55 protein-coding genes and 1 riboswitch (2 of these 56 cut by a window edge) are annotated in these 54452 nt (G+C 73.4%); of the genes, 26 read left to right on the top strand and 29 right to left on the bottom strand.

Annotated elements, in window-relative coordinates:
* Positions 1 to 212: the 5' portion of a 30S ribosomal protein S18 gene (gene rpsR / locus E8M80_RS10560; protein WP_137125641.1), read on the bottom strand. Its footprint begins 67 nt before the window's first position; 212 of the gene's 279 nt are visible here — the first part of the coding sequence; the start codon lies at positions 210 to 212; its stop codon lies off the left edge, out of view.
* A 6-nt stretch (positions 213 to 218) separates the two neighbouring features.
* Complete coding sequence (gene rpsF / locus E8M80_RS10555; RefSeq protein WP_137125640.1) at positions 219 to 689, bottom strand: 30S ribosomal protein S6; 471 nt, start codon at positions 687 to 689, stop codon at positions 219 to 221.
* A gap of 498 nt (positions 690 to 1187) precedes the next feature.
* Here rpsF and E8M80_RS10550 point away from each other — a divergent pair, with 498 nt between their 5' ends.
* The 5 genes from E8M80_RS10550 to E8M80_RS10530 all read left to right on the top strand — a co-directional run bounded on the left by E8M80_RS10550 (position 1188) and on the right by E8M80_RS10530 (position 6328).
* A complete protein-coding gene (locus E8M80_RS10550) occupies positions 1188 to 2162 on the top strand; it encodes a tripartite tricarboxylate transporter substrate binding protein (protein ID WP_170979323.1) in 975 nt (324 codons plus the stop codon).
* Between the two features lie 361 nt (positions 2163 to 2523).
* The gene (gene fabD / locus E8M80_RS10545; RefSeq protein WP_170979322.1) at positions 2524 to 3483 is read left to right on the top strand and encodes an ACP S-malonyltransferase; all 960 of its coding nucleotides are present in this window, start codon (positions 2524 to 2526) and stop codon (positions 3481 to 3483) included.
* Positions 3484 to 3652: 169 nt separating this feature from the next.
* The gene (gene fabG, locus E8M80_RS10540) at positions 3653 to 4393 is read left to right on the top strand and encodes a 3-oxoacyl-[acyl-carrier-protein] reductase (RefSeq protein WP_137125637.1); all 741 of its coding nucleotides are present in this window, start codon (positions 3653 to 3655) and stop codon (positions 4391 to 4393) included.
* A gap of 102 nt (positions 4394 to 4495) precedes the next feature.
* On the top strand, positions 4496 to 5314 hold the full coding sequence (locus E8M80_RS10535; protein ID WP_137125636.1) for a PHB depolymerase family esterase: 819 nt from the start codon (positions 4496 to 4498) through the stop codon (positions 5312 to 5314).
* Positions 5315 to 5353: 39 nt separating this feature from the next.
* Entirely contained in the window at positions 5354 to 6328 is a 975-nt protein-coding gene (locus E8M80_RS10530; RefSeq protein ID WP_137125635.1) for an alpha/beta fold hydrolase, read from the top strand.
* Positions 6329 to 6355: 27 nt separating this feature from the next.
* On the opposite strand, the gene E8M80_RS10525 is transcribed toward E8M80_RS10530, so the two are convergent.
* Together E8M80_RS10525 and cysQ are read right to left on the bottom strand one after the other, a co-directional pair.
* Positions 6356 to 7327 carry an L-threonylcarbamoyladenylate synthase gene (locus E8M80_RS10525; protein WP_137125634.1) on the bottom strand — a complete coding sequence of 324 codons (972 nt, stop codon included), beginning with the start codon at positions 7325 to 7327 and terminating at the stop codon, positions 6356 to 6358.
* Complete coding sequence (gene cysQ / locus E8M80_RS10520; RefSeq protein WP_137125633.1) at positions 7324 to 8094, bottom strand: 3'(2'),5'-bisphosphate nucleotidase CysQ; 771 nt, start codon at positions 8092 to 8094, stop codon at positions 7324 to 7326. Before cysQ ends, E8M80_RS10525 begins: the two co-directional genes overlap by 4 nt.
* Positions 8095 to 8207: 113 nt before the next feature.
* On the opposite strand from cysQ, the gene E8M80_RS10515 reads away from it, so the two are divergent.
* Genes E8M80_RS10515 through E8M80_RS10500 form a run of 4 tightly spaced genes read left to right on the top strand, consistent with a single transcriptional unit; the run spans position 8208 to position 12007 of the window.
* The gene (locus tag E8M80_RS10515; protein WP_137125632.1) at positions 8208 to 9683 is read left to right on the top strand and encodes a leucyl aminopeptidase; all 1476 of its coding nucleotides are present in this window, start codon (positions 8208 to 8210) and stop codon (positions 9681 to 9683) included.
* An 8-nt stretch (positions 9684 to 9691) separates the two neighbouring features.
* Positions 9692 to 11128, top strand: a complete 1437-nt coding sequence (locus E8M80_RS10510) for a M17 family metallopeptidase (protein ID WP_170979321.1) — start codon at positions 9692 to 9694, stop codon at positions 11126 to 11128.
* A 14-nt stretch (positions 11129 to 11142) separates the two neighbouring features.
* Positions 11143 to 11553 (top strand): hypothetical protein, encoded by a 411-nt coding sequence (locus E8M80_RS10505; protein ID WP_137125630.1) that lies wholly within the window; start codon positions 11143 to 11145, stop codon positions 11551 to 11553.
* A gap of 4 nt (positions 11554 to 11557) precedes the next feature.
* A complete protein-coding gene (locus tag E8M80_RS10500; protein WP_137125629.1) occupies positions 11558 to 12007 on the top strand; it encodes a DNA polymerase III subunit chi in 450 nt (149 codons plus the stop codon).
* A gap of 127 nt (positions 12008 to 12134) precedes the next feature.
* On the opposite strand, the gene E8M80_RS10495 is transcribed toward E8M80_RS10500, so the two are convergent.
* Positions 12135 to 13103 carry a tripartite tricarboxylate transporter substrate binding protein gene (locus E8M80_RS10495; RefSeq protein ID WP_137125628.1) on the bottom strand — a complete coding sequence of 323 codons (969 nt, stop codon included), beginning with the start codon at positions 13101 to 13103 and terminating at the stop codon, positions 12135 to 12137.
* 172 nt (positions 13104 to 13275) lie between these two features.
* Here E8M80_RS10495 and E8M80_RS10490 point away from each other — a divergent pair, with 172 nt between their 5' ends.
* The gene (locus E8M80_RS10490) at positions 13276 to 13461 is read left to right on the top strand and encodes a hypothetical protein (protein WP_137125627.1); all 186 of its coding nucleotides are present in this window, start codon (positions 13276 to 13278) and stop codon (positions 13459 to 13461) included.
* Positions 13462 to 13620: 159 nt separating this feature from the next.
* Here the strand turns inward: E8M80_RS10490 and E8M80_RS10485 are convergent, their stop codons facing one another.
* The 6 genes from E8M80_RS10485 to E8M80_RS10460 are packed head-to-tail and all read right to left on the bottom strand — an operon-like array spanning position 13621 to position 20545.
* On the bottom strand, positions 13621 to 15141 hold the full coding sequence (locus tag E8M80_RS10485; RefSeq protein ID WP_137125626.1) for a Ppx/GppA family phosphatase: 1521 nt from the start codon (positions 15139 to 15141) through the stop codon (positions 13621 to 13623).
* Positions 15142 to 15145: 4 nt separating this feature from the next.
* Positions 15146 to 17311, bottom strand: coding sequence for an RNA degradosome polyphosphate kinase (locus E8M80_RS10480; protein ID WP_240789978.1), 2166 nt, complete (start codon positions 17309 to 17311; stop codon positions 15146 to 15148).
* Positions 17312 to 17321: 10 nt separating this feature from the next.
* Positions 17322 to 18068, bottom strand: coding sequence for a hypothetical protein (locus E8M80_RS10475; protein WP_206035607.1), 747 nt, complete (start codon positions 18066 to 18068; stop codon positions 17322 to 17324).
* Positions 18065 to 19234, bottom strand: coding sequence for an AI-2E family transporter (locus E8M80_RS10470; RefSeq protein WP_137125624.1), 1170 nt, complete (start codon positions 19232 to 19234; stop codon positions 18065 to 18067). Before E8M80_RS10470 ends, E8M80_RS10475 begins: the two co-directional genes overlap by 4 nt.
* On the bottom strand, positions 19231 to 19809 hold the full coding sequence (locus E8M80_RS10465; RefSeq protein WP_137125623.1) for a CDP-alcohol phosphatidyltransferase family protein: 579 nt from the start codon (positions 19807 to 19809) through the stop codon (positions 19231 to 19233). The genes E8M80_RS10470 and E8M80_RS10465 overlap by 4 nt, the downstream gene beginning before the upstream one ends.
* Before the next feature lie 13 nt (positions 19810 to 19822).
* Positions 19823 to 20545 carry a hypothetical protein gene (locus E8M80_RS10460; protein ID WP_137125622.1) on the bottom strand — a complete coding sequence of 241 codons (723 nt, stop codon included), beginning with the start codon at positions 20543 to 20545 and terminating at the stop codon, positions 19823 to 19825.
* Between the two features lie 124 nt (positions 20546 to 20669).
* Between E8M80_RS10460 and purM the strand changes: the two genes are divergently transcribed.
* Genes purM through E8M80_RS10445 form a run of 3 tightly spaced genes read left to right on the top strand, consistent with a single transcriptional unit; the run spans position 20670 to position 22604 of the window.
* Positions 20670 to 21746, top strand: a complete 1077-nt coding sequence (purM, locus tag E8M80_RS10455) for a phosphoribosylformylglycinamidine cyclo-ligase (protein WP_137125701.1) — start codon at positions 20670 to 20672, stop codon at positions 21744 to 21746.
* On the top strand, positions 21743 to 22420 hold the full coding sequence (purN, locus tag E8M80_RS10450) for a phosphoribosylglycinamide formyltransferase (RefSeq protein WP_137125621.1): 678 nt from the start codon (positions 21743 to 21745) through the stop codon (positions 22418 to 22420). Before purM ends, purN begins: the two co-directional genes overlap by 4 nt.
* A gap of 28 nt (positions 22421 to 22448) precedes the next feature.
* Complete coding sequence (locus E8M80_RS10445) at positions 22449 to 22604, top strand: aa3-type cytochrome c oxidase subunit IV (protein ID WP_137125620.1); 156 nt, start codon at positions 22449 to 22451, stop codon at positions 22602 to 22604.
* Here E8M80_RS10445 and E8M80_RS10440 read toward each other — a convergent pair.
* Positions 22586 to 23398, bottom strand: a complete 813-nt coding sequence (locus E8M80_RS10440) for an EAL domain-containing protein (protein ID WP_170979320.1) — start codon at positions 23396 to 23398, stop codon at positions 22586 to 22588. The two genes, E8M80_RS10445 and E8M80_RS10440, sit on opposite strands and share 19 nt — an antisense overlap.
* A gap of 186 nt (positions 23399 to 23584) precedes the next feature.
* On the bottom strand, positions 23585 to 24007 hold the full coding sequence (ndk, locus tag E8M80_RS10435) for a nucleoside-diphosphate kinase (RefSeq protein WP_137125618.1): 423 nt from the start codon (positions 24005 to 24007) through the stop codon (positions 23585 to 23587).
* 118 nt (positions 24008 to 24125) lie between these two features.
* Between ndk and E8M80_RS10430 the strand changes: the two genes are divergently transcribed.
* The gene (locus tag E8M80_RS10430; RefSeq protein WP_137125617.1) at positions 24126 to 25991 is read left to right on the top strand and encodes an ABC-F family ATP-binding cassette domain-containing protein; all 1866 of its coding nucleotides are present in this window, start codon (positions 24126 to 24128) and stop codon (positions 25989 to 25991) included.
* Positions 25992 to 26411: 420 nt separating this feature from the next.
* Here E8M80_RS10430 and rnd read toward each other — a convergent pair whose 3' ends face one another.
* Positions 26412 to 27602, bottom strand: a complete 1191-nt coding sequence (gene rnd, locus E8M80_RS10425; RefSeq protein ID WP_137125616.1) for a ribonuclease D — start codon at positions 27600 to 27602, stop codon at positions 26412 to 26414.
* A gap of 112 nt (positions 27603 to 27714) precedes the next feature.
* On the opposite strand from rnd, the gene E8M80_RS10420 reads away from it, so the two are divergent.
* The 4 genes from E8M80_RS10420 to E8M80_RS10405 all read left to right on the top strand — a co-directional run bounded on the left by E8M80_RS10420 (position 27715) and on the right by E8M80_RS10405 (position 31971).
* Positions 27715 to 28665, top strand: coding sequence for an aldo/keto reductase (locus tag E8M80_RS10420; RefSeq protein ID WP_137125615.1), 951 nt, complete (start codon positions 27715 to 27717; stop codon positions 28663 to 28665).
* Positions 28666 to 29062: 397 nt separating this feature from the next.
* Positions 29063 to 30865 carry an aspartate--tRNA ligase gene (gene aspS / locus E8M80_RS10415; protein ID WP_137125614.1) on the top strand — a complete coding sequence of 601 codons (1803 nt, stop codon included), beginning with the start codon at positions 29063 to 29065 and terminating at the stop codon, positions 30863 to 30865.
* 33 nt (positions 30866 to 30898) lie between these two features.
* Positions 30899 to 31759 carry an EipB family protein gene (locus tag E8M80_RS10410; RefSeq protein ID WP_137125613.1) on the top strand — a complete coding sequence of 287 codons (861 nt, stop codon included), beginning with the start codon at positions 30899 to 30901 and terminating at the stop codon, positions 31757 to 31759.
* Positions 31753 to 31971 carry a hypothetical protein gene (locus E8M80_RS10405; protein WP_137125612.1) on the top strand — a complete coding sequence of 73 codons (219 nt, stop codon included), beginning with the start codon at positions 31753 to 31755 and terminating at the stop codon, positions 31969 to 31971. Before E8M80_RS10410 ends, E8M80_RS10405 begins: the two co-directional genes overlap by 7 nt.
* Positions 31972 to 31978: 7 nt before the next feature.
* Here E8M80_RS10405 and E8M80_RS10400 read toward each other — a convergent pair whose 3' ends face one another.
* Positions 31979 to 33553 (bottom strand): ABC transporter substrate-binding protein, encoded by a 1575-nt coding sequence (locus tag E8M80_RS10400; RefSeq protein ID WP_137125611.1) that lies wholly within the window; start codon positions 33551 to 33553, stop codon positions 31979 to 31981.
* 85 nt (positions 33554 to 33638) lie between these two features.
* Positions 33639 to 33747: riboswitch (TPP riboswitch) on the bottom strand.
* Positions 33748 to 33849: 102 nt separating this feature from the next.
* Here E8M80_RS10400 and E8M80_RS10395 point away from each other — a divergent pair.
* Together E8M80_RS10395 and E8M80_RS10390 are read left to right on the top strand one after the other, a co-directional pair.
* Positions 33850 to 35385, top strand: coding sequence for a UxaA family hydrolase (locus tag E8M80_RS10395; RefSeq protein ID WP_137125610.1), 1536 nt, complete (start codon positions 33850 to 33852; stop codon positions 35383 to 35385).
* The gene (locus tag E8M80_RS10390; RefSeq protein WP_240789977.1) at positions 35382 to 36002 is read left to right on the top strand and encodes a class II aldolase/adducin family protein; all 621 of its coding nucleotides are present in this window, start codon (positions 35382 to 35384) and stop codon (positions 36000 to 36002) included. The genes E8M80_RS10395 and E8M80_RS10390 overlap by 4 nt, the downstream gene beginning before the upstream one ends.
* A gap of 7 nt (positions 36003 to 36009) precedes the next feature.
* On the opposite strand, the gene E8M80_RS10385 is transcribed toward E8M80_RS10390, so the two are convergent.
* From E8M80_RS10385 to E8M80_RS10350, 8 genes are all read right to left on the bottom strand, one after another.
* Positions 36010 to 36594: a pyridoxamine 5'-phosphate oxidase family protein gene (locus E8M80_RS10385; protein WP_206035606.1), complete on the bottom strand. Its 585-nt coding sequence runs from the start codon at positions 36592 to 36594 to the stop codon at positions 36010 to 36012.
* Positions 36595 to 36656: 62 nt separating this feature from the next.
* Positions 36657 to 36971 carry a YdhR family protein gene (locus tag E8M80_RS10380; RefSeq protein ID WP_170979319.1) on the bottom strand — a complete coding sequence of 105 codons (315 nt, stop codon included), beginning with the start codon at positions 36969 to 36971 and terminating at the stop codon, positions 36657 to 36659.
* On the bottom strand, positions 36968 to 37426 hold the full coding sequence (locus E8M80_RS10375) for a lysozyme inhibitor LprI family protein (RefSeq protein ID WP_137125609.1): 459 nt from the start codon (positions 37424 to 37426) through the stop codon (positions 36968 to 36970). The genes E8M80_RS10380 and E8M80_RS10375 overlap by 4 nt, the downstream gene beginning before the upstream one ends.
* A complete protein-coding gene (locus E8M80_RS10370) occupies positions 37426 to 38271 on the bottom strand; it encodes a fumarylacetoacetate hydrolase family protein (RefSeq protein WP_137125608.1) in 846 nt (281 codons plus the stop codon). Before E8M80_RS10370 ends, E8M80_RS10375 begins: the two co-directional genes overlap by 1 nt.
* A gap of 81 nt (positions 38272 to 38352) precedes the next feature.
* Positions 38353 to 38592: a hypothetical protein gene (locus E8M80_RS10365; protein ID WP_137125607.1), complete on the bottom strand. Its 240-nt coding sequence runs from the start codon at positions 38590 to 38592 to the stop codon at positions 38353 to 38355.
* Positions 38593 to 38625: 33 nt separating this feature from the next.
* Entirely contained in the window at positions 38626 to 39375 is a 750-nt protein-coding gene (locus E8M80_RS10360) for an SDR family oxidoreductase (protein ID WP_137125606.1), read from the bottom strand.
* A 1-nt stretch (position 39376) separates the two neighbouring features.
* Positions 39377 to 41167: an IlvD/Edd family dehydratase gene (locus E8M80_RS10355; RefSeq protein ID WP_137125605.1), complete on the bottom strand. Its 1791-nt coding sequence runs from the start codon at positions 41165 to 41167 to the stop codon at positions 39377 to 39379.
* A 128-nt stretch (positions 41168 to 41295) separates the two neighbouring features.
* On the bottom strand, positions 41296 to 42339 hold the full coding sequence (locus tag E8M80_RS10350) for an alpha/beta hydrolase (RefSeq protein ID WP_137125604.1): 1044 nt from the start codon (positions 42337 to 42339) through the stop codon (positions 41296 to 41298).
* Positions 42340 to 42428: 89 nt separating this feature from the next.
* Here E8M80_RS10350 and E8M80_RS10345 point away from each other — a divergent pair, with 89 nt between their 5' ends.
* Positions 42429 to 43796, top strand: a complete 1368-nt coding sequence (locus E8M80_RS10345) for an MATE family efflux transporter (protein WP_137125603.1) — start codon at positions 42429 to 42431, stop codon at positions 43794 to 43796.
* Here E8M80_RS10345 and E8M80_RS10340 read toward each other — a convergent pair.
* From E8M80_RS10340 to E8M80_RS10330, 3 genes are read right to left on the bottom strand one after another with little or no spacing between them, the layout of a single operon-like run.
* Positions 43788 to 44924, bottom strand: coding sequence for an acyl-CoA dehydrogenase family protein (locus tag E8M80_RS10340; RefSeq protein ID WP_137125602.1), 1137 nt, complete (start codon positions 44922 to 44924; stop codon positions 43788 to 43790). The two genes, E8M80_RS10345 and E8M80_RS10340, sit on opposite strands and share 9 nt — an antisense overlap.
* Positions 44924 to 45934 (bottom strand): NAD(P)-dependent oxidoreductase, encoded by a 1011-nt coding sequence (locus tag E8M80_RS10335; RefSeq protein WP_240789976.1) that lies wholly within the window; start codon positions 45932 to 45934, stop codon positions 44924 to 44926. The genes E8M80_RS10340 and E8M80_RS10335 overlap by 1 nt, the downstream gene beginning before the upstream one ends.
* A gap of 21 nt (positions 45935 to 45955) precedes the next feature.
* Complete coding sequence (locus E8M80_RS10330) at positions 45956 to 46642, bottom strand: hypothetical protein (protein WP_137125601.1); 687 nt, start codon at positions 46640 to 46642, stop codon at positions 45956 to 45958.
* Positions 46643 to 46720: 78 nt separating this feature from the next.
* On the opposite strand from E8M80_RS10330, the gene E8M80_RS10325 reads away from it, so the two are divergent.
* The 3 genes from E8M80_RS10325 to E8M80_RS10315 all read left to right on the top strand — a co-directional run bounded on the left by E8M80_RS10325 (position 46721) and on the right by E8M80_RS10315 (position 49473).
* Positions 46721 to 47470, top strand: coding sequence for an SDR family NAD(P)-dependent oxidoreductase (locus tag E8M80_RS10325; protein WP_137125600.1), 750 nt, complete (start codon positions 46721 to 46723; stop codon positions 47468 to 47470).
* Positions 47470 to 48729 (top strand): c-type cytochrome, encoded by a 1260-nt coding sequence (locus E8M80_RS10320; protein WP_137125599.1) that lies wholly within the window; start codon positions 47470 to 47472, stop codon positions 48727 to 48729. The genes E8M80_RS10325 and E8M80_RS10320 overlap by 1 nt, the downstream gene beginning before the upstream one ends.
* A 111-nt stretch (positions 48730 to 48840) precedes the next feature.
* Positions 48841 to 49473 (top strand): peptidoglycan-binding protein, encoded by a 633-nt coding sequence (locus tag E8M80_RS10315; RefSeq protein ID WP_137125598.1) that lies wholly within the window; start codon positions 48841 to 48843, stop codon positions 49471 to 49473.
* Positions 49474 to 49488: 15 nt separating this feature from the next.
* Here E8M80_RS10315 and E8M80_RS10310 read toward each other — a convergent pair whose 3' ends face one another.
* A complete protein-coding gene (locus E8M80_RS10310; RefSeq protein ID WP_137125597.1) occupies positions 49489 to 50130 on the bottom strand; it encodes a methyltransferase in 642 nt (213 codons plus the stop codon).
* Positions 50127 to 51044, bottom strand: a complete 918-nt coding sequence (gene ubiA, locus E8M80_RS10305; protein WP_137125596.1) for a 4-hydroxybenzoate octaprenyltransferase — start codon at positions 51042 to 51044, stop codon at positions 50127 to 50129. The genes E8M80_RS10310 and ubiA overlap by 4 nt, the downstream gene beginning before the upstream one ends.
* An 11-nt stretch (positions 51045 to 51055) precedes the next feature.
* On the opposite strand from ubiA, the gene E8M80_RS10300 reads away from it, so the two are divergent.
* On the top strand, positions 51056 to 51781 hold the full coding sequence (locus E8M80_RS10300) for a 16S rRNA (uracil(1498)-N(3))-methyltransferase (RefSeq protein WP_137125595.1): 726 nt from the start codon (positions 51056 to 51058) through the stop codon (positions 51779 to 51781).
* 36 nt (positions 51782 to 51817) lie between these two features.
* Entirely contained in the window at positions 51818 to 53164 is a 1347-nt protein-coding gene (locus E8M80_RS10295; protein ID WP_137125594.1) for a glutamate--cysteine ligase, read from the top strand.
* Between the two features lie 29 nt (positions 53165 to 53193).
* Here E8M80_RS10295 and E8M80_RS10290 read toward each other — a convergent pair whose 3' ends face one another.
* Positions 53194 to 54452, bottom strand: partial view of a (Fe-S)-binding protein gene (locus E8M80_RS10290; protein ID WP_137125593.1) — the 3' portion only. The gene runs 40 nt beyond the window's last position; 1259 of the gene's 1299 nt are visible here — the last part of the coding sequence; its start codon lies beyond the right edge, outside the window; its stop codon occupies positions 53194 to 53196.

Raw genomic sequence — 54452 nt, 5'->3', positions numbered from 1 at the left:
CGCTGCTTCTTGCCGGACACCGCCGTGATGCGGGACGGGACGATCTTGCCGCGCTCGCTCAGGAAGCGGGAGAGCAGCCGGACGTCCTTGTAGTCGATCTTCGGCGCCTGCGGGCCGGAGAAGGGGCAGGACTTCTTGCGCCGGTAGAAGGGCCGGCGGGCGCCCACGGCCGGGCGGCGCGCGGCGGGGGTCAGGTCGGTGCTGTCGGACATGATGCCTTACTCCTCGTGGCCGCCGGGGCCGTCGGATTCGTCGCGCGGGCGGGCGCGGTATTCCTCGCGGTCGTCGCTCCGCTCGCGGCCGCGGCCGGAGCCGAAGCGGCCGGCCGGGCGGGGGCCGCGGAAGCCGCGGTCGCCACGGTCGTCGCTGCGCTTGGCCAGCACGGCGGACGGCGCCTCGTCGATCGCCTCGACCCGCACCATCAGGCTGCGCAGCACGTCCTCGTTGAGGCCGAGCTGGCGCTCGACTTCCGGAAGCGCGGTGCCGGGCGCGTCGATGCCGAGGAGCATGTAGTGCCCCTTGCGGTTCTTCTTGATCTTGTAGGCGAGGCCGCGCAGGCCCCAGTATTCGCGCTTCTTGACCTCGCCACCGCCCTCGGTGATCAGGCCGGCGACCTGCTCGGCGATCGCTTCGACCTGCTGCTGGGTCACGTCGTTGCGCGCGATGAACACGCATTCGTACAGTGGCATGTGATCTCCCTGTGGCTGTCTCAGCCCTGGCCCCGGGGTGGGGCGCGCAAACGGGCATAGCCGGGCGCGTGCCTCGCACCCGGCAGGGGAGCGCGGCGTTAAGCACGGCGGAGGGTGCGGAGGCAAGGGCGGAATGCCCCCGCGCGTCGGCGCGTGGTGGGCGGCGGTGGGGCCGGTCGCCCCGCCCTCCCCGGCGTGGCGCGATGTTCGGCCGGCGGCCACCCCGGCGCGCAAGGGCACGAGATGATCGGGCCGGGCGGGTGCCGCGCCAGCCACGCCCTGCGGTCCGGCTCGGTGAGCCCAGGCGGGTCTGGCATTGCCGGACCCAGGGTGATCAGCGCGCAGGCGCTGGCGTTCACCGGCACGCGGCGCACCGGCCCGGGCCCGTCACTGGACCCGTGGTCGCGTCCCAGCGGAGCGGCGTACAACGACCGTCGGGGATGCGCATCATCGCGCTTCATGCTGCAATCACCCGCGAAACGCCCCGGGAGGCCCGCCATGCACCGCCGCAGCGCCCTGATCCTGCCCATCGCCGCCCTGGCCGCGCCCCGCATCGCCGCGGCGCAGGGCGCCTGGGCGGCGTCGCGCACCATCACCCTGGTCGTGCCCTTCGCCGCCGGCGGGCCGAACGACATCGTCGCCCGCCTGGTCGCGCCGCACCTCCAGCAGGCGCTCGGCCAGACCGTGGTGGTCGAGAACCGCCCCGGTGCGACCGGCGCCATCGCCGCCCGCCATGTCGCGGCCCTGCCGCCGGACGGGCACGCCCTGATCGTCGCCGCCTCCGGCACCATGACCATCAACCCGGCGGTCATGCAGCGCCCCGGCTACGACCCCGAGAAGGACTTCGCCCCCGTCACGCTCGCGATGTCGGTGCCCAACATGCTGGTGGTGCACAAGGACGTCCCGGCCCGCACCGTCGCCGAGACGATCGAATGGCTGAAGCGCGAGGATGGCCGCGCCTCCTATTCCTCTGGCGGCGTCGGTTCGACCGAGCAGCTGGGGATGGAGCTGTTCCTGCGCGCCACCGGCACCCAGGCGACGCATGTGCCCTTCCCCGGCGGCGCACCCGCCGTCACCGCCATGATTCAGGGCACGGTGCAGTGCTCCATCCTGAACGCGGCGACGGTGCGCCCGCATGTCGCCTCGGGCGCGCTGCGCGGCATCGCCATCGCCATGCCGCGCCGCTTCGCCCCCCTGCCAGATGTGCCGACCATGACCGAGGCCGGCTTCCCGCAGGTGGTCTCGGCCTCCTGGTCGGCCTTCCTCGCGCCGGCGGCCACGCCGGCGCCGGCCATCGCGCGGCTGCACGAGACCATCACCGCCGCGCTCCGCCAGCCCGAGGTCACGCAGCGCCTGACCGCGGCCGGCTTCACCATCGATGCCAGCACGCCCGAGGAACTCGGCCGCACCATTTCGACCGAGCTCGCGCGCTGGAAGCGCGTGGTGGCCGAGGCCGGCATCCAGATGAATTGACGCGCCCCGCGTCGGCGGTCCTGCTCACCGCGCTGTTCGACGCCCCGGCCCGGGGCCGACCCGCCCGCGCGCATCAGCGCCCCCTGCCAAAGCGCCGGACCGGCCATGCGGCCCTTCGCGACCGAGGCCGAGGCGCGCCGATGGCACGACGCGCTGCGCGCCTGGAACGAGGAGTGCCGCCGGCGCTTCCAGCAGCGCTGCCCGGCGCCCCGGTCGTTCCGGATCGCCCATCCTCCGGCGTTCCGGGCAGGGGTCCGCTGGCCCCATCCTTGCGCAGAGGTCCCACCGCGCGGTTGACAATGCCCCCCGCCCGCCGCATCCCGCGCCCGGACCGCCAGCAACACCACGGATACGCGCAATCATGGCAACAGCCTTCGTCTTCCCCGGCCAGGGCAGCCAGGCCGTCGGCATGGGCCGCGACCTGGCCGAGGCCTTCCCGGCCGCCCGCCACGTCTTCCAGGAGGTGGACGACGCGCTCTCGGAGAAGCTGAGCCGGCTGATGTGGGAGGGCCCGCAGGAGGACCTGACCCTGACCGCCAATGCGCAGCCGGCGCTCATGGCCCATTCGCTCGCCGTGGTGCGCGCGCTGGAGGCCGAGGGCGGCTTCCACCTCGCGGACCGCGTGGCGCTCGTCGCCGGGCATTCGCTCGGCGAGTATTCTGCGCTGACCGCCGCCGGCGCCTTCGACGTCGCGACGGCGGCGCGCCTTCTCCGCCTGCGCGGGGAAGCGATGCAGAAGGCGACGCCGCCCGGCACCGGCGCCATGGCGGCGCTGCTCGGCGCCGAGATCGACCTCGCGCGCGCCATCTGCGAGGCCGCCGCGCCCGACCCCGAGACCGGCACGCGCGAGGTGGTCGAGGCCGCCAACGACAATGGCGGCGGCCAGGTCGTCATCTCCGGCGCCAAGGCGGCGGTCGAGCGCGCGATCGAGGTGGCGAAGGACCGTGGCGTGAAGCGCGCCATGCTGCTGCCGGTCTCAGCGCCCTTCCACTGCGCGCTGATGGCGCCGGCGGCGGATGCGATGGCCGAGGCGCTCGCCAAGGCCGACCTCCGCGCGCCCATCGTGCCGGTGGTGGCGAACGTGACCGCGGCCAAGGCGACCGAGCCCTCCGAGATCCGCGACCTGCTGGTGCGCCAGGTGACCGGCACGGTGCGCTGGCGCGAATGCGTGGCGGCGATGGCCGCGATGGGCTGCGACCGCTTCGTCGAGGTCGGCTCGGGCAAGGTGCTGACCGGGCTGATGAAGCGCAACGCGCCCGAGGCGACCGCGATCGCCATCGGTACGCCGGCCGATGTCGAGGCGTTCCTGAAGTCGCTGTAGTGGAGGCGCCGCACCTCCCCATGGACCGGATCCACCTGCCCGGCCGCGGCCGCCACCACGCGCCTCGCGGCGCGGGAGGAAGGCAATGCCCGCGCCTGGTTCGACCTCGCGACCGCACGGTGCTTCGACCCCGCCGCGCGGGGCCTCAACCCCTGACCGGAGTTCCTGCATGTTCGACCTGACCGGCAAGACCGCGCTCGTCACCGGCGCCACCGGCGGCATCGGGGAGGCGATCGCCGCCGCGCTGCACGCCCAGGGCGCGACCGTCGCCATCACCGGCCGGCGGGAAGCGGAACTCGCCCGCGTGGCCGCGGCGCTGGGCGGCGCGCGCGTCATCGTCGCGCCGGCCGACCTCGCGGACCCAGCGGCGCCCGCGGCCCTGGTCGAGAAGATCGAGGCCGACGCCGGCGGGCTCGACATCCTGGTGAACAATGCCGGCTTCACCCGCGACATGCTGGCGCTGCGCATGGGCGACGCCGACTGGAACGCGGTGATCGAGGTGGACCTGACCGCGCCCTTCCGCCTGGCGCGCGCCGCGCTCCGCGGCATGATGAAGAAGCGCCACGGACGGATCGTGTCGATCGCGTCCATCGTCGGCGTCACCGGCAATGCGGGCCAGGCGAACTACGCCGCCGCCAAGGCGGGGCTGATCGGGATGTCGAAGTCGCTCGCACAGGAAGTCGCGACGCGCGGCGTGACCGTGAACGTCGTCGCACCGGGCTTCGTGAAGACCGCGATGACCGATGCGCTCGGCGATGCGCAGAAGACCGCGCTGCTGTCGCGCATCCCGACGCAGCGCATGGGCACGCCCGAGGACATCGCGGCGGCGGTCGTCTACCTCGCCAGCGCCGAGGCGGCCTGGGTCACGGGCCAGACGCTGCACGTCAACGGCGGCATGGCGATGATCTGACGCGGCGCGGGCGGCAACCCGAGCCGGGCCTCGCTTCCGCCCCTCGTGGCGGTCGGCCCGGCGGTCGGCTAGCCTCCGGCGCAACGACACCGGAGGCCCCCCATGCGCCTGCTCCACTGCGCGGCGCTGCTGCTGGCGCTGCTCGGCGCCGCGACCGGAACCGCGCGCGCCTGCGGGCCGGACAGCGACTGCGTCGTCGGCGCGCGCACCTACCGCATCCGCCTGCCGCCGCTGCCGCCGGGCGCGGCGCGCATCGGCGCCATCCTGGTCGCCCACGGCTATCGCGACACGGCGGCCAACATGATGGCGGATCGCGACCTGGCCGCTGCCGTGTCCGGCCTCGGCCTCGCGCTCGTTGCGCCGCAATCGAAGGGCGAGGTCTGGACCCTGCCCCATGCGCCATCGGGCGGGGACCGGCCGCCGCTCGACGAGGTGGCGGACATGGCGCGGCTGCTCGACGACGTCGCCGCTCGCTTCCCGGTGGACAGGGGCCGCATCATGGCCTCGGGCATGTCGGCCGGCGGCATGCTGGTCTGGCACCTGGCCTGCCATGGCGGCGGCCTGTTCGCAGGCTACGCGCCGGTCTCGGGAACCTTCTGGGCGCCGGTGCCGGCGACCTGCCCGACCGGACCCGTGACCATCCTGCACAGCCACGGCACCGATGATCCCGTCGTGCCGCTCGGCGGGCGCGCGATCGGCGACGGGCGGCAGGGCGACGTGCGGGCGGCGATCCGCAGCTATGCCGCCTTCGGCCGCTTCGGCCCGCCGGCAGAAAGCCGCGCGCCCGGCCTCGACTGCACGCGCCGGGTCAATCCGGAAGGCCGCGTGCTCGAGCTCTGCCTCCATCCCGGCGGGCACGAGCTGCGCGCCGAGGATGTGGTGCGCGCCTGGCGCAGCCTCGCCGCCCTCAACGGCTGGTGAGCCTGCGTGTAGCCTCACGCCCCCGACGCCGGAGGATTCATGACGCAGCCGCCCGCCCACCCGCCGATCGCGCTCGCCCGCTGGGGCTCCTTCCATGTCGGCGGGCATGAGACACGCGTCGCGAGCGAGCCGCCGCGCGAGGTGCTGTTCACCCCCGGGAGCGCGCCGGCGCGGCTTGACCCGAACGGCACCTACCTCGTCGGCGGCATGTACGCCCAGTTCATGGTGCCAGAGCCGCGCCGCGGCGCCATGCCGCTCTTGCTCTGGCACGGCGGCGGCCTCACCGGGGCCTGCTGGGAAACGACGCCGGACGGGCGGGAGGGCTGGCAGCATTTCTTCCTTCGCCGGGGCTGGGAGGTCGTGCTGACCGACGCCGTCGAGCGCGGCCGCGCGGGCTGGACGCGCATCCCCGAGGAAACCGGCGGTACCGCCGTGACGCTCACGCTCGAGAACCCCTGGGCGCGCTTCCGCATCGGCCCCGGCACGCCGCAGGACGGGCGCGTCTTCGACGGCCAGCAATTCCCGGCCGACCCGGCCTCGTGGCGCAACTTCATCCGGCAATGCGTGCCGCGCTTCACGACGACGGACGACCTGACGCTGGCAGCCTATGGCGCGCTGCTCGACCGCGTCGGGCCATCGGTCGTGGTCGCGCACAGCCAGGGCGGCTTCTTCGCCTGGCGCGCGGCGCAGGAATGGCCGGGGACAGTGCGGGCGCTGGTGCTGGTGGAACCGGCCAGCACCGGGGTGATGGAGAAGGTCGCGGCGCTGGCCGGCATTCCCGTGCTGATGATCTATGGCGACTACATCGAGGATGACCTGCGCTGGCCGGCGATCCGCGCGCGCGGGCTGGCCTTCGCCGAGGCGGTGCGTGCGGCGGGCGGGCATGTGGATGTCGTGGACCTGCCGGCGCGCGGCATCCGCGGCAACAGCCACATGATCCAGATGGATCGCAACTCGGATGAGGTGGCGGCGCTGGTTCAGGGCTGGCTGGTGGCGCGCGAACTCTGGCGATGAGGCGAGGCGGGGGTGCCGCCGCTCCGCCTATCGCGGTGCGGCGGCGCGTTGCAGCCGGTCGTTGATCGCCGCCCCCAGCCCCTCCGCCGGGACCAGCATTGCCGCGATCCGCACCAGCCCGAGCCGCCGCCCCTCCGCATCCAGCCAGCGCAGCCCGGCGAACAGCCGCGCCGCCGCCTCGCGCAGGTCGCGCGACTCGCTCAACTGCCAGACCGCCCCTGCACCCGGTGGCGCCGGGCCGAAGGCGAGCAGCGCCTCGTCCGCCGCCACCTCCCGCGCGCCCAGCCGCACCGGCAGCGACGGCGCGTAGTGGGACAGCATCATCCCCGGGGATCGCAGCGTCCGCGTCGCCTCGGCCGCCGCGAGCGGCAGCGGGCGCGCAACCGGGCCGATCACCGCCTCGATCGCCTCGACCGGCACGCCGCCCGGCCGCAGCAGCGCCGCCCCCCCGGCGGCGAGGTCGAGCACCGTGCTCTCAACGCCCACGTCGCAGGCGCCGCCGTCTAGCACCGCCGCGATCCGCCCGCCGAGGCCGTCCAGCACGTGCTGCGCCGTAGTCGGGCTGACCTGGCCCGAGCGGTTGGCGGAGGGCGCCGCGACCGGCGTGGCTGCCGCGCGCAGCAGCGCCAGCGCCAGCGGATGCGCCGGCACGCGCACCGCCAGCGTCTCGAGCCCCGCGCCCGCCAGCAGGTCGACGCGGCAGTCCGGCCGCCGCGGCAGCACCAGCGTCAGCGGCCCGGGCCAGAAGCGGTCCGCCAGCGCCCGCGCGCGTGCATCCGGCACGGTCTCGGCGAAGGCGGCCGCGGCGTCCGCGACGTGGCAGATCAGCGGGTTGAAATGCGGCCGGCCCTTGGCCTCGAACACCGCCGCCACCGCGCGCCCGTTCCGCGCATCGGCGCCGAGGCCGTAGACCGTCTCGGTCGGGAAGGCGACGAGCTCCCCCGCGCGCAGCAGCGCCGCGGCGCGCTCAACCTCGTGCGCGGTCAGCAGCAGCGTCACGCGGGCCGGCCCTCGCAGACAAACCCCGGGTTCTCCCAGCGCGGCTTGCGGTAGGCGAGCGGCCCGCCGCCGTCGAGCAGCCGGATGCGCCCGCCGGCCGCTTCCAGAACCGCATGCGGCGCGGCGGTGTCCCATTCCATGGTCCGCCCGAAGCGCGGGTAGAGATCGGCGCTGCCCTCGGCCACGCGGCAGAACTTCTCGGCCGAACCGATGTTGACGATGCGCGCCACGCGCCTTCCGTCGAGGAACCGGCCCATGCGCGGGTCGTCCTGGTAGTGGTGGCTGCCCATGACGGTCAGCCCCTCGGCCGGCGCGGCGCGCGCGGCGATGGCGCGGGTGCCGGCGGCGTCGCGCTTCCAGGCACCGTGCCCGACGCGGCCCCAGAACACCTCCCCCGTCGCGGGCAGCGCGACGGCGCCGAGCACGGCGCGCCCGTCGGCGACCAGCCCGATGTTGACCGCGAAATTGTCGCGCCCGGCGGCGAATTCCCGCGTGCCGTCCAGCGGGTCGACCAGCCAGAAGCATCGGCCGGGATCGACGGGCGCGGTGCCGGCCTCGATCTCCTCCTCCGCGATCACGGGGATTTCCGGCACCACGGTTCGCAGCCCCTCGACGATCAGGGCTTCCGCGATGCGGTCCGCCTCGGTCACGGGGGACCGGTCGGATTTGCGTTCCACCGCGAAGCCGGCGGCGCGCACGGCGTTGATGGCGGCCCCGGCCTCCTCGGCCAGGCGCGTCGCGAGCGCGAGCAGGGCGTCTTCATCCATGCGGTGCCGTGTGGCGCCATGCGGCGTCGGGGACAAGCCCCGCCCCTGGCCGCCGGCCGGCGCGGTGCCTAATGTGGACCATTCCTCATCCGCCCGTCCGGAGACGCCCGCCCATGCCCGACATCGCCTTCGTCAAGCCTGCCCTGCCGCGCGCCGGCGCGCTCGTCCTGCCGCTGGCCGAGGAGGCGCCGCTCGCGGGCCTCGCGAAGCAGGCGGACGAGGCGACGGGCGGCGCCATCTCGCGCGGGCTGGAGGCGGCGAAGTTCAAGGGCCGCAAGGGACAGAGCGCGACGCTCTGGGCGCCGGGGGCGGGGCTGTCGAAGGTGGTCGCTGTCGGGCTCGGCAAGGCGGCCGACATCGCGGCCGCGGGCGCCGAGGCCGCGGGCGGCGCCATCGCCGGGCCACTGGCGCAGGAACGCGAGGCGGTGGTCGCGGCCGATGGGCTCACGCCCGCCCTGGCCGCCTCCCTGGCCCTTGGCGTCCTGCTGAAATCCTACCGCTTCGATCGCTACCGCACGACGCAAAAGGAGGAGGACAAGCCGAAGCTCGAGCGCGTGGCCGTCGCCGTCGCCGACGTCGCGAAGGCCAAGGCCGCCTATGCGCCGATGCAGGCGGTCGCCGACGGCGTCTTTCTGGCGCGCGACCTGGTGAGCGAGCCGCCCAACGTGCTGACCCCGGTCGAGGCGGCGGAGCGCTGCAAGGCGCTGGCGAAGCTCGGCCTCGGCGTCGAGGTTCTGGGGCCGAAGGAGATGAAGAAGCTCGGCTTCGGCGCGCTGCTCGGCGTCGCGCAGGGCAGCGCGCAGGAACCGCGCATGGTGGTCATGACCTGGAACGGCGCGCCCAAGGGCAAGAAGGCGGGCAAGCCGCTCGCCTTCATCGGCAAGGGCGTGACCTTCGACACCGGCGGCATCTCCATCAAGCCCGCCGGCGGCATGGAGGACATGAAGTGGGACATGGCCGGCGCCGGCACCGTGATCGGCCTGATGGCGGCACTCGCCGGCCGCAAGGCGAAGGCCGACGTGGTCGGCATCGTGGGCCTGGTCGAGAACATGCCCTCCGGCACCGCGCAGCGGCCGGGCGATGTCGTCACCACCGCCTCGGGCCAGACGGTCGAGGTGATCAACACCGACGCCGAGGGCCGGCTCGTGCTGGCGGACGTCATCCACTACTGCATCGAGAAGCACGACCCGCGCTTCATGATCGACCTCGCGACGCTGACCGGCGCCATCATCATCGCGCTGGGCCATGAGCATGCCGGGCTGTTCAGCAACGACGACACGCTGGCCGCGCGCATCGAGGCGGCGGGCCAGGCGGTGGGCGAGGCGGCGTGGCGCATGCCGCTCGGCGAGGCCTACGACAAGCAGATCAAGTCCGACATCGCCGACATGAAGAACGTGGGCGGGCGGCCCGGCGGGTCGATCACCGCCGCGCAGTTCATCCAGCGCTTCGTGCAGAACAGGCCCTGGGCGCACCTCGATATCGCCGGCACGGCCTGGAGCAGCAAGGACCTGCCGACCGCGCCCAAGGGCGCCACGGCCTACGGCGTGCGGATGCTCGACCGCCTGGTCGCCGAGCACTACGAGGGCTGAGCGCGCGCGTGATCACCGTCCAATTCCGCCGCGGCACCCCCGCGGCGGACACGCCCTGCATCCTGCCGCTGGCCGAGGGCGCCGCGCCGCCCCAGGCCGTGGCGGCGGCGGCGCGCGCCGCGCGCTTCGTGGGGCAGGCGGGACGTGTGCTCGACCTGCCGGGGACGCCGCGGCGCATCCTCGCCGGCATCGGGCCGGAGCGCTCGCCGCTCGCCTTCGAAACAGCCGGCGCCGCCGCCGTCCTCGCCTCCGGGGAGCCTGCCGAACTGGCGCTGGCGGCCGCGAACCTGGCCCCGGAGGACGCCGCCGCCGTGGCTGCGGGCGTGGCCCTCGGCGCCTGGCGCTTCGATGCGCTTCGCACGCAGGGCGTGCCGCGGCCGCTCCGGCGCCTGACCGTCCATGCGCCCGAACCGGCCGCCGTCGAGGCCGCCTTCGCCCCCCGCGCTGCCGGCGTCGCGGGCTGCCTGCTGGCGCGCGACCTGACGGCCGAGCCCGCCAACCGCCTGACCACCCGCGCCTTCGCCGAGCGGCTCGAGGCGCTGGTGGAGGAGGGGATCGAGGTCGAGGTCCATGGCCGCAAATGGCTCGAGCGCCATGGCTACGGCGCGCTGCTGGCCGTTGGCGCCGGCAGCGCGAGCCCGCCCCGCCTCGTCGTGCTGCGCTGGCGCGGCGTGCTGCCGCTGGCGCCGGTCGCCTTCGTGGGCAAGGGCATCGTGTTCGATACCGGCGGCGTCTCGATCAAGCCGGCCGCGGGGATGGAGGCGATGCGCGCCGACATGGCCGGTGCCGCCGCATGCGCGGGCGCCATGCTGGCCCTGGCGCGGCGCAGGTCGCCGGCCCCGGCCGTCGCGGTCCTCGCCATCGCCGAGAACGCGACCGGTGCGCGGTCCTATCGCCCCGGCGACGTGATCCGCACCGCATCGCGCCGCACGGTCGAGGTGATCGACACCGACGCGGAGGGCCGCCTGGTGCTGGCCGACGCGCTGCATCATGCCATCACCGCCTTCCGCCCGCGCGCGGTGCTCGACCTCGCCACGCTGACCGGGTCGGTGGTGACGGCGCTCGGGCATCATCGCGCCGGGCTGTTCGGCACGGATGCGGCGCTCATGGCCGCCACCGCCGCGGCGGGGGAGGCGGTGGGGGAGCCGCTCTGGCCGTTGCCGATCGGGGAGCGCCACCGGGAGGACCTGCACTCGGACATCGCCGACCTCCGGCAATGCGCGCCGGCGGGCTCGGGCGCGGCCGGTGGGCGGCTGCTGCCCGATGCCTGCCACGCGGCGGCGTTTCTGCGCGAATTCGCGGGCGGCCTGCCCTGGGCGCATCTCGACATCGCGGGGGTGGACACCGCCGAGGCCGCCCATGCGCTCGGCCGCGCGGGGCCGACCGGCTTCGGCGCGCGCCTCCTCGACCGTCTGGTTGCGCTACGCTTCGAGGCGGAACCGTGAGGAGGGAGGCACCCATGCGGCGCTTCGCGCTGACCCTGCTGATCCTCGGCCTGCCGGGCGTGGCCCCGGCGCAGCCGCTCGCGTCGTGCGAGCGGGTCGACGGCAGCACCCGGCCCGGCATCATGCCCGCCACCGCGCACGAGGTGCTGGCCGATGCCGAGGGCGTGCGCCGCGTGCTGCTGACGCTGCGCAACGGCACGCGCACCACGACCGAGTTCACGCCGACGGGCGGCGGCGTCTCGGTGAGGCTCGCCACCTTCCCGGACGGCAATGCGCCTGGCCAGGTGCGGGCCGTCTTCAACCGCGCGGTCGTCGAGCCGTCCGGCACCTACCTGTTCGAGACCTGGGTGCGGGGGCCGCAGGACCCGGCGCCGCTGCACAACTGGTACCGCCTGCGCTGCGCCGCGCCCGGCGCGACCAAGTGACCGCATGGCCGAGATCGGCTTCTACCACCTGACGCGGACACGGCTGGAGGAGGCGCTGCCCCGCCTGCTTGGCCGCGTCCTCGCCGCGGGCGGGCGCGCCTTCGTGCTCTGCGCGGAGGCCGAACGCGCGAAGGCCCTCGACGCCGCGCTCTGGCTCGCCGCCGATCCCGACTGGCTGCCGCATGGCCTGGCCGGCGGGCCGAACGATGCGCTGCAGCCGGTGCTGCTCGGCACCGAGGATGCGGCGCCGGCCAATGGCGCGCGCTTCCTCGTGCTGGTGGACGGGGCGGACAGCGCGCGGCTGGCGCAGTTCGACCGCGTGCTCGACCTGTTCGACGGCGGGGACGAGGAAGCGGTCGCCGCGGCCCGCCGGCGCTGGGCCGTGGCGAAGGCGGCGGGCCAAGCGCTCACCTACTGGCAGCAGGGCGAGCGGGGTTGGCAGAAGAAGGCGTGATGCCACGCGCAGAAGTTCCGGCTTGCGGCCCGAAGGGTCGAGGCCGCAACCGCGGCCCGCCCGGCGCCTGAGGGGCACGAAGGTAAAAACCTTCGTGCTCCAGGAATGACCCGCCGCCGCGCCCGGATCACCCCGGCAGGCGGATGCCCGTGATCTCGACCATGCGGCGCCAGCGCTCGATCTCCTCGCGCTGGAAGGCGGCGAAGGCCGGGGCGGGCATTGGCGCGGCGACGAAGCCCTGGGCAGTCAGGCGCTCGCGCATCGCGGGGGTGTGCAGGATGCCGACCAGCGCCTCCGACAGGCGCGTCACGATCGCGGCATCCGTGCGCGCCGGCGCCCAGAGGCCGAACCAGGCATCGACCGCGAGGTCGGGTGCATTCAGTTCCGCGAAGGTCGGCACGTCCGGCGTCTCGGGCAGGCGCGCCGGCGCGCCGATGCCGAGCGCCCGCAGCCGCCCGTCCCGCACCAGCGCCACCACCTGCGGCCAGGTCGAGACGAAGAAATCCACTGTGCCCGCGACCGTATCGGTCGTGGCCGCGGCGCCGCCGCGATAAGGGACGTGCGTCGCCTCCATCTGCTCCCGCCGCACGAAGGTCTCGGCGATGACGTGGCTGGCCGAGCCCGCGCCGGAGGAGGCGTAGGTGACGCGCCCGCCGCCCTTTCCGCGGGCGGCGAGTTCGGCCAGCGTCCGCGGCCCGTTCGCGGGCACCACGATCGCGTGGTGCACCGCGGCCAGCCGCGCGATGGGCGCGAAATCCGCCACCGGGTCGAAGGGCAGGGAGGGCAGCATCGCGGCATTGGCCGCATGCGTCTGGTTGTTGCCGAGCGAGAGCGTGTAGCCGTCCGGCGCCGCCTGGGCGACCGCCTGCGTGCCGACGACGGCGGCGCCGCCTGGCCGGTTGTCCACGACGAAGGTGCTGCCGGCGATCGCGTCCTGCAGGGCCGCGGCCAGCGTGCGGCCGAGCACGTCGGTCGAGCCGCCCGGCGGGTAGGGCACGACGATCCGGATCGGGCGCGACGGCCAGGCCTGGGCCCGCGCGGCGGCGGCGGGCAGGGCGAGGGCAGGGGCGGCGAGCAGCGCGCGGCGGCGGATCATGCGGTTTCCTCCCGGCGGCGCGATTGCGCCGTCCACGCCTCCCTGTTGGCCGATCCCGCGCCGATGGTCCAGACGGTGCGCGGGCGGATCGCAGGCGGCTTCACGTAAGCTTCGTTTGTATGCCGCGCGCCGGGGCATTACCAATACGCCAGTCAGAGAACGGAGGGGCGTGATGGCAGACATCGACCCACCGGGCACGACGAAGCCCCCGGCCGGTCCCCCCGGCGCCGCGGGCCGGCTGTCCGAGCCGGCGACGAGCCAGGCGCTGTGGCCCACCTTCATGCGGCGCACCATCGCCGCGGAGCCGCTCCCGCGGCCGGAGAAACGCCCCGTCGGGGTGGTCCGCGCCGCGACCTAGAGCAGCGTCCGATCGGATGGAACCGCGGCGCGGTTCCGCCGGGCGGACGTAAGCTGCTCTGGAGTCGATCTATTCACGATGAGCAAGAAGTCCGATCGGGTGATTTCATCTGATCGGATATTGCTCGAGGGCAGCGCGTGATCGGATCGAGGCGCTGCTCTAGCCCGCGACCTCGACCGCCGCTTCCAGGCCGAGCACCGCGGCCAGCGCCTCGACGCGCCGCAGCACGCTCTCGCCCGCGAAGACGCCCGTGCCCTCGACCAGCCGCAGCACGAGGCGGCCGCCGCGGCGCTCCAGCCCGGTGCCGGCCAGCAACTCCGGCGTGCCGCCCGACAGCGTGTAGGCGAGGCGGAGCGCGGCCCCCAGCACCTCCGCCCGCCGCACCGCGGGCAGGTCGAGCAGCACGCGGGCGGATTGCAGGTAGGGCGCATCCGGCCCGGCCTCGTAGCGCAGCGCCGCGGCGAGGGCGAGGAAGGCGCGCGCATGGTGGTCGAGCCCGACGCCGGGCTGGCGCAGCACGCGGAAATAGGAATGCTCCGCCCGGTAGTCGGGGTGGTCGTGGCTGCCGATGTCGCTCGCCCAGCAGGCGGCGATGCGGAGCGCGGCATCGGCCGGCCCCTCGGCCTCGAACAGGCCCGCGGTCCAGCGCGCCAGCGCGCCCGGCAGGCGCGGGTCGCGGCCGAAGCGGTGCGCCAGCTCCTGCGCGGCGGCCAGCAGCGGGTCCGCCTGGCGGACCTCGGCGCCGAGCCGGCGCGCGTACCAGCCCTCGCGCAGGCCGTTGGCGCTGAACACCACGCGGCGCGCGCCGGTCGCGCGCAGCAGCCGGCGCAGCACCACCGCGGCCCAGGGCAGGTCCGCCAGCCGCTTGGTCGGCGCGCCGGGCATGCGTTCCAGCGTGCGGCGGGTCGCCGCCATCACGACGCCTGAGAGGTCGCGCGCCTCCTCCCGCAGCAGGACGTAGTGGTGCACGATCGACAGCGGATAGGCGGTCTGCGCGATGTGGATCCGCGCCAGCGCCCGCCAGGCGCCGCCCACCAGATAAAGGTCGCGGCCCGCGGCGTCGGCCAGCCAGGGAACGCGGGCGAAGTCCTCGTCCGCCAGGCCGCGGGCGCGCTGCACCTCGCCGCCGGCGCGCTCGGCCAGGCGGATGGCGCCAAGCGGGAGGCTCGCCGCCCGCCCGGCGCGGCCATGCGCCAGTTCCACCACTTCGAGCGAGCCGCCGCCGATGTCGCCCAGCACGCCGTCGGCGTCGGGGAAGCCGAGCAGCACGCCATCGGCCGAGATCAGGGCCTCCTCCTGGCCCGTCAGCACGCGGATCGGCAGGTCGGGCAGCCGCGCGCGCAGCGCCGCCACGAAGGCCGGCCCGTTGCCGGCGTCGCGCACCGCCGCTGTCGCCAGCACCTCGACCGGGTCGGCGCCCATGGCGCGCGCGACCGTGTGGTAGCGCACCATGACGGTCAGCGCCTGCTCGACCGCTTCCTCGTTCAGCAGGCCGGTCGACTGCAGGCCGCGGCCGAGGCCGAGCACCGCCTTCTCGTTGAAGATCGGCAGCGGGTTGCGCCCACGCCCCTCGAAGACCACGAGGCGGACGGAGTTCGAGCCGAGATCCACCACTGCCGAGCGCGGCGCGCGCAGCCCGTCCTCGTGCCAGGGGGCGGCATCGGTCAGGGGGGCGTTCATGGGCTCAGTCCTGCAGCACGCGGTCCTGGCGCGGCCGCCGCGGCGCGCCCTTGAGCGCGCTGCCGCGGCCCGAAAGGGACGGGTTGGTCATGAAGTACTCATGCGCCGAGACCGGCTTGTCGCCGGGCTTCAGCCGCGTCCAGGCGCCATCGGGGCCGAGCTGCCAGGACTGCATCGAGTCCTTCAGGTTCACGACCATGATCTGGTCGAGCACCTGGGCATGCACGGTCGGGTTCTCGACCGGCACCATGGTCTCGACGCGCCAGTCCATGTTGCGGCCCATCCAGTCCGCGCTGCTGATGAAGACGCGCGCGCGCCGCGACGGCAGCCGGTGGCCGTTGCCGAAGACGCAGATGCGCGAATGCTCGAGGAAGCGCCCGACGATCGACTTCACGCGGATGTTCTCGCTGAGCCCCTTCACGCCCGGGCGCAGGCAGCAGATGCCGCGCACCACCGCATCCACCTTCACGCCCTGGCGGGACGCGGCATAGAGCGCGTCGATCAACCCCTCGTCGACCAGCGAGTTCATCTTGATCCAGATGGCCGCCGGCCGGCCTTCCTTCGCGAACTCGACCTCGCGCTCGATCAGGCCGAGCAGCGTGGGGCGGATCGTGAGCGGCGAGAAGGCGAGCTTCTCCATGCTCTCGGGCCGGGCATAGCCGGTCATGTAGTTGAACAGCTTGGCGGCGTCGCGCGTCAGCGCCGGGTCGGCGGTGAAGTAGGACAGGTCGGTGTAGATGCGCGCCGTGACCGGGTGGTAGTTGCCCGTGCCGAAATGCGCGTACGACTTCAGGTGCGGCCCTTCCCGCCGTACCACGAGGCTCACCTTCGCGTGGGTCTTCAGCTCGACGAAGCCGTACACGACCTGCACGCCCGCGGCTTCCAGTTCCCGCGCCAGAGCGATGTTGCGCTCCTCGTCGAAGCGGGCCTTCAGCTCGATGATGCCGGTGACGCTCTTGCCCAGTTCCGCCGCCTCGATCAGCGCCTTGGCGATCGTGCTGTCGCGGGTGGTGCGATAGAGCGTCTGCTTGATCGCGACGACGTTCGGGTCGCGCGCCGCCTGGCGCAGGAACTGCACGACCACGTCGAAGGATTCGTAGGGGTGGTGGACGACGATGTCTTTCGCACGGATCGCCGCGAAGCAGTCGCCCCCGAAATCCAGGATGCGTTCGGGGAAGCGCGGCGTATAGGGCGTGAACAGCAGGTCCGGCCGGTCGTCCACGATCATCTGCGTGAGGTCCGACAGGCCGAGCAGCCCGTCCACCACGAAGACCTCGGCCTTGGACGCGCCCAGTTCCTCGGCCACGAAGTCGAGCATGTCGCCGGGCGTCGCCGCGGTCACGGACAGGCGGATCGGCCGCCCGCGCCGTCGCCGCTTGAGCGCGGTCTCGTACGACCGCACGAGATCCTCGGCCTCGTCCTCGAATTCCACGTCGGTGTCGCGGATGACCCGGAACAGGCCCGTCTCGGCAGGGATGAAGCCGGGAAAGAGGCGGTCGAGGAACAACAGGATCAGGTCCTCGAGCAGCACGAAGCGGATACCGCGCTCCCCCTCCCGCGCGGGGAGGCGGATGAAGCGCTGCACCTGCGGGCTGAGCGGCAGCAGCGCCCGCATGGTGCCGCCATCCTCCTCCCGCACCAGCTTCAGCACCATGCAGAGCGACAGGTTCGAGATGAACGGGAAGGGATGCGCCGGGTCGACCGCGAGCGGCGTCAGCACCGGGAAGACCCGGTCCATGAACCAGCCGTCGAGCCATTCGCGGTCGGCGGCGTCGAGCTCTGCCGTCTCGCTGAGCGCGACGCCGGCGTCGCGCAGCAGCACGCACAGGTCCTGCCACGTCGCCTGCTGGCCGGCGATCAGCGCCTGCGCCTGTTCGTGGATCGCGGCCAGCTGCTCGGCCGGCCGCTTGCCGTCGTGGCTGAGCTTCACGATGCCCGCGCGTTCCTGCCCGACCAGCCCCGCGACGCGCACGGAATAGAATTCGTCGAGGTTCGAGGCCGAGATGGCGACGAAGCGCAGTCGCTCCAGCAACGGGTGGCGCTCGTTCGCCGCCTCCTCCAGCACGCGCTGGTTGAAGGCCAGCCAGGAGAGTTCCCGGTTGATGAAGCGGTCGGGGCTCGTCAGCAGCGCCTCGGGCGCCTCCGCGGCGATGGGCAGGGCGTCGGTCATGCGGTGAAGTCTACAGCAGGGCCGGCGTGGCGGGCGAGGCCGCCTCTCGCCCTGTCGCGGAAGCGTCATCCTCGGCCGCGGCGCCGAAGCCATCCCAGCCTGCCAGCGCGGCGCGCGCCAGCGCCCGCGTGACCGGCCCGCCCGCGCCCAGCGCCGCGCGGTCGAGCCGTGCCACCGCCTCGGCCAGCGCCGCGGCTTCGCGCGGCAGGCGCGCGAGCAGCCAGCCCTGCACTTCCGGGCCGACACGCAGTTGCCGGTCGGCGAACAGCTTGGCCAGCAGCGCGGCCAGAAGGTCCTCGCCCGGTGGGCCGACGCCGACGGCGCTGGTCGCACGCAGCCGGCTGGCCAGGTCCGCCAGGCGCACCGGCCAGCGCGCGGGCGCCTCCCGCCCCACCAGCAGCAGGCCCTCTTGCCGCTCGGCGCAAAGGTTGATGAGGTGCAGCAGCGCCGCGTCCTCCGCCACGGCATCGGCGTCGTCCAGCACGGTGCCGCCCGGCGACGGCGGCACCAGGCCGCGCAGCGCCGGGCCGTCCAGCCATCGCCAGCCCCGCTCGGCGGCGAAGGCACGCGCCATGTGCGTCTTGCCCACCCCTTCCGGCCCGAACAGCGCGAGGCGCCCGCCGGGCCAGGCCTCCGGCCGGTCGAGCCAGGCGAGGGCATCGGCGTTCGTCTCGTCGACCAGCAGGTCCGCCCGGTCGCAGGACGCCGGCAGCGCCAGCGGCAGCGCGAACTGCCGCGGCCCCCCGCGCGCGATCACGCCCCCGTCCGCGGCGGGTCGAGATACAGCGGGCTTTCGAGATACCGGCGCAGCCAGTAGCGCGCGACCACGCCGAGCGCCGCCGCGATCGGCACCGCCAGCAGCACGCCCAGGAAGCCGAACGCCACGCCGCCCGCGAACAGCGCGAAGATCACCCAGACCGCGTGGAGTTCCACCCTGTCACCCAGCAGGTAGGGGTAGATCACGTAGCCCTCGATGGTCTGGCCGACGACAAAGATGCCGACCACCCACATCACCTCGTTCCAGGTGCCGAACTGCCCCATGGCCAGCACCACCGCGACCGCGAAGCCGGTCAGCGAACCGACATAGGGGATGAAGGTCAGGATGCCGGCCATCATGCCGACCGTCAGCGCGAGCTCGAGCCCCACCAGCTGCAGCGCGATGGCATAGAAGACGCCGAGCGCCGCGCAGCACAGCAACTGCCCGCGCAGCCAGGCCGACAGCACCCGGTCGGTGTCGCGCGCCAGCTGACGCAGGACGGCGGCGTTCTTGCGCGGCAGCCAGGATTCGATCCGGCCCAGCATCCCCTGCCAGTCGCGCAGCAGGTAGAAGGCCACGACCGGCACCACGACCACCAGCGTGAAGACCTGGAACAGCGCGAAGCCGCCGCCGATCAGCCGCGTCGTCGCGGTGCCGAGCCAGGAGAGCATGGACGCCGCCTGGTTGATCGCGAGTTCCCGCAGGCGCTGGTCCACCATATCGGGGCCGAGCGCCTCCTCCAGCCGTTCGAGCCCGTCGCGCAGCAGGGTGCCGACGCCGGCGATGTAGTTCGGGAGGCGCTGCACAAGGATGCCCACCTGCGCGAGCACGAGCGGATAGAGCAGCAGCACCGCGACGAGCCCGAGCGCCATCAGCAGGAAGACCAGCACGAAGGCGCCGAGGCCCCGCCGCACGCCGATGCGCGCCAGCCGCGTCGCCATCGGGTCGAGGAAATAGGCGATGACGCCGGCCAGCACGAAGGGGGTCAGGATGCCCTGGAACAGCCAGAGGCAGAACAACAGCGCGCCGCCAAGCCCGGCCAGCAGCGCCGTGCGCTGCGCCCGCGTCGCGGTGCGCGGGCCCGCCGGTGCCGGGAAGCGCGGCGCGGGCTGAAGCTGGGCGCGCGCCTCGGGCTTCGCGGGCGGGCGCGACGGCGCGTCGGTCATGGCGCGCCAGCCGCCGTGAGCCGCGCCGCCTGCACCACGTACGCCGTGCCGGAGGCGAGCGTGGTGGCTACGACCAGCCAGATCATGGCATCGAGCAGCATCGGCGCGGCGAGGCCGAAGCCCGCCAGCAGCAGCGCCAGCGCCGCGAGGGCGATCTGCGCCACGGTATTCGCCTTCGAGACGAACAGCGGGCGGATGCGCGTCGGGAAGCCCAGCACCCAGAGGAAGACGACGCCGCCCACGATCAGCAGGTCGCGGAACACGACCAGGATGGCGAGCCAGTCCGGCAGCACGCCGATTGCCGCCAGGGTGACATAGACGGATACCAGCAGCGCCTTGTCCGCGATCGGGTCGAGCAGCGCCCCGATCGCCGAGCGCGCGTTCCACACCCGCGCCAGCCAGCCGTCGATCGCATCCGACACGCCGGCGCCCACGAAGACCAGGAAGGCGATGTCGAGCCTGTGCTGCAGCATCAGCCAGACCGCCGCCGGCACGGCGCAGAGCCGCGCGAGCGTGATGAGGTTGGGCACGGTGAAGAGCCCCGCCTCGCCCTCGGCCGGGCCGGGCCCGGCCATGCGCCGGCCCTGGTCAGGTGCGTCCGGCAAGGCCGACGCGCCAGGCATCGCCCGGCGCCCCGGAGCCGGGCACGAGGCTCACGCCCTGCCGCGCCAGCTCCTCCGCCGCCACCGCCGGCGCGCCCCTGAGGCCGAGCCGCAGCCGCGCGCGGTCGGTCGAGATCGCCACCACCTCGAGCCGTGCCGAGGCGGCGAGGCGCCGGCGCAATTCGAGCCATTCGTTGAGCGAGCCATAGAGCGCCACGGCCTCGACCGTCGCGGTCGGCACGACCGGCGGGGGCGGGCGGGACGGCGCTTCGCCGCCTGGGGGCGTGCCCTGGCCGGCCTCGGCCGCGGCGGCCCCGCCGGTCACGGCGCGTACGCGGGACGGGACGAAGTTGACCGTGATGCGGCCGGAATAGCGGGTGGGGGAGGTCCGTTCCTCCTCGATGACGATGGAGGCGACCATGGCCTCGATCTGCGCGTCGGTCAGGGAGCGGGACACGCCGGCGGCCGAGGCGATCCTGTCCCAGGCCGCGCGGCGGCCGGAGGCCAGCGCCCGTTCGCGCGCGATCACGCCGTTCTCGGCGGTCGCCTCGGCGGGCACGCCCCGCTGGACATAGGACACGGTCGCCGGAGCCTCCTCCTGCGCTCGCGCCGCCGGGATCGTCACGGCGAGCCCAAGCAGGACGGTTGCGAGGAGCCGCGCCGCATGGTTCTTTCCGCGCGTCCGCGCCGTTCGCACCGTGAGCGGCATTGCATTCCCCATCCCGTGCCGGCTTCGGGAGCCGGCCCCGCGCGACGAACCGCCGCGCCGAACGAACCCCGCGCGGCGCCACGCCGCGCTGCCTGATCCAGCGAATACCCGATCGGAGGCCGCCCTGACCAGTTCCCCGTCATCCCCCCTGACCTACCGGGCCGCCGGGGTGGACATCGAGGCCGGCGACGCGCTGGTGGACGCCATCAAGCCGCTGGCCCGCTCGACCGACCGGCCGGGCACCATGGGCGGGCTCGGCGGCTTCGGCGCGCTGTTCGACCTGAAGGCGGCGGGGTTCGTCGATCCCGTGCTGGTGTCCTCGACCGACGGCGTCGGCACCAAGCTCCGCGTCGCGATCGATGCCGGCATCCATGGCGGCGTCGGCATCGACCTGGTCGCCATGTGCGTCAACGACCTGGTCGTGCAGGGCGCGGAGCCGCTGTTCTTCCTCGACTACTTCGCGACCGGGAAGCTCGAGGTCGCGGCCGCGCGCGACGTCGTCGCCGGCATCGCCGAGGGCTGCCGCATTGCCGGCTGCGCGCTGGTCGGCGGCGAGACGGCCGAGATGCCGGGCATGTACGCGAAGGGCGACTACGACCTCGCGGGCTTCTCGGTGGGCGCGGCCGAGCGCGGCGCGCTGCTGCCGAAGGGCGACGTGGCGCCGGGCGACGTGGTGCTCGGGCTGATGGCGTCGGGCGTCCATTCCAACGGCTTCTCGCTGGTGCGGCGCATCCTGGACCGCGGCGGGGCCGGCCTCGCTGACCCCGCGCCCTTCGCGCCGGGCCGGACGCTGGGCGAGGCGCTGCTGGAGCCGACCCGGATCTACGTGAAGTCCGTGCTCGCGCTGCATCGCGCCGGGCTGGTCAAGGCCGCGGCGCACATCACCGGCGGCGGGCTGCCCGGCAACCTGCCGCGCGTGCTGCCCGAAGGCACGCTGGCCGTGCTCGATGCGACGGCCTGGACACCGCCGCCGGTCTTCGCCTGGCTTGCCCGGGTGGGGGAGGTCGCGCCCGAGGAGATGCTTCGCGTCTTCAACTGCGGCATCGGCATGGCCGTGGTGGTCGGCGCCGCGCAGGCCGAGGCCGCCGCCGCGCTGCTGGCCGCGCAGGGCGAGACGGTCCGGCGCATCGGCCGTGTCGAGGCCGCGCCCGGCGCCGCCGCGGTGCGCATCGACGGCCTGTCGCCCGGCTGGCCGGGATGAGCCGCCGCCGCGTCGCGGCGCTGATCTCGGGGCGCGGATCCAACATGGCGGCGCTGCTCGCCGCAGCCGAGGACCCGGACTATCCGGCGACGATCGCGCTGGTGCTGTCGAACCGCGCCGATGCGGCGGGGCTGGCCCATGCGGCCGCGCGCGGCGTGCCGACGGCTGTCGTCGAAAGCCGCGCCTTCCCGCGCGACCGCGCCGGCTTCGAGGCCGCGATGGAGGCCGAGTTCGCCCGCCACGGAATCGAGACGATCGCGCTGGCCGGCTTCATGCGCTTGCTGACCGAGGGCTTCGTCGCGCGCTGGGAGGGGCGGCTGGTCAACATCCACCCGTCCCTGCTGCCGGCCTTCCCGGGGCTCGACACGCATGCGCGCGCGCTCGCCGCCGGCGTACTGCTGCATGGCTGCACCGTGCACCTGGTCAGCGCGGGGGTGGACGAGGGGCCGATCATTGCCCAGGCCGCGGTGCCGGTGCTGCCGGACGACACGGAAGCGGTGCTGGCCGCCCGCGTGCTGGCCGAGGAGCACCGCATCTACCCGGCCGCCCTCGCCTGGCTCGCGGCCGGGCGCGTGAGCCTCGCGGGCGGGCGCGCGGTGGTCGCCGGCGTAGCGCCGGCCGCGGGCGCGCTCGCCAACCCCTTGCCCTCCGTGCCCGCACTACCTAAACGCTGACCGACGGCAGCCTGGTTGGGGACCTATCGTGGCGGAACAGCAATCCTACGAATTCGTGGAAGTGAAGGCCGCGGACATCATGGCCGAGCGTTCCCGGCTGTGGGAGGGCTTCACCCGCCTCGTGACCTGGTCGACGGCGCTGATCGCCATCTCGCTGGTGTTGATCTACGTCCTCTGGGGCTGAGCGCGGGTCCCGGCGGCTTCGGGGCGGCCGAGCAGCCAGCCTTGCAGCGCGTCGCAGCCGGCATCGCGCAGCGCCCGCATCTGCGCGGCGGTCTCGACCGCCTCGGCGGTGACGGTCGCGCCCATGGCGTGGACGAGGTCGACCACCGCGGCCGTCAGGGCGCGGGTGCGTGATGCGGCCGGGCCTTCGCCGTCCATGCCGTCGGTCAGCGCGGCGTCCAGCTTGACCATGGCGAAGGGGATGTCGCGCAGCAGCCGCGCCGCCCCGTGGAGCCCGCCGAAATCGTCGAGCGCCACGGCCGCGCGCAGGCCGCGCAGCTGCGCCGCGAGGTCCCGGGCGGCGCCGATGTCCTGCGCTACCGCCGCCTCAGGCAGTTCCAGCACGATCCCGCGCGGGTTGGCGCCGGTCGCCTCCAGCGCGGCTCGCACCATCGCCGCGGCATGGCCGCCCTGCATGCCGGCCGCCGAGACGTTGACCGCCAGAAAGGGCCCGCCGGCCGGCCAGGCTGCGCGCAGCCGGAAGGCCTGCACGAGCGCCCAGGCTTCCAGCGCCAGCAGCTGCCCGGAGGCCTCGGCGATGGAGAAGGCCTCGATCGGCGGCACCGGGCCGAGTTCGGGATGGTCCCAACGCAGCAGCGCCTCGTAGCCGACGGGCGCGAGGCTCGTGGCGGCGCAGATCGGCTGCAGGTCGAGCCTGAGGCCGGTGCCGCCGGCCGCCAGCGCCGCCGCGAGATGCGCCGCCGGATCGGCCGGCGCCGCGGGCGCCTCCGCGGCGCGTGTCGTCATGCCGTCCATCACCGGCTCCCTCATCCGAGGGGCCATCAGTCACCGGGATGGGTTAACGCGGCGTGTGCGGGCCGCGGGATGCGCCGCCCTGCGGGGCCCAGGCCGGCTGGCCTTGGGGCGCGTCGCCTGGGCGCCCCGGTCGCGGCCCGGAGCAGGCACGCAGGCGTGCGTGCCCGCCGGGACGGAGCGCCGGCGTCAGCCGACCAGTTCGCAGCCCGCGAAGAAATAAGCGATCTCGGCGGCGGCGTTCTCCGGGCTGTCGGAGCCGTGCACGGAATTGGCCTCGATGCTCTCGGCGAACAGCTTGCGGATGGTGCCCTCGGCCGCATTGGCGGGGTTGGTCGCGCCCATCAGTTCGCGGTTCTTCGCGACCGCGCCCTCGCCTTCCAGCACCTGCACCACGACGGGGCCGGAGACCATGAAGTCCACGAGGTCGTTGTAGAACGGGCGGGCGGCGTGCACCTCGTAGAACTTCTTGGCCTGCGCGCGGCTCATCCAGATGCGCTTCTGGGCGATGATGCGCAGCCCGTTCTTCTCGAAGATCGCGTTGATGGCGCCCGTCAGGTTCCGCCGGGTGGCGTCGGGCTTGATGATGGAGAAGGTGCGCTCGATGGCCATGGCGGCTTTGTCCTTGGTGGTCCTGGTGTCGGGCGGGCGGATAGGCGGGATGCGGCCCGCGCGCAAGCCCCGGCCGATGACTGACAGCGCCACGGCACCCGGCTAGAAGACCCCTTCCATGACCGTCCTCGCCCTCCGCGACCTGACCATCCGCATCGCCGGCCGCCCGCTGCTCGACGGCGCGAACCTCCAGATCGACACGGGCCGCAAGGTCGGCCTGGTCGGGCGCAACGGCGCCGGCAAATCCACCCTGCTGCGCGCCATCACTGGGGAATTGCAGCCCGATGGCGGGGAGATCCGCCTCGCCGCCCGCGCCCGCCTGGGCCATGTGGCGCAGGAAGCGCCGGGGGGCGACGACAGCCTGCTCGACATCGTGCTCGCCGCCGACACCGAGCGCGCCGCGCTGCTCGCCGAGGCCGACGCCCACCCCGACCCCGCGCGCCTGGCCGAGATCCACGACCGCCTGATCGCGATCCGCGCCGACAGCGCGCCCGCGCGCGCGGGCGCCATCCTCTCGGGCCTCGGCTTCGATGCCGCCGCGCAGGCGCGGCCGTCGCGCGAATTCTCGGGCGGCTGGCGGATGCGCGTGGCGCTGGCCCGCGCGCTGTTCGTGGAACCCGACCTGCTGCTGCTCGACGAGCCGACCAACCACCTCGACCTCGAGGCGACGATCTGGCTCGAAGCCTGGCTGCAGCGCTTCCCGGGCGCGGCCATCGTGGTCAGCCACGACCGCGGCCTGCTGGAACGCTGCGTCGATTCCATCGCGCATCTCGATCGCGCGCAGATCACGCTCTACCAGGGCAACTTCGCGAACTTCGTGCGTATCCGGGCCGAGCGCATGGCGCAGCAGGCCGCCCAGAACGCCCGCATCGCGGCCGAGCGTGCGCATATCCAGTCCTTCGTCGACCGCTTCCGCGCCAAGGCCACCAAGGCGCGCCAGGCGCAGTCCCGCCTCAAGGCGCTGGAACGCCTCCCGCCGATCGAGGCGGTGGTCGAGGACCACCCGGTCCGCTTCGCCTTCCCCGCGCCCGAGGAGCTGGCGCCGCCGATCCTGTCCTTCACCGGCTGCTCGGTCGGCTACGGGGGGGCGCCGATCCTGCGCGACCTCAACCTGCGCCTCGACCAGGACGACCGCATCGCGCTGCTCGGCGCCAACGGCAACGGCAAGTCCACGCTGGCCAAGCTCATTGCCGGGCGGCTGCAGCCGGAGGGCGGCACGCATTTCCGCACGCGCTCGCTGCGCGTCGGCTATTTCGCGCAGCACCAGGCGGAGGAACTCGACCCCGCCGGCACGCCGCTGACGCACATGCAGCGCGCGCTGCCCAAGGCGACCGAGACCGCCTGCCGCGCGCAGCTGGCCCGCTTCGGCCTCGACGCCGACCGCGCCGACAACCGCATCACCGCGCTGTCGGGCGGGGAGAAGGCGCGCCTGCTGCTCGCGCTCACGACGCGCGACGCGCCGCAGCTGCTGATCCTGGACGAGCCGACCAACCACCTCGACATCGATGCGCGTGAGGCGCTGGTGAAGGCGTTGGCCGACTTCCCCGGCGCGGTCGTGCTGATCACGCACGACCCGCATCTGGTCGAACTGGTGGCCGACCGCCTCTGGCTGGTCGCCGACGGTGCCGTGACACCCTTCGACGGCGACCTCGACGACTACCGCGCACTGCTGGCCGAGCGCGCCCGCGGCGGCGCCCGCGGGGAGGCCGGCGGCGCCCGCGCCGAGGCGCGCCGCGACCGCGCCGGCAGCCGCACAGCGACCGCGCCGCTCCGCGCCCGGATCAAGGAAATCGAGGCGCGCCTCGGGACGCTGGCGAAGGAAGACGCGCTGATCGAGAAACGCCTGGCCGACCCCGCCACCTACGCCCGCTTCAAGCCGGAGGACATCGCCTGGGCGAACACCCGCCGCGTCGCGATCGCGAAGGCGGTGGCGATGCTGGAGGAGGAGTGGCTCGAGGTGTCGGCGCGGCTGGAGGCGGCGTAGGGCGCGGCGGAGGAGGGCTCTGCCCTCCCCCGTACCCCCACCCGCCAAGCGCTTCAGGCCCTTGGAACCCAGAACTCATTCTTGGCGCACGAAGGTTTCACCTTCGTGCGCCTCAGGCGCCGGGCGGGCCGCATCCGCGGCCTCGGCCCTTCGGGCCTCAAGTCGGACCTTCGTGCGCTTGGTATCAAGTATCGGTTTCCAAAGGCCCTTTGGCCTTTGAGTGGGCTCATGCGAACGGCACGAGGCTTCGGCTCGTGCCGAGGCCGCGAATGCGGCCCGCCGGTCGTCCGGCGAAAGCCAAGGAACCCGGAGGGGTCCGCCCGGCGTCTGAGGGCATGAAAAAGCAAATGCCAGCGGTCGAAGCATTCGACCGTCGGCATGAGGTCCGGAGAGGGGCAAGGCCCCTCGCCGCGGCGCCGCTCACCCCGCCGGGATCAGCTTCACCTTGCGCCCGTCCACGCCGAGCGCCAGCCGTCCCGCCTTCAGGTCCAGCGCCGCCTCCCCGAACACGGTGCGGCGCCAGCCGTGCACGGCAGGGACCTCCTCCCCGTCCCCGGCGGCGAGGCGGTCGAGGTCCTCGCTGCTCGCGAGCAGCCGGGGGGCCACGTGGTGTTCCTCGCTCTTCGCCGCCAGCAGCACCTTGAGCAGCGCGACCAGGGCCGGGGAGGCAGGCGGGCCCACGCGGTCCTTCGGCGCCTCGGGCAGAGCATCGTCGGGAAGGTCCTTGCCGGCCTTGACGGCGGCGAGCAGCCCGGTGCCCGAGCGCCCCTTGGCGAAGCCTTCCGAGATGCCGCGCGCGCGCGCGAGGTCGGCCGCCGTCTCGGGCGTCGTCGCCGCGATCTCGAGCAGCGTCTCGTCCTTCACCAGGCGCTGGCGCGGGATGTTGATGCGCTGCGCTTCCCTCTCCCGCCACGCGGCGATGCTGCGCAGCACGCCAAGGAAGCGGCGGTTGCCGGTGCGCGGGCGGAGCCGCTCCCACGCGCTCTCGGGGTCCTGGCGATAGGTCGCGGGGTCGGCCAGCACGCCCATCTCCTCGGCCACCCAGCCGATGCGCCCCTCGCGGCACAGCCTGGTGTCGAGCGCCACGTAGATGCGCCGCAGATGCGTCACGTCCGCCGCCGCATAGGCCAGCTGCGCCGCCGAGAGCGGGCGCGCCGACCAGTCGCTGAAGCGGTGCGCCTTGTCGATCTGCGTCCCGGCCAGCGAGCGGCAGAGCCCGTCGTAGGAGACCTGGTCGCCATAGCCCGCGACCATGGCCGCCACCTGCGTGTCGAACAGCGGGGTCGGAACCGCGCCGAACTTCAGGAGGAAGATCTCCACGTCCTGCCGGGCGGCGTGGAACACCTTCACCACCCCGGGGTCGGCCAGCAATTCGCCAAGCGGCGCGAGGTCGAGCCCCGGCGCCATGGAATCCACCAGGGCGACGTCCTCCTCCCCGGCCAGTTGCACGAGGCAGAGTTCCGGCCAGTAGGTGCGTTCCCGCATGAATTCGGTGTCGATGGTCACGAAGGGCTCGGTCCTGAGCCGGGCGCAGAGCGCGGCCAGGGCCTCGGTCTCGGTGATCAGGACGGGGGTGGGTTCGGTGGCGGCGGCAGGCGGGCGACGGCTCATCGCCCGCGGTATTAGACCCCGTGCCGGGGGAGGGAAAGGCAAAGAACGCCGCGGGGCTGGCCGCGCGCCGGCCCGGGGCGCATCCTCGGCCGGAAACCAGGAGGTGTTCGGCATGCAGATGCGCGCGCTCGGCCGGTCGGGGCTCGAGATCCCGCCCATCGTCTTCGGCGGCAACGTCTTCGGCTGGACGGCGGACCGCGCCATGTCGTTCCGGCTGCTCGATTCGTGCCTCGACCAGGGGCTGGTCGCGATCGACACGGCGGATGTCTATTCGACCTGGGCGCCAGGGCATTCCGGCGGCGAATCGGAGACGATCATCGGCGCCTGGCTGAAGTCCCGCCCCGCCGTGCGGGATCGGGTGCTGATCCTGACCAAGTGCGGCATGGAGATGCCGGGGAAGGGCAAGGGCCTCTCGGCCGCCTGGATCGCGACCGCCGTCGAGGCCTCGCTCACGCGCCTTGGGATCGAGCGGATCGATCTGTACCAGGCGCACAAGGACGACGAGACGGTGCCGCTGGAGGAGACGCTCGGCGCCTTCGGCCGGCTGGTCGAGGCCGGGAAGGTCCGCGCGATCGGCGCGTCGAACTATTCGGCGGCGCGGCTGAAGGCGGCGCTCGACCTGAGCGCGGCCGAGGGCCTGCCGCGCTTCGAGAGCCTGCAGCCGGTCTACAACCTGATGGACCGCGGCATCGAGGCGGACCTCCTGCCGCTCTGCCGGGCGGAGGAGGTCGGGGTGATCACCTATTCCTCCCTGGCCTCGGGCTTCCTGACGGGGAAGTACCGGGGGGAGGGGGATCTCGGGAAATCCGTGCGCGGGCCGCGGGCGGTGGCGAAGCACCTCGGGCCGCGGGGCGACCGGGTGCTGGCAGCGCTGGACGCGGTGGCGGCGCGGGCCGAGGCGAGCCCGGCGGCGGTGGCGCTGGCCTGGCAGATCGCCCGCCCGGGCATCACGGCGCCCATCGCGAGCGCGACCAGCCCGGAGCAACTGGCGGAACTGGCGAAGGCGGCGACGATCGCGCTGACGGCGGGCGACATGGCGGAGCTGGACGCGGCGAGCGAGTGACGCGGCGGGACGGATGACGGCCTCCGCGGACGCTGTGCGTTGACCGGGGAGGGCTCGGCGCTCCCCGACCCCCTCCGGCCGAAGGCCGAAGGGCTTTTGGAAACCGAAGCCTGGCGCCGGGCCCTCCGAGCCGGCGCAGTCATCGTGCCGAACGGCGGAAAAACATCCTGCACGGCCTGCCGCATGATTGCGGTCCAGAATTTATTCCTATAATGCTGACGGGGTGACCGAGCCTGTCCTCCTTCCCCAACGCCTCCCCGCCCCCGCACCCCGCGGATTTGTCCGAAACCGACATCCCGGCGCTTCCCGGCCGCGGCACCGCCTTCGGCTTGACAGCCCGGGGCCTCTCGGTCCCTCTGCGCGGCCGTCCTTCGCCCCTGATCACGGTCCTGGTCCCATGCACGCCTATCGCACCCATACCTGCGCTGCGCTCCGCGCGTCCGACGCCGGCGCGACCGTCCGCCTCTCCGGCTGGGTGCACCGCAAGCGCGACCATGGCGGGCTGCTTTTCGTGGACCTGCGCGACCACTACGGCATGACGCAATGCGTGGTCGCGGCCGGCTCGCCCCTGCTCGCCACGCTCGAGGAAACGCGCCCCGAGAGCGTGGTGACCATCACCGGCGAGGTGGTGCTGCGCGAGCCCGGCACCGTGAACGCAAAGCTGCCGACCGGGGAGGTCGAGATCCGCGTGCGCGCGGTCGAGATCCAGTCGGCCGCCGAGCAGCTGCCCATCCAGGTCGCGGGCGAGCAGGACTTCCCGGAAGACCTGCGGCTCCGCTACCGCTTCCTCGACCTGCGGCGCGAACGCCAGCACCGCAACATCATGCTGCGCGCCGGCGTCATTGCATCGATCCGCCGGCGCATGATCGACCAGGGCTTCACCGAGTTCCAGACGCCGATCCTGACGGCGTCGTCGCCCGAGGGCGCGCGCGACTTCCTCGTGCCGTCGCGCAACCATCCCGGCAAGTTCTACGCGCTGCCGCAGGCGCCGCAGCAGTTCAAGCAGCTGGCGATGGTCGCGGGCTTCGACCGCTACTTCCAGATCGCGCCCTGCTTCCGCGACGAGGCGTCCCGCGCCGACCGGAGCCCGGGCGAGTTCTACCAGCTCGACTTCGAGATGAGCTTCGTCACGCAGGAAGACGTCTTCGCCGCGATCGAGCCCGTGATCGCCGGCGTCTTCGAGGAATTCGCCGGCGACCGCCGCGTGTTCGGCGCGCCCTTCCCGCGCATTCCCTACGACACGGCCATGCTGGACTACGGTTCGGACAAGCCGGACCTGCGCAATCCGCTCCGCATCACCGATGTCACGGCGCAGTTCGCCGGGTCCGGCTTCGGGCTGTTTGCGAAGATCGCGGCATCGGGCGGCGTGGTGCGGGCCATCCCGGCGCCGGGGGCCGCCGACAGGCCGCGCGGCTTCTTCGACAAGCTGAACGAATGGGCGCGCGCGGAAGGCGCGGGGGGCCTCGGCTATATCCAGTTCGCCGCGGATGGCGCCAAGGGTCCCATCGCGAAGAACCTGGAGGCGGATCGCGTCGAGGCCATCCGCACCGCATGCGGCCTCGCTCCCGGCGACGCGGTGTTCTTCGCCGCCGGCAAGAAGGACGAGGCGCCGAAGTTCTCCGGCAAGGTCCGCACGCGGATCGGCGAGGAGCTGGACCTGATCGCCAAGGACGAGTTCCGTTTCTGCTGGATCGTCGACTTCCCGATGTACGAGCTGAACGAGGAAACCGGCCGGATCGACTTCAGCCATAACCCGTTCTCGATGCCGCAGGGCGGGCTCGACGCGCTGAACACCATGGACCCCTTGGACATCAAGGCGTTCCAGTACGACATCGTGTGCAACGGCGTGGAGCTGTCCTCGGGCGCCATCCGCAACCACCGCCCGGACATCATGATCCGCGCCTTCGGCATCGCCGGCTACGCGCCGGAGGAAGTCGAGGCGCGCTTCGGCGGCATGCTGAACGCCTTCCGCTACGGCGCGCCGCCGCATGGCGGCTCGGCGCCGGGCATCGACCGCATCGTCATGCTGCTGGCCGACGAGCCCAACATCCGCGAGGTCATCCTGTTCCCGCTGAACCAGCAGGGCGAGGACCTCATGATGCAGGCGCCCGCCCGCGTGCCCCCCGAGCGGCTGAAGGAACTCCACATCCGGCTCGATCTTCCGCCCGCGAAGGGTGCGGCCGGCACCAAGGCACCCTAAGTTGCAGCCTCGGCCTTTTCCAAGGAGCCCGCGATGCGGCTGCGCCTGATCATCGTCCTCGGCCTGGCCGCGGTCCTCGCGGCGCCGGCGGGCCACGCCCAGGCCCCGGTGGCCGGGGCCGCCGGGGCCGTGCCGCTCGGCCAGCCGATCGAGGCGCGGCACCTGGCCCCGCATCGCGCGGCCTATCGCCTCAGCCTCGAAAGCACGCGGCGGTCCGGCAACATCGCCCGCGCCGACGGGGCGATGCTCTACGAACTGGTCGATGCCTGCGACGGCTGGGCGACGCGCCAGCGCTTCTCGCTGACCATCGCGGACCAGGACGGCACCGAGATCGAGACCGCCTCGGACTACTCGACCTATGAAAGCCGCGACGGAAGGCGGCTGCGCTTCACGCTGACGCAGATGACGCAGGGTGCCGTGACGACCCGCATCGCCGGCGAGGCGGAACTCGCTGCCGACGGCACGGGCACCGTCCGCTACACGGAGCCCGAGGCGAAGGAGGAGCGCCTGCCGCCCGGCACGCTGCTGCCCAATGTCCATACGCTCATTGCGCTGAACGCCGCGCGGGAAGGCCGGCGCCTGCTGGTCGCGCCGCTGTTCGACGGCACGTCGGAGGACGGCGCACAGGACAGCACGACCGTCATGTCGGCCTGGGACGCGCCGCGCGAGGTGCCCGGGCACGCCGGCCTCTCGGCGCTCGGCTCGGTACGCATGCGGATCGCCTTCTTCGACCGCGAAGCACAGCAGCAGGGCGGCGGCGCGACGACGCCGTCCTACGAGGTTTCGCTCCGCTACTGGGAGAACGGCGTCGCCGACGAACTCTCGATGGATTTCCGGGAATTCGTCGTTTCCGGCCGGATGGTGAAGCTGGAGCCGGTGCCGGGCGGGTGCTGACCGACCCGGCCGTCCTCGCTGCGCTGTCGCGCGCCTATCGCCGCGGGCAGGGGGAGATGCGTGCCGCCGCCGTCGATGCCGCGCGCATCGCGGCCGTGACGGCGGGCGAGGGGCGCGGCGCCATCCCCGGCGCGCGGGCCGAGGGCGCGCTGGCCGCGGAGACGGCGATCCGCCGCCTGCCGCTCCGCCCCTGGGATTCCGAGGACGCCTGAGCGCGGGTCACCCGCGCCTGAGGTTCCAGACGAAGGGGTTCGGCCCCTGCAGCACGCCGGTCAGGTCGCTGCGGAAGGCCGTGCGCAGGCGGAACAGGCCGGTCGGCGCGAAGGGCACCGCCTCCCAGGCCAGTTCCTGCACGCGGCGCATGGCCGCCTGCTGCGCCTCGGCGGTGGGCGCGTTGATCCAGGCCTGGACCTGTTCCTCCACCCCCGCATCGGAGGGCCACCCGAACCAGGCGCGTTCGCCGTGCATGCGAATGATGGGGGAAAGCGCCGGGTTCGCGATGCCGGCCGCGGGGAAGTTGGTGTTGTGCAGGTTCCAGCCGCCCTGGGCCGGCGGGTTGCGGTTGGCGCGCCGCGCGATGGTGGTGGCCCAGTCGGCCTCGACCAGCTGGATGTTCACGCCGAGCCGCCGCATCAGGTCCGCCGTCACGCGGCCCTGCTGGGTCACGGCCGGGAAGTCGGTCGGGTTGACGTGGATGATGGGCTCGCCGTTGTAGCCGGCGTCGCGCAGCGCGGCGCGCGCGCGGTCCATCGCCGCCGCGCCGCGGGGGTTGGGCGGGAATTCCACGACGCCCGGCAGGCCGCACGGGAACATGGCGTGGCATTCGCGCCAGTCGCCTTCGAGCGCCACCGCCGACATGTAGTCCGCCTGTACCAGCACGTCGCGGATGGCGCGGCGCACGCGCACGTCGTCGAACGGCTTGTGCAGCGCGTTGAAGCGGAGGAAGCCGAGGAAGCCGTTCGGGTCGTAGACCTGCGTCGTGACGCCGCGGTCGCGCTGCAGCACCGGCACGAGGTCCGGCAGCGGGTATTCGATCCAGTCGATCTCCCCGGTGCGCAGCGCCGCGACGGCGGTGCCGCCATCCGGGATCCAGACCAGCTCCAGCCGGTCGAAATGCACGCGCTTGCCGCCGGCGGCCGCATCCGCAGGCTCGTCCCGCGGCACGTAGCGTTCGTTCCGCGCGTAGACCGCCCGGCTGCCCTGGTTGAACTCGCCGGCCACCCACGTCCAGGGGCCGGAGCCGGTCATGTCGGTGATGGCGCGGTCGGCCGGCGTCATCGCCGTGCGCTCGGGCATCATGAAGCAGGGGGAGGCGGCGGGCTTGGCCAGCGCGTCGAGCAGCGCGGGGAAGGGACGGTTCAGGCGGAAGGTGATGGTGCGGTCGTCGGTCGCCGCGATCTCGGCGACCGCGCCCATCATCACCTGGCCGAAGGCGTCGCGCACCGCCCAGCGGCGGATCGATGCGACGCAATCCTTCGCGCGGACCGGCTCGCCATCGTGGAAGAACAGGCCGTCGCGCAGGCGGATGGTCCAGGTCAGGCCATCCGCCGAGGTCTCGTGGCCCGAGGCCATCTGGGGGCGCGGGCGGAGCGCGCGGTCGGCGCCATAGAGCGTGTCGAACACGCAGTAGCCATGCGTGGTGACGATGGTCGTGGGGTTGAAGATCGGGTCCAGCACGGCGAGTGCCGCCTGCGGCATGAAGCGCAGCGTCCGCGCCCGGGCGGTCTGCGCCGAGGCGGGCCGCGCCATGGCGGCAGCGGCGGCGGTGGCGGCGAGCAGCGAGCGGCGGTGCATTCCACGTTCCTCCATGGCCGGCAGCGGAGGACGGGACCCGGCACGCGGCCGCGCGCCCGCCCGGCAATGGGGCGTCAACGCGCGGACGAACGGGTGGCACCGTTCCCTTCGCCGGTCTTAACCGGATCAGGTTCCATGGGTCGCGGGTGAAGCCCGCCTCTCAGCCCCCGGACGGGGCTCCCCAAGGTGTCCGGCGCCTACATGCGCCGGGCGGGCGCGCGGCGCAAGCGCGGTGTTGGGCCATGCCCGGCGTGACCGCTAGGATGGCCGGAGAGGAACGTCCAAGGACCGTCGCCATGAGCAGCACGACCATCGCCCCCGTGATCCGCCTGCACCCCGAGGATGGCGTGGTGATCGCGCGGTCCGTCCTGATGCCGGGGGCCGAGGTCGCGCCCGGTGTCACGGTGGGCGCGCGGCGCATCCCCGCCGGCCACAAGGTGGCTGTGCGGCCGCACGCGAAGGGCGAGCCGATCCGCCGCTACGGCCAGATCATCGGCTTCGCGACGGACGCGATCGAGCCCGGCGCCTGGGTGCACACCCACAATTGCGAGATGGGCGACTTCGCCCGCGACTACGCCTGGGGCGTCGATGCGAAGCCGACGGCGTATGTCGACGCGCCCGCGACCTTCATGGGCATCCGCCGCGCCGACGGGCGCGCGGCGACGCGCAACTACATCGGCATCGTCACGTCCGTGAACTGCTCGGCGCATGTGGCGGAACTGATCGCGCGGCAGTTCGAGCGCAACCCGATCACCGGCCACGATCCGCTGGAGGCTTGGCCGAACGTGGACGGCGTGGTGGCGCTCACGCACAAGACCGGCTGCGGCATGACGATGGACGAGCCGCTGCGCGTGCTGCGCCGGACGCTGGCCGGCTTCGCGCGGCATGCGAACTTCTCCCACGTCATCGCGATCGGCCTGGGCTGCGAGGTGAACCAGCTCGGCCCGATGCTCGAGGAGCAGAAGCTGACCGGGCGGCTGCGCAGCATGGACATCCAGGACAGCGGCGGGTCGCGCGCGACGGTGCTGAAGGGCATGGATTTCGTGAAGGAGGTGCTGGCCGACTCCAACACCGCGACGCGCGTGCCGGTGCCGGCGTCCGAATTGTGCGTGGCGCTGCAATGCGGCGGGTCGGACGGGTATTCGGGCATTACGGCGAACCCGGCGCTGGGCGCGGCGTCGGACCTCGTGGTGCGGCACGGCGGCACCGTGATCCTGAGCGAGAGCCCCGAGACCTACGGCGCGGAACACCTGCTGACGCGCCGCGCCGTGAGCCGCGAGGTGGGCCAGAAGCTGGTCGACGTGATGACGTGGTGGGAAGGCTACACGGCGCGCGAGGGTGCGGAGATGAACGCCAACCCGTCGCCGGGCAACAAGGCGGGGGGCTTGACCACCATCCTGGAGAAGTCGCTCGGCGCCATGGCCAAGGCCGGCACGACGAACCTCGTCGAGGTCTATCGCTACGCCGAGCCGGTCACGGCCAAGGGCTTCGTCTTCATGGACACGCCGGGCTACGACCCGGTCGGCGCCACGGGCCAGGTGGCGGGCGGGGCGAACCTCGTGTGCTTCACCACCGGGCGCGGCAGCGTCTTCGGGATGAAGCCGGCGCCGTCCATCAAGCTCGCGACCAACACGGCGATGCATCAACGCCTGTCGGAGGACATGGACATCGATTGCGGCGCCATCGTCAGCGGCGGCGAGACGGTCGAGGCCTGCGGGCAGCGCATCTTCGACCTGATGCTGCGCACCGCCTCGGGCGAGCCGACGAAAAGCGAGGCGATGGGCTTCGGCGCGCAGGAATTCGCGCCCTGGGTGCTGGGCGCCACGATGTGAGCGGCGCGGCGCTCGTCGCCGCGGCGCGACGGCTCGATGCGGCGGCGTTCATGCCGTCGAAGTCGGGCAACCTGTCCGTCCGCGATGGGGAGGGCTTCCTCGTGACGCCCGCCGGGCTGCCCTATGCGGAGATGGCGGAGGCGGACCTCGTGCATGTCGGCCCGGACGGCGCGGCGCGCGGGCGACACCGGCCGTCCTCGGAATGGCAGTTGCACGCCGCCATCCTCGCCGCGCGACCGGAGGCGGGCGCGGTGGTCCATACGCACAGCCCGCGCGCGACGGCGCTCGCCTGCGCGCGGCGGGGGATTCCGCCCTTCCACTACATGGTGCTGCTCGCGGGCGGCGAGGTGCGCTGCGCGGCGCATGCGATCTTCGGCACCGAGGCCTTGGCGCGCAACGCCGTCGCGGCGCTGCGGGACCGGCGCGCGGCGCTGCTCGCGAACCATGGCGTCGTGACGATCGGCGCGACGCTCGCCGCCGCCGTCACGCTCGCCTTCGAGGTCGAGAACCTGGCCGGGCAGTACCTCGACCTGCTCGCGGCCGGCCTGGCGCCTGTGATGCTGACGCCGGACGAACTGGCCCAGGCGGCGGCGCAATTCGCGGGCTACGGGCGCTGAGCGGACCTCACGCCCGCCGCGGGGGCACGACGTCGGCGAAGATCTCGAAGGACTTCCAGGCCGGCTCGACCCGCGGCTCCGCGCTGCGCGGGACGTAGGGGGAGCGCTCCTCAAGCGCATGGCGCGGGATGTTGCGCGGGCAGTTGGGGAAGATGTCCTCCGGCGTCACGCGCACGATCGCCTGCGCGCCCTCGAATTCCGCCAGCAGCGGATCGTCGAGGGCGACGCGCGCGGTGCCGTTCACGCGCAGGCGGCGCGGACGATCCTCCATGGCGATGAAGAGCATCCCGACATGAGGGTTCGCGGCGATGTTGCCGAGGCTCTTGAACATCCCGTTGCCGTCGTAGTCGGGGAAGACGAGCAGGTCCGGTGCCGCGACGCGCACGAAGCCCGGATCGCCGCCCTTGAAGGAGCAGTCGGGCCGGCCTTCCCCATCGGCGGTGGCGAGGAAGAAGAAGCGGACCGATGCGACGAAGGCCGCGTCGTCGTCCGTGAATGCGGACCGCCGCAGGCGCTCGGCCAGCCGATCCGCGAGCGCCCGGGACCCGAAGGCGTCCTGCAGGTCGCGGCTGCCCTGGTGGTACATGACCATGGGAGACCTCCACCCTGGAGGCGGGGGAGGTTAGACCAATCCGGTCCCGGATGTCGCGGAGATCAGCCGACCGGGCCGCGGGTGATGGCGGTGAGCGAGGCGTCGAAGCCCCGGTAGGTCGCCTCGATGCCGGTGATGCCGGCGCGCGCCAGGCGCGCGGCGTGCTTGGCGTGATAGACCTCGGCGGCCGCGCGGGAGCGAAAGAGGTAGATGCCGCCCGCGCGCTTCGCGGCCTTGTCCTCGGTCCAGATCTTCCACAGCAGGTCGGGCTCGGCGGCGATGTCCTCGGCCAGAGCGCGCAGCGCCGCCGCCTGCTCCGGCCCGCCGGGCGGGCGGGCCGGGAAGTCGAAGATGACGAGCGTCGGCTCGTCCGTCACCGGCGCTGCTGTTGCGGCGCGCGGGGCGGCGGCGGCGGCGCGAGGAAGGCCTCGATCTCCATCGTCCGGCCGACATCGAACTGCAGGTAGCAGGCGGCGCGATCGGAGGCCGCGTCGTCGCCGCGCTCGGGGTTGCTGCCGGCGAAGTCGCAGCGCCGGTCGCGATAGGCTTCCCAGGCCGACTGCACGCCGGCGAGGCCGGCGCGTCGGGCCGGATCGGACTGCGTTTCCAGCAGACGCTCGACCGCGCGCTGCAGGCGCGGCGCGACGGCGGCGCGCTGCCCGTCCATGCAGGACCGCGCGAGGCCCGTGTCCTGCGACGTGCCCATGCAGGTGCGCATGTTGCGCTCGACCTGCTGGGCGAGGTCGTCGGGTCGCTGCTGCTGCTGGCGCTGCTGGGCGCCGGCGATGCCTGGCGCCAGGAGCAGCGCGGCGAGGATGATTGCGCGCCGCATCACGACCCCACCACCCGCTGTTCCTGCTCGCCCAGCCCCTGAATGCCGAGGCGCATCACCTGCCCCGCCTTGAGGAACACCGGCGTCGGCTTCTTGCCGAGGCCGACGCCGGGCGGCGTGCCGGTCATGATCACGTCGCCCGGGTGCAGCGTGATGCACTGGCTGACATAGGCGATGATCTGCTTGACGCCGAAGATCATGGTGCGCGTCGAGCCGTCCTGCTGGCGCACCCCGTCAACGTCGCAGAACATGGCGAGGTTCTGCGGGTCGGGCACCTCGTCCTTCGTGACCAGCCAGGGGCCGAGCGGGCCGAAGGTGTCGAAGCCCTTGCCCTTGTCCCAGGTGCCGCCGCGCTCGGCCTGCCATTCGCGTTCCGAGACATCGTTCGCGACCGCATAGCCCGCGACGTGGTCGAGCGCGTCCTCCTCGGCCACGTACTTGGCCTTCGTGCCGATGACGATGGCGAGCTCGACCTCCCAGTCGGTCTTCACGCTGCCGCGCGGCATGACGACGTCGTCGTTCGGGCCGCTCAGCGCGTTCAGCGACTTCAGGAACACGATCGGCTCCTTCGGAATGGGCGCGCCCGTCTCGGCCGCGTGGTCGGCGTAGTTGAGGCCGATGCAGACGAGGTTGCGCAGGCCCGTGACCGGCGCGCCGAGCCGCGGGTTGCCCTCGACCCTCGGCAGCGTGGCCGGGTCGAGCGCCGCGATCTTCGCGAGCGATGCTGGCGCCAGCATGTCGCCGGTGATGTCCGCCACGATGCCCGAGAGGTCGCGGATCGCGCCGTCGGAATCGAGCAGGCCCGGCTTTTCCTGCCCGGGCGGTCCGTAGCGCAGCAGCTTCATGTTCTTGATCCTGGCCGTGTCGATGGTGCCGACACCATGCCAGGGGATTGCCGCGGCCGGAAGGGCCGCGGCCCCGGCGGCTCAGACCCGTCGCGGTGCCCCGCGGACATGGCCGAACAGCGCGAAGCCGGCAGCGACGAAGCCGAGCGCCACGGCCTGGTTCGCCGGCATCATGAGCGCGCCGTTCCAGATCAGCAGCCCGACCAGCATGGCAATGCTGCCGAGCAGCATGAAGGCGGGCATCGCCGCCTCGTCCACCATGCCGGCGAGGATCACCGCGCCCATCATGGCGAACAGGGGCACCGCGAGTTCAGATCCCATGATGAGCCTCCTTGTCCTGTGATCGTGTCATACTCATAACGTCCAGCCGCCGTCTATGACGATGGCCTGGCCCGTCACGAAGGCGCTTTCCTCGGCGGCGAGGTAGACGACCAGCGCCGCCATCTCCTCGGCGGTCGCGAGGCGGCCCATGGCCTGGCGCGCCACGAAGGCGGCGCGCGCGGCCTCGACTGACCCGGCCGCAGCCGCATTGGCCGCGACGCGGTCATGCAGCGACGGCGTGTCGACCGTCCCCGGGCAGAGGCAGTTGCAGCGGATGCCCTGCGCCACGTACTCGGTCGCGATGGATTTCGTCAGCCCGATCACCGCGGCCTTGGTCGTGCCATAGAGGAAGCGGTTCGGCGCACCCTTCACCGACGAACAGGCCGACGACATGTTGACGATGCTGCCGCGCCTGCGCTCCAGCATGCCGGGGATGAAGGCGCGCGCGACCTTCCACATGGCGCGGACGTTCAGCGCGAAGCCGAACTCCCAATCCTCGTCGGTGCAGGACAGGACCGTGTTCTGGTGCACGAAGCCCGCGCAATTGAACAGCACGTCGACGGGCCCGGCCTCCTTCGCCGCGCGCTCCACCGCCCCGTCGTCCAGCACGTCGAGCGGCAGGTGGGTGATGCCGCGCGCGCCGAGCTCGCCCACCTTGTGCGCGTCGCGGTCGGTCGCGATCACGATCGCGCCCTCCGCTGCCATCATCAGCGCGGCGGCGCGGCCGATGCCCTGGCCCGCGGCGGTGACGAAGCAGCGCTTGCCGGAAAGTCGTCCCGCCATGTCAGTGGTTGTGCCGGCTTTCGCCGCGCGTCTCCAGGATGTTGAGAAAGAGGGTCGCGGGCTCGAGGCAGCCGCCGGTGCCGAGGCTGCCCACGGAATTCCGGTAGATCTCCTCCCACGGGGTCTTGTTGAGCAGGTCGGGCGCCGTCCAGGCGGCGCGGCGCGTGGCGAGTTCCTCGGCCGGGATCAGCACGTCGACCTTGCGGGTGTTGAGGTCGATGCGGATGCGGTCGCCGTCCTGGAGCAGCGCCAAGCCGCCGCCGACAGCCGCTTCCGGCGAGACGTTCAGGATGGAGGGCGAGCCCGAGGTGCCCGATTGCCGCCCGTCGCCCATGGTCGGCAACGCGCCGACGCCCTGTTTGATCAGGGCGGCGGGGGGCTGCATGTTCACCACCTCCGCCGCACCGGGATAGCCGACGGGGCCGCAGTTGCGGATGACCAGCACGGTCTTGTCGTCGATCCCGAGCGCCGGGTCCTCGATGCGCGCGTGGTAGTCCTCAGGCCCCTCGAAGACCGCGACCTTGCCTTCGAAGACATCGGGCGGGTCGGACAGGAAGCGCTCGCGGAACGCCGTGTCGATCACGCTGATCTTCATCACCGCATTGTCGAACAGGTTGCCCGAGAGCACGACGAAGCCGGCGCGCTCCTTCATCGGCTTCGCGAGCGGCCGGATCACCTCGGGGTCAGGGGCGGGGATGTTGGCCAGGTTCTCGGCCAGCGTGCGGCCGGTGACGGTCATGACATCGCCGTGCAGCAGCCCGGCATCGAGCAGCTGCTTCATCACGGCAGGGACGCCGCCGGCGCGGTAGAAGGCCTCCCCCAGGAAGCGGCCGGCCGGCTGGCAATCGACGATCAGCGGGATGTCGCGGCCGACGCGCTGCCAGTCCTCGACCGTGTGGTCGACACCCATGTGCCGCGCGATGGCGACCATGTGGACCGGGCAGTTGCTGGACGCGCCGATGGCGCTCGCGACCGCGACCGCATTCTCGAACGCCTTCTGCGTCATGACGTCGGAGGGGCGGAGGTTCGCCTCCACCATCGCGACGATGCGCCGCCCGGTCTCGTAGGCCATCTGCGCGCGCTGGCGATAGGGGCCGGGGATGGCGGCGGAGCCGGTCATCGTCATGCCGACCGCCTCGGCCAGGCTGTTCATGGACAGCGCCGTGCCCATGGTCGAGCAATGCCCGACCGAGGTGGCGCTCGCGGCCACCATCTCGATGAAGGTGTCGTTGTCGATCTCGCCCGCGGCGAGCATCTTGCGCGCCTCCCAGACGATGGTGCCGGAGCCGGCGAGGCGGCCCTTCCACCAGCCGTCCAGCATCGGCCCGCCGGGCAGCGCGATGGCAGGGATGTTGACCGTGGCGGCGCCCATCAGCTGCGCCGGCGTGGTCTTGTCGCAGCCCGTGGTGAGCACGACGCCGTCCATCGGGTAGCCGTGCAGGATCTCGACCAGCGAAAGGTACTGCAGGTTGCGGTCCAGCGCGGCGGTCGGGCGCTTCAGCGTCTCCTGCACGGGGTGCACCGGGAATTCGAGCGGCACGCCGCCGGCATCGCGGATGCCGGCCTTGACGCGGTCCGCCAGCGCTATGTGGTGGCGGTTGCAGGGCGCGATGTCGGAACCCGTCTGCGCGATTCCGATGATCGGGCGGCCCGACTGAAGCTCGGCGCGCGTCATGCCGAAGTTGAGCATCCGCTCGATGTAGAGCGAGGTCATGCCCGGGTCGGTCGGGTCGTCGAACCAGCGCTGGCTGCGGAGCCGGAAGGGACGCTTCGTCTGGTCGTGCTCCGCCATCGTTTCCCCCTTGGTCCTGCCCCGAGCCTCCCGCGCGGGCGGGCGGAGAGTCAACCGCCCGCGGCGCGACCGGCGCGCGCGCGCAGACCGGGCTGCAGCAGGCATCGCGGGTCCGAACGGCGCGGGCGTCACGCCGCCGCGGCTTCCTCCAGGAAGCCCTGCACGGTTGCGAACAGCGCGCCGCGGTTGCGCTCCATCAGCATGGTGTGGGTGCCTTCCCCCAGCATCACCAGGCGCTTGCCGGGGCTGCCGGTGAGCAGCGGGAAGATCGCGGCGGCCATCGCGGGCGGCGTGTCGCGGTCCCATTCGCCGACCACCAGCAGCGTCGGCGCCGTGACCTTGGCCGGGTCCCAGAAGGGGCGGCCCGCCTGGCCGTACTCCCGGCTGTCCTGCAGCACGCCGTTCGGCGCACGCAGGACCGGGGGGTTGCGGCGCAGCCCCTCGGGGTCGGTCGCCCAGGTCACGCCGGCCCAGTGCTCGAACCAGCCGGGCGGCACGAGGCCGGCGCGCTTGGCCTCGGGCACGCCCTGGAACCAGCGCTGCCGCGCCTGCGCCTGCGTGACGGTGCGATAGGCGCCGAGCTGCTCGCCGGCGCCGGCCGCGGCCGGGCTTGTCCCCTCCCGAAGCCAGGGCGGCGTGAGCAGCACCAGGCGTTCGACCGTCGCCGGGCTGTCGGCGGCGAAGCGGCCCATCAGCGTCGATCCCCAGGACCAGCCCATGTGGACCAGCCGCGGCACGCCGCGATGCTGGCGGATGAAGGCCGCCGCGGCCGCGATGTCGGCCAGCGCGGTGTCGCCGCGGACGATCGGCGGGTTGGCCTCGGGCGGCTGCGCCATCTCGGGCGGGCGGGTGCTGCGGCCGTAGCCGCGGATGTCCATGCACCAGACATCGAAGCCGCGCCCGGCGATGTAGTCCATCCAGGACAGCCCGCCGAGCGGCAGGTCGAAGGAGGTATGCGCCGGATAGGTCGCGCCGTGGACGAACAGCATCGTGCGCGCGGGGACGAAGCGCGTCATCTCCTCAGGCCGCTTGTTGCGCACGAAGACCTCGATGCCCGGGTCGCCCGAGGGCAGCATGTATTCCTCGGTGGCGAGCGTCACGGCCTGCGCGGCGGCGGGCAGCGCGAGCAGCGGCGCGGCGAGCGGGGTCGCGATCAGCGTGCGTCGGTTCATCGGGGCCTCGGTCGTTGTCCGTCCCCTAGATAGCGCCTGCGGTGGCGGCGCGCACCGTCCCGGGATAGAGGGGCGTCCATGGGGTCGGCATGATCACGGCGGCACGCCCGGCATGGCGGGCGGAGGCGGCGGCGACGCTCGGCCTCGCCTGGCCCATCGTGCTGACCAACCTCAGCCAGATGGCGATGGCGCTGACCGAGACGCTGCTGCTCGGCCAGGTGGGGACCGAGGCGCTGGCGGCCGGCATCCTGGGGTCGAGCCTCTACTTCGCCCTGATCGCGCCGGCCTTCGGCCTGGCGCTGGCCGCCGCCCCACTGCTGGCCCTGGCGCGCGGCGAGGGGCGGCGGGCCGGCGCGGCCGGGCGCGGCTGGGTGCGGGAGATGCGGCGCGGCGCGCGGGCGGCGCTCTGGGCCTGTGCCATCGCCTCGGTGCCGTCGGGCATTCTGCTCTGGCATGCGGGGCCGTTGCTGGTCGCGCTCGGGCAGGATGCGGCGCTGGCGGCGCTGGCGCAGGACTACACGCGCGCCGCGCTCTGGGGCCTGCCCGGCTTCTGCGCCTTCGTGGTGTTGCGGGGCTTCCTCGCCGCGATGGAACGGCCGGCGGCGGCGATGTGGATATCCCTCGCCGCGGTCGCGCTCAATATGCCCATCGCCTGGGTGCTGATCTTCCCGGCGGGGCTCGGCGTCGCGGGGGCGGGCATCGCCGCGACCGTCGCCGACACCGGCATCTTCCTGGCGCTGCTGGCGGTGGTGCTGCGCGACCGGGCGTTCCGGCGCTTCCACATCTTCGGCCGGATCTGGCGGCCGGACCTGCCGCGCCTGGCGCGCGTCTTCGCGCTCGGGCTGCCCATCGCGGCGTCCCTGCTGCTGGAGATCGGGCTGTTCACCGCCGCGGCGCTGGCGATGGGCTGGTTCGACGCGGTCGCCGTGGCGGGGCACGCCATCGCGGTGCAGACCGCCTCCATCACCTTCATGGTGCCGATGGGCATCGGCCAGGCGGCGACGGCTCGGGTCGGGCTCGCTGCCGGGGCGGGGGACCGGGCGGGGGCGGCGCGGGCTGGCTGGGTGGCGATCGGCCTCGGCGCCGGGTTCATGGCGGCGATGGCGGGCGTGCTCGTGCTGGGGGCCGCCACGATCGCCCGCCTGTTCATTGACCCGGCGGACCCCCAGGCGGCAGAGGTGCGCGCGCTGGGCGCGACGCTGCTGGTGATGGCCGGCGTGTTCCAGTTGGCCGACGGGGTGCAGGTGGTCGCTGCCGGCGCGCTGCGCGGGCTTGCCGATACGCGCGTGCCGATGGTCTTCGCGGCGGTGGGGTATTGGGGGCTTGCCTTCCCGGCGGGGCTGGCGCTCGGCTTCTGGGCGGGGCTCGGGCCGGTCGGGATCTGGGCGGGGCTGGCGATCGGGCTCGCGGCGGTGGCGGTGCCGATGACCGCCCGCTGGCGGCGCCTTTCAGCCTGATAGCACGCCGCGCGCGACGACCAGGCGCTGGATCTCGGAGGTGCCGTCGATGATGCGCAGCACGCGGACGTCGCGATAGAGCCGCTCGATGGCGCTGCCGGCCATGTAGCCTTCGCCGCCATGGAGCTGGAGGATGCGGTCCGCGACGCGGCAGGCGGCCTCGGTCGCGAAGAGCTTGGCCGCCGCCGCCTCCGCCGGCCGCAGCGTGCCGGCATCCCGCGCGCGGGCGAGTTCCAGCGCCATGCAGCGCGCGGCCAGCGCCTCCGCCGCGCAATCCGCGAGCAGGGCGGCGATGGTGGGTTGCTCGGCGAGCGGCCGGCCGAACTGGTGCCGCGCCAGGGCATGGCGACGGCCTTCGTCGATCATGCGCTCCATCAGCCCGGCGCAGAGCGCCGCGAGATGCAGCCGCACCTTGTCGAGGCCGGCCAGCGCCAGCTTCAGCCCTTCTCCCTCGGCGCCGACCAGGGCGTCGGCGGGGACGCGGCAGTCGCGTAAAACGATGTCGGCGACGGCCGCGCCGCGCATGCCCATCTTGGCCTGGGCGGGCTGGACCTCGATGCCCGGCGTGGCGGGGTCGACGGCGAAGGCGGAGATGCCGCGCGCGCCTTCCGCCCCGGTGCGCGCCATGACCATCAGCATCCCGGCCTCGGGCGCATTCATCACCCAGCGCTTGCGGCCCGACAGCACCCAGCCCTCGCCGTCGCGCCTGGCCGTGCTGCGCAGCGCGGCGGCGTCGGATCCGGCCTCGGCTTCCGAGAGGCAGAAGCACGCGATGCGCACGCCGCAGGCGAGGCCCGGCAGCCACTGCGCCTTCTGCGCCTCCGTGCCCGCACGGAGCAGGATCTGCGCGGCGCCGCCGGAATTGAGCGCATAGACCGCGCGATAGGCGGGGGCGGCGCGGCCGAGCACCAGCATCAGCCCGGCCTCCTCCTCCATCGTCAGGCCGAGGCCGCCGAATTCCTCCGGGATCGAGATGCCGAACAGGCCGTGGGCGCGTAGCGCGTCGCGGGCTTCGGCGGGCATGCGGTCCCCGGCGTCCATCGCCGCCTCGGCGGGGATCAGGACGTCGTCGACCAGCGCCCGCGCGGCGGCGAGGCGCGCGGCCTGGGCCGCCGCGTCGCGGATCATCAGTCGCTGTCCGGCGGGATGACGTTGGTCTCCAGCCCCTCCACCAGCACGTCGCGCATCGTCTCGGCGCTTTTCAGGCGGATGTCGTCCCAGGCCTCGGGCGTGTGGAAGGCGATGTGCGGGCAGATGATGAGGCGCCCCGTCAGCCACTCATCCCGGTCGCGATAGGCGCGGAGCAGCGCGGGGATCGGCTCGACCGGCGGTTCCACGGGAATCACGTCGAGCCCCGCGGCGGCGACATGGCCTTCGCGCATGACGCGTTCCAGCGCGTCGATGTCGAGGATCGGCCCGCGCGCCGTGTTGATGACGACGGCGTTCTGCGGCAGCAGGCGCAACTCCCGCTCGCCCACCAGCCCGCGCGTGCCGCGCGTGAGCGGGCAGTGGATGGAGAGCACGTCGGCCTGGGCCAGCATCTCGTCCATCGTGCGGCAGCGCGTCACGCCGATCGCGCGGTCCGCGCCGTTCGGCAGCGCGGGGTCGTAGAACACCACGCGCCAGCCGAGCGCCTTGGCGCGCAGCGCCGCCGCCGTCCCGATCCGCCCCAATCCGAGGATGCCGAAGGTCTGCACCTCCTGCCGCCGCACCGCCGGGTGGGGCATGACGCCCCAGCGCGCCGGGTCCGGGCCGCGCTGGGTGTCATGGTACAGCGTCAGGCCACGCCGCAGCGCGAGCGCCATCAGCACCGCGAATTCCGCCACTTCCTGCGTGCCGTAGTCGGGCACGTTGCAGACCTTGATGCCGCGCGCCGCCGCCGCCGCGCGATCGACCCGGTCGTAGCCCACGCCCATGCGGATGATGACGCGGAGTTTCGGGAAGCGGGCGATCTGGTCGGCCGGCACCGCCATGCGCAGCGTCATCAGCGCATCGGCCTGCGCGCATAATTCGTCCGGCAGTTCCGCCAGCGACGCCTTGCACGCCCCCTGAAGGATGCGGACGGACGGCCCCATGATGCGCTGTTCGAGCGAGGTGTCGGGATAGAGCCCCTCGGGCTCGAGCACGGTCAGCGTCACGCGGTTCCCCCTCGCGGAAAGTCAGCCCGAGGATGCGGGCGGCGCCGTGGCGGCGTCAACGCGGGGGCAGCGCCAACTGCCGCGGATCGAGACCACCCAGTCCTCGGACATGCGGTTGTGGGGGATCTGCAACTCGAGGCCGCTGGCGTGTATGCGCCCGCTCATCCCGTCCGGCGCGATGGTCACCATGCCGGCCGAGCGCGGGTCGTCCTCGGCGACGGTGCGTTCCCAGAAGCCGCCCCCGTCGCCGAGCGTGCCGACCGAGATGCGGAAGGACCTGCCGAGCAGGACCGGCCCCGTTCCCTCGAGTTGCCCGGGTCGGGGAAAGACCTCGAGCGTGAAGCGGTGCTGCGGCCCGAAGAAGGCTGCCTCCGGCGAAAGGCCGCGCGACTCCGGCGGGAAGTCGGGGCCGTAGGAGACCACCAGGCCGATGATGGCATTGGGCGGCTCGTCCGGCCCCGGCGCGGGCGTCGTCCTGGTGCGCTGGCGCAGGCGCGCGGGCTGGAGGCAGAGATGCCGGTCGTCGGCGCGGTGCGACAGGACGCGCCCGGGCTCCCGCGCGCGTCCCGTCACGTCGAGCACGATGAGCAGGTGGTCGTCCGGGGCCTCGGGCGCCGGGGTGCAGGCGCCGGCCAGCGTCGCGCCGAGACAGGCGGCGATCAGGGGCCGCGCGCACCGGCCCGGCGGCATGGCGCCGTGCTTCCGCATTGCCTTCTCCCCGCGGCTATACTGGGCCTCGGCCTCGCATGGCGGGGCCAGGATTGCACGGCAGGCGGGGCGCAGGCGATGACCGAGCGGAAGATCATGGTGACCGGTGCGGCGAGCGGCATCGGGGCCGCGGCTTGCCGCGCGCTGGCCGCGCCGGGCGTCGCCATCGCCGTGCATACGCGCGGCAACCGGGAGGGCTCGGCCCGCACCGCCGCCGCCGTGCGCGCGCGCGGCGGGGAGGCCTTCGAGATCTTCTGCGACCTGGCCGAGCCCGGCGCCCCGGAGCGCGCGGTGGAGGAGGCGGCGGGGTTGCTCGGCGGGCTCGATGTCGTGGTCTCGAACGCCGGCTTCGCCGACCGCACGCCGGTCGCGGCCCTGACCGACGCGGGCTTCGCGAAAAGCCACGACGCGATCGCGCTGGCCTTCCTGCGCCTGGCGCGCGCCGCCGGCCCGATCCTGCGCGACGGGCGCGACCCGCGGCTGATAGCCGTCTCATCCTTCGTGGCGCACCTGTTCCGCAACGACGTCACGGTCTTCGCGGCATCCGCCGCGGCGAAGGCGGGGGTGGAGGCGCTGGTCAAGGCGATCGCGCTGGAATGGGCGCCGGCGGTGACGGTGAACGCGGTCGCACCCGGCTACACGCGCAAGGACCCGGGGGCGCATGCCGCGCTCGATGCGGCGCAATGGGATGCGATCGCGGCGCGGATTCCGTTGAAGCGCCTGGGCACGCCGGACGACGTGGCGGCGGCGATCGCATTCCTCGCCTCCCCCGGCGCGGGCTACGTGACGGGCCAGGTGATCCATGTGAGCGGCGGGGTCGTGATCTGATGCTGCGCGTGCTGGCCTTCCTTGCCGCGCTCGCGGTGCCGGCGGCGGCGCAGGACCTGGCGGCGGTGCATGGCGGGCCGGTGCGCGCGCTGGCGGTGGCACCCGGGGGCGGCGCGCTCGCGTCCGCCGGCTTCGACCAGTCGGTGATCTTCTGGGACCTCGCCACGGGTCGCGCGCGGACAGTGGTGCGATGGCATGCGGGCGCGGTGAATGCGCTGGCGGCGCTGCCGGGCGGCGGCGTCGTCTCGGGCGGGGAGGATGGCCGGCTGGCGGTCTGGCCGGCCGACCCGCGTGACGGGCGGCCGCTGCGCGTGCTGGAGGGGCATGCCGGCCCCGTCGCTGGTCTGGCGGCGCGGGACGGGGTGATCGCCTCCGCGGCCTGGGACGGCACCGCGCGGCTCTGGCCCGCCGCGGGGCCCCCGCGCGTGCTGGAAGGGCATCGCGGCAACGTCAACGCGGTGGTGTTCCGCCGCGACGGGACGCCGGTCAGCGCGGGCTTCGACGGCACGGTGCGCGCCTGGGCGGTCGATGGCGTGTCGGAGGTCATCGCCGAGTTCGGCCTGCCGCAGAACGCGCTGGCGGCGCTGCCCGATGGCGTGATTGCGGTCGGTGGCGTGGATGGCGCTGTGCGCCTCGTGGCGCCGAACGGCGAGGTGCGCGACCTCCATGCCGGCGGCCGGCCCGTGGTGGCGCTGGCGGTGAACGCGGCCGGCACGCTGCTGGCCGCGGCCTCGCTCGGCGGCAGCGTCGCGGTGCTATCGCTGCCGGGGGGGCGCCTGGTGCAGACGCTGCAGGGGCCGGGGACGCCCGTCTGGTCGGCCGCCTTCGACACGGACGGGCGCACCCTTTGGACCGGGGGCGCCGATCGCCGCGTGCGGCGCTGGGACGCGGCGGCGGGCCGGGCGCTCGGGCCGGTGGAGGAAGCGTCGGAAGACGCGCCGGCGGCGGGCCTCGACGCGCACGGCGCGCGCGTCTTCCGGGCGTGCTCGGCCTGCCATGCGCTTGAGGCGGCGGGCGCCAACATGGCCGGGCCGCACCTGCACGGGCTGTTCGGACGGCGGATGGGCAGCGTGCCGGGCTATGCCTATTCGGACCGGCTCACGCGGGGCGACATCGTCTGGACGCGGGAGACGGTCGCGGACCTGTTCACGCGGGGGCCCGACGTGGTGACGCCAGGGACCAGGATGCCGGTGCAGCGGCTCGAGAACGCCGAGGACATGGCCGCGCTGCTGCGGTTCCTGGAGCAGGCGACGCGCTGACCCCGGCGCCGCGCCAGGCCGCGGGGACGCGTGCGGCCGTAACGGGGATCACTGCAACGTGACCCGGCTCTCCCCAAGGTCGCGGGCTTCTCTCCGCGCAGGATGGCTGACATGCCCTTCGTCCAACCGCTGGTCACGCCCCAGGGCAAGCATGGGGCGATATACAACCTCGAGCAGTCGGTCGGCATCGGCGCGACGAATGCGCGGGAGGACGTGCGGCTGGTGCAGGAACTGCTGCGCATCGCCTACGGCAAGCGCGCGGAGGGCCTGGCGGCCGATGGCTGGATCGGCCCGACCACCAGCGCCTGGATCAAGCGCTTCCAGGAGGACGCCGCCGCGGCGGGCAACAAGGTGCTGATCGACGGCCGCGTGGACCGGGCGCTCGGCGCCGTCTCCTCGGTGTCGAAGACGGTCTATGGGATCCTCCTTCTCAACATCTGGGCACATGAGCTGGCGCCGGCCAGGTTCCGCGCTGTGCCCCAGGTCGTGAAGCTGAGCCGCACGCCGCTCGCCAATCCCTACAGCCCGCAGAAGCTTGCGCCGAAGGGCTGGGTGACGATGCGCGTGACCGAAACCTACGTGCTCGTGACCTACGAGGACGGCCGGCAGGAGGCGTATCGCGTCGACGGCGGCCTCGCGCAGACGCCCGAGGGCAAGCGCAAGGTGCCCGGCGAGGGGCAATGGTATCCCGGCCCCGATGGGCAGCCCACGCAGGTCATCGTGCCGGAATCGGGCGGGTTCTGACCTCCGGCCGCGGGGTCAGGCGCGGAGACGGTAGAGCGTCACCTCCCGCGTCGTGCGGTCTTCCAGTTCGAGCGTCGTCGGCACCGCGTGGCGGGCGAGGGGGTCGAGGCCCTCTCGCGGCAGGTAGGCCCGGCCGGGATCGGCGAGGATCACCTCCGCCCCCTCCGCCGCCAGGGCACGCAGCCAGGGCAGGATATGCGCGGTCATCGGCGCCTCGTAGCAGACATCGCCGGCGAGTATGACGTCCCAGCGGCAGGCGCTGCCCACGATGTCGCCTTCCGGCGTCGCGACCGCCACGCCGTTCAGCGCGGCGTTGAGCCGCACGGCGGCGAGCGCCAGCGGGTCGATCTCGGCGGCCTCGACCAGCGCGGCGCCCGCGCGCGCGGCGGCGATGGCGGCGATGCCGCAGCCGGCGGCGAAATCCAGCACCCGCCTGCCCGCGACGCGGCCCGGTTCGTCCAGCAGCAGCCGCGCCGTCGCCTGCCCGCCGGGCCAGGCGAAGGCCCAGAAGGGCGGCTCGATGTTGTGCGCCTTCAGCCACTCCTCGCTCGCCTGCCAGATCGGCGTGATCTCGGAGGCCAGGTGCAGCGCGATCTCGGGCACCAGCGGCGCGGCGGACACGACCGTGTGGGCGCGGACGAAATCCTCCGGCGTCACAGCCGGCCGATCAGGAAGGCCAGCGCCACCGCCAGCCCGACATCGCGGTTCGCCTTGAACAGCCGCAGGCAGAGCGCCGGGTCGCGGATGTCGAGCGCCACGACCTGCCGCCCCAGCATCGCCGCCGGCAAAAGCAGCGCCGGGGCGAACCACCAGGACAGGCCCGCGAGCCACCCCGCCAGCGCCAGCAGCGCCAGCGTCGCCGCGTAGCAGGCGGCCAGGAAGGGTCGCGTGTCGTCGCCGAATTTCAGCGCGGTGGAGCGGATGCCGACCAGTGCATCGTCCTCCCGGTCCTGGTGCGCGTAGACCGTGTCGTAGCCCAGGATCCAGAAGAACCCCGCCGCCCAGAGCGCGAAGGCCGCAGCATCCAGCCCGCCCGTCACCGCCGCGTAGCCGGTCGGCGCGGCCCAGGAGAACACGAGGCCGAGCACCGCCTGCGGCCAGTCCGTCACGCGCTTGGCCAGCGGATAGAGCGCGATCGGCACCAGCGCCAGCGCGCCGAGCAGGATCGCCGACCACGGCAGTTGCAGCAGGATGACGAAGGACACCGCGAGCAGCGCCGCCAGCAGCGCGAGCGCCTGCCGCGGCGTGACGGCGCCGGAGGCCAGCGGTCGCCCCGCCGTGCGGGCTACCTGCCGGTCGAGGTCGCGGTCCCAGAGGTCGTTCACGACGCAGCCCGCGCCGCGCATCAGCACTGCGCCCAGGCCGAACAGGAGCGTCAGCCACAGCCCCCGCCCCCAGGACGGCGCCGCCATGGCGAAGGCCCAGAATCCCGGCAGCACCAGCAGCCACGACCCGATCGGCCGGTCGAGGCGCATCAGCAGGGCATAGGGGCGCCAGCCTTCCGGCAGGCGCGCCACCCAGCCGCCGGCGCGGATGTCGGTATGGGCGCTCACGCGCCGTATAAGGGCCATGGAGACCCGCCATGTCCACCCCGCGAACCCACCTCGACGATGCACTGGCCGAAGGCGCCGAAGTGCCCGGCACGGCCGCACAGGCGCATCACCTCGGCACGGTGCTGCGCCGCGGCCCCGGCGACACCGTCGCGGTGTTCAACGCACGGGACGGCGAATTCGCCGCCACCATCCTGCACCTGCGGAAGGACCGCTGCGCCTTCGCCCTCGGCCCGCGCCTGCGCGCGCCGGCGCCGGAGCCCGACCTCCGCCTGCTGGTGGCGGTGCTGAAGCGGGACGCGATGGACTGGCTGGTGGAGAAGGCGACCGAACTCGGCGTCGCCCGCATCCAGCCGGTGACGACGCGGCGGACCGTGGCGGACCGGGCGAACACCGACCGCCTGGGCGCCATCGCCCGCGGCGCGGCCGAGCAGTGCGAGCGGTTGTCGGTGCCCGTGGTCGCGCCCGCGCGGCCGTTGCATGCGGCACTGCACGCCTGGGACGGCGCGCCCCTGCTGGTCGCGGCGGAGCGGCGCGGCGCCGTGCCGATCGGGAGCGTTGCGCCGGGGTTGCACCTGCCCTGCGGCCTTCTGGTCGGCCCCGAGGGTGGTTTCGATCCCGCTGAACTTGACGACGCAACCGGTCGTGCCTTTGTTACCGCCGTCGCCCTTGGCCCCCGCATCCTGCGGGCGGAGACGGCGGCGGTGGCGGGCCTTGCCGTGCTGCAGGCACTGGCGGGGGACTGGACCGCAACCTGAAGGCGCCGCGTCCTGCGGCGCCCCTGGAAGGGCTGCATGTCGAATCCCGGCGAGTCGGATCCCACGCCGATCACCTCGGCGCGCCAGCTTGCCGGCTGGTTCGCCGCCGGCAGCAAGCCGCGCGACGCCTGGCGGATCGGCACGGAGCACGAGAAATTCGGCTTCCGCCGCGACGACCTTTCGCCGCCGCCCTACGAGCCTGGCGGCATCCGCGCCATGCTCGAAGGCCTGACCGCCTTCGGCTGGGAGCCGATCCTTGACCGCGGCAACCCGATCGGACTGAAGCGGGGGGAGGCGTCGGTCTCGCTCGAGCCGGGCGGGCAGTTCGAGCTCTCGGGCGCGCCGCTGCGCACGCTGCACGAGACACACGCCGAGACGCTCGACCACCTTCGCGAGGTGCGCGAGGTGGCCGGGCCGCTCGGCCTCGGCTTCGCGCCGCTCGGCTTCCATCCGCTGGCGACGCGGGACCAGATGCCCTGGATGCCCAAGGGACGCTACGCGATCATGCGGCAGTACATGCCGCGGGTCGGCGCCATGGGCCTCGACATGATGCTGCGCACCTGCACGGTGCAGGTGAACCTCGATTTCGGCGACGAGGCCGACATGGTCGAGAAGCTGCGCGTCTCGCTGGCGCTGCAGCCGCTGGCGACGGCGCTCTTCGCCAATTCGCCCTTCGCCGAGGGCAAGCCCAACGGCTACCGCACGCTGCGCGGCAAGGTCTGGACCGACACCGACCCCGACCGCACCGGCATCCCCGCCGTGGCCTTCGAGGACGGCTTCGGCTTCGAGCGTTTCGCCGACTGGGTGCTCGACGTGCCGATGTACTTCATCATGCGGGAAGGGCGCTGGATCGACGCGGCGGGGATCTCCTTCCGCGACTTCCTGGCCGGCCGCGCAGCGGACCGGCTGGAAGGCCAGGCGGCGACCATGGGCGACTGGGCCGACCACGTGACCACGGTGTTCACCGATGTCCGGCTCAAGCGCTTCCTCGAGATGCGCGGGGCGGACGCCGGCGCGCCCGCCTTCCTGACGGCGCTGCCGGCCTTCTGGGTCGGCCTGCTGTATGACGACGCGGCGCAGAAGGCGGCCCGCGCGCTGACGAAGGGCTGGTCGGTCGAGGAGATCCGCGCGCTGCGCAATGCCGTGCCGGCCGCGGCGCTGGAGGCGCGGATCGCCGGGCGCCGGCTGCAGGACGTGGCGCGCGACGTGCTCGCCATCGCGCGCGGCGGGCTGAAGGCGCGCGGGCTCGGGGAGGAGATGCACCTCGACCCGCTGGATGCGATGGTGGCGACCGGGCAGACGCAGGCCGACCGGTGGCTGGAGCGCTGCACCACGGCCTGGGGCGGGGATGTCTCCCGCATATTCGCGGAGGCCGCGATCTAGGGTCGTGGCCGCCCGTCGCGGCAGCGAGGCTAGCGGCCGAGCTCCTGCAGCAGCACCTCGCGCACCGTGTCGAGGTCGAGCCCATGCGCCGCCGCCATGGGCGCCGTGTCGGCGATGATCGCGTCCACGTCCTGCATCAGGCGCATGCGGCGGTAGAGGTCCTCGTGCCGGATGCCCATGGCCTCGCCCACCAGTTCGAGGAAGTTCAGCACCGCGAAGGAGGCGTCGCCGAGGTGGCAGACCTCCCGGTGGCAGGCGTGGAAGACCGTGGCGAGGGTGTCGGCGCCGCGCGCCTTGGCCTCGCGGAATTCCTGCTCGAGCAGCGCGCGCTTGTGCTCCGGCAGGCCGACCACGTGGATCGCCATGACGCCGATGCGCGGCACCGGCACCTCCACCACCTCGAGCCCCGGGACGAGGCCGAGCAGCGTGCGCACCGCCGCCATCACCTCGGGCAGCGCGGGGCGTTCGTGGATGGCCACGCGCCGGCGCACCGGGTGGCGCATGAGCGGCCGCAGCCGGTCCGCGCGCGCCGCCAGGAAGGGCAGCACGGGCGCCATCTCGAAGGGCATGCCGCCATGGATGGCGGCCCAGGAGGGCAGCGTATTCTCGCCGAACTGGATCTGGCAGGACGGGCACCAGGACAGCACGGTGGCCGCGCCGTGGCTCGCCAGGTTGTCGATGGCCGAGAAGGCCATGCGCCCCTGCGCGGCGAAGTCACCGGCCCGGTGCTGCTGCACGCCGCAGCAATTGCCGGTGCCGCCGGCGACCGCGTAGTCGACGCCGATCGCGTCCAGGATCTCGGTCGCGAGCAGCGCGATGTGCGGCGTCTTGGCGACGTTGCAGCCGGTGTAGAACACCACCTCCGGCGGCGTCGTGCGCGCCGGGTCGGGCCGGGTGCGGGTCAGCCGCGCCGCCTCCGCGGGTGGCAGCTGCAGGCGCGAGAGCACGCGCGCCGCGCGCGCCATGGCGGTGTAGCCGTCGCGCGCCGCGCGCCGGGCCTTGTCCTCGCCGTCCAGCCGCCGCGCGAAGCCGCGGGCGAGCTGCACCATGAAGCGCGGGTTGATCCCTTCGGGGCAGGCCGGGATGCAGCGGCCCGAGCCGTTGCATACATCGGTCCAGCGCCGCGCGGCCGCGGTGCCGGGTCCGCCGGTGATAAGGTCGACGATGCCGCCGGTGACGGCGGAAGGATCCTCGGCCGCGAGTCCCGCCGGGTCCGGCATGGGGCAGGCCTCGAAGCAGGCGCCGCAGCGGGTGCAGGCTTCCGCGACCGCCTCCGCGCGCGCCCGGA

Source organism: Roseomonas sp. HF4, from assembly GCF_005222755.1.
Lineage (GTDB): Bacteria > Pseudomonadota > Alphaproteobacteria > Acetobacterales > Acetobacteraceae > Neoroseomonas.
The sequence above is the reverse complement of the archived record's forward strand: the minus strand, read 5'-3'. Positions and strand labels throughout refer to the sequence as shown.

Coding starts and splice junctions, on each gene's coding strand:
- rpsF (WP_137125640.1), bottom strand. CDS start 689: ATGCCACTGTACGAATGCGTGTTCATCGCGCGCAACGACGTGACCCAG.
- E8M80_RS10550 (WP_170979323.1), top strand. CDS start 1,188: ATGCACCGCCGCAGCGCCCTGATCCTGCCCATCGCCGCCCTGGCCGCG.
- fabD (WP_170979322.1), top strand. CDS start 2,524: ATGGCAACAGCCTTCGTCTTCCCCGGCCAGGGCAGCCAGGCCGTCGGC.
- fabG (WP_137125637.1), top strand. CDS start 3,653: ATGTTCGACCTGACCGGCAAGACCGCGCTCGTCACCGGCGCCACCGGC.
- E8M80_RS10535 (WP_137125636.1), top strand. CDS start 4,496: ATGCGCCTGCTCCACTGCGCGGCGCTGCTGCTGGCGCTGCTCGGCGCC.
- E8M80_RS10530 (WP_137125635.1), top strand. CDS start 5,354: ATGACGCAGCCGCCCGCCCACCCGCCGATCGCGCTCGCCCGCTGGGGC.
- cysQ (WP_137125633.1), bottom strand. CDS start 8,094: ATGGATGAAGACGCCCTGCTCGCGCTCGCGACGCGCCTGGCCGAGGAG.
- E8M80_RS10515 (WP_137125632.1), top strand. CDS start 8,208: ATGCCCGACATCGCCTTCGTCAAGCCTGCCCTGCCGCGCGCCGGCGCG.
- E8M80_RS10505 (WP_137125630.1), top strand. CDS start 11,143: ATGCGGCGCTTCGCGCTGACCCTGCTGATCCTCGGCCTGCCGGGCGTG.
- E8M80_RS10500 (WP_137125629.1), top strand. CDS start 11,558: ATGGCCGAGATCGGCTTCTACCACCTGACGCGGACACGGCTGGAGGAG.
- E8M80_RS10495 (WP_137125628.1), bottom strand. CDS start 13,103: ATGATCCGCCGCCGCGCGCTGCTCGCCGCCCCTGCCCTCGCCCTGCCC.
- E8M80_RS10490 (WP_137125627.1), top strand. CDS start 13,276: ATGGCAGACATCGACCCACCGGGCACGACGAAGCCCCCGGCCGGTCCC.
- E8M80_RS10485 (WP_137125626.1), bottom strand. CDS start 15,141: ATGAACGCCCCCCTGACCGATGCCGCCCCCTGGCACGAGGACGGGCTG.
- E8M80_RS10480 (WP_240789978.1), bottom strand. CDS start 17,311: ATGACCGACGCCCTGCCCATCGCCGCGGAGGCGCCCGAGGCGCTGCTG.
- E8M80_RS10470 (WP_137125624.1), bottom strand. CDS start 19,234: ATGACCGACGCGCCGTCGCGCCCGCCCGCGAAGCCCGAGGCGCGCGCC.
- E8M80_RS10465 (WP_137125623.1), bottom strand. CDS start 19,809: ATGGCCGGGCCCGGCCCGGCCGAGGGCGAGGCGGGGCTCTTCACCGTG.
- E8M80_RS10460 (WP_137125622.1), bottom strand. CDS start 20,545: ATGCCGCTCACGGTGCGAACGGCGCGGACGCGCGGAAAGAACCATGCG.
- purN (WP_137125621.1), top strand. CDS start 21,743: ATGAGCCGCCGCCGCGTCGCGGCGCTGATCTCGGGGCGCGGATCCAAC.
- E8M80_RS10440 (WP_170979320.1), bottom strand. CDS start 23,398: ATGGACGGCATGACGACACGCGCCGCGGAGGCGCCCGCGGCGCCGGCC.
- ndk (WP_137125618.1), bottom strand. CDS start 24,007: ATGGCCATCGAGCGCACCTTCTCCATCATCAAGCCCGACGCCACCCGG.
- E8M80_RS10430 (WP_137125617.1), top strand. CDS start 24,126: ATGACCGTCCTCGCCCTCCGCGACCTGACCATCCGCATCGCCGGCCGC.
- rnd (WP_137125616.1), bottom strand. CDS start 27,602: ATGAGCCGTCGCCCGCCTGCCGCCGCCACCGAACCCACCCCCGTCCTG.
- E8M80_RS10420 (WP_137125615.1), top strand. CDS start 27,715: ATGCAGATGCGCGCGCTCGGCCGGTCGGGGCTCGAGATCCCGCCCATC.
- aspS (WP_137125614.1), top strand. CDS start 29,063: ATGCACGCCTATCGCACCCATACCTGCGCTGCGCTCCGCGCGTCCGAC.
- E8M80_RS10410 (WP_137125613.1), top strand. CDS start 30,899: ATGCGGCTGCGCCTGATCATCGTCCTCGGCCTGGCCGCGGTCCTCGCG.
- E8M80_RS10400 (WP_137125611.1), bottom strand. CDS start 33,553: ATGCACCGCCGCTCGCTGCTCGCCGCCACCGCCGCCGCTGCCGCCATG.
- E8M80_RS10395 (WP_137125610.1), top strand. CDS start 33,850: ATGAGCAGCACGACCATCGCCCCCGTGATCCGCCTGCACCCCGAGGAT.
- E8M80_RS10385 (WP_206035606.1), bottom strand. CDS start 36,594: ATGGTCATGTACCACCAGGGCAGCCGCGACCTGCAGGACGCCTTCGGG.
- E8M80_RS10375 (WP_137125609.1), bottom strand. CDS start 37,426: ATGCGGCGCGCAATCATCCTCGCCGCGCTGCTCCTGGCGCCAGGCATC.
- E8M80_RS10370 (WP_137125608.1), bottom strand. CDS start 38,271: ATGAAGCTGCTGCGCTACGGACCGCCCGGGCAGGAAAAGCCGGGCCTG.
- E8M80_RS10365 (WP_137125607.1), bottom strand. CDS start 38,592: ATGGGATCTGAACTCGCGGTGCCCCTGTTCGCCATGATGGGCGCGGTG.
- E8M80_RS10360 (WP_137125606.1), bottom strand. CDS start 39,375: ATGGCGGGACGACTTTCCGGCAAGCGCTGCTTCGTCACCGCCGCGGGC.
- E8M80_RS10355 (WP_137125605.1), bottom strand. CDS start 41,167: ATGGCGGAGCACGACCAGACGAAGCGTCCCTTCCGGCTCCGCAGCCAG.
- E8M80_RS10350 (WP_137125604.1), bottom strand. CDS start 42,339: ATGAACCGACGCACGCTGATCGCGACCCCGCTCGCCGCGCCGCTGCTC.
- E8M80_RS10345 (WP_137125603.1), top strand. CDS start 42,429: ATGATCACGGCGGCACGCCCGGCATGGCGGGCGGAGGCGGCGGCGACG.
- E8M80_RS10340 (WP_137125602.1), bottom strand. CDS start 44,924: ATGATCCGCGACGCGGCGGCCCAGGCCGCGCGCCTCGCCGCCGCGCGG.
- E8M80_RS10330 (WP_137125601.1), bottom strand. CDS start 46,642: ATGCGGAAGCACGGCGCCATGCCGCCGGGCCGGTGCGCGCGGCCCCTG.
- E8M80_RS10325 (WP_137125600.1), top strand. CDS start 46,721: ATGACCGAGCGGAAGATCATGGTGACCGGTGCGGCGAGCGGCATCGGG.
- E8M80_RS10320 (WP_137125599.1), top strand. CDS start 47,470: ATGCTGCGCGTGCTGGCCTTCCTTGCCGCGCTCGCGGTGCCGGCGGCG.
- E8M80_RS10315 (WP_137125598.1), top strand. CDS start 48,841: ATGCCCTTCGTCCAACCGCTGGTCACGCCCCAGGGCAAGCATGGGGCG.
- ubiA (WP_137125596.1), bottom strand. CDS start 51,044: ATGGCCCTTATACGGCGCGTGAGCGCCCATACCGACATCCGCGCCGGC.
- E8M80_RS10300 (WP_137125595.1), top strand. CDS start 51,056: ATGTCCACCCCGCGAACCCACCTCGACGATGCACTGGCCGAAGGCGCC.
- E8M80_RS10295 (WP_137125594.1), top strand. CDS start 51,818: ATGTCGAATCCCGGCGAGTCGGATCCCACGCCGATCACCTCGGCGCGC.